This is a genomic window from Pseudomonas sp. GW821-FHT09E12, assembly GCF_059416085.1.
The window spans coordinates 398,876-454,166 of record NZ_JBWKOM010000007.1 but is presented as its reverse complement, the minus strand read 5'-3'; the positions used below and the strand labels follow the sequence as shown (position 1 = coordinate 454,166).

Genomic DNA, 55,291 nt, shown 5'->3' with positions numbered 1-55,291 from the left:
GGCGTCGCGGCGCAAACCATCCTCAACGAAGTCAACGGCGGCAGCCCGAGCCAGCTGCGCGGCTACACCGAAGTGGCAGGGCAGTCGGCCCATGTGATCGTCGCCAACCCCTATGGCATCAGCTGCAACGGCTGCGGCTTCATCAACACCCCGAAAGCCACCCTGACCACCGGCAAGCCGGTGATCGAAAACGGCCAGCTCAGCCGTTATCAGGTCGACCAGGGGCAGGTGACCATCGACGGCGCGACGCTCAACGCCAGCAACGTCGACCGCTTCGAGATCATCACCCGCAGCGCCAGGATCAACGCCGAGATCCAGGCGAAAAACCTGACCATCGTCACCGGCCGCAACGACGTCGACGCCCGCACCCTGAACGCCACGGCCCGCGCCGACGACGGCAGCGCCAAGCCGGAATTGGCCATCGACTCCTCGGCCCTGGGCGGCATGTACGCCGGGGCGATCAGGCTGGTGGGCACCGAGGCCGGGGTCGGGGTAAAACTCGACGGCAAGTTGATCGCCAGCGGTGGCGATATCCAGCTCGATGCCAATGGCCATCTGCGCATGGTCGACGCCTCGGCGGCCAATGGCGCGGTCAAGGTCACGGCGGCGAGTCTGGATGCCCAAGGATCGGTCCATGCCGGCAGCGCACTCACTGTGCAAACCCAGGGCGACTTGAACAACCGACAAAACCTGACCGCGCGCGACAGCATCAGCCTCAGCGCCGGCGGCCGCCTGACCAACAGCGGCATCATCGAAGCCGGAGTCAATGCCGACAACAGCCGCAATGCCAATGGCGATGTCAGCCTGAGCGCGCAGCACCTCGACAACAGCGGCAAGAGCGTGATTGCCAGTCGCAATCTGACGGTGACCACGGCGCAAGCCCTGAACAACCAGGGCGGGACCTTGAGTGCGGGGCAGAGCGCCAGCGTCAGCGCCGCGACCCTGGATAACCAGAACAAGGGGCGGGTGCTGAGCAGCGGTAGCCTGAATCTGAATGCCAACCAGTTGCTCAATAGCCAGGGTGGGCTGGTGAGCAGCAATGGTGAACTGGTCGCCAACCTCGCAGCGCTGGATAACGCTGGCGCTGAAATATCCAGCCTGGCCGGGGTGACCTTGAATGTTGCCTCCCTGGATAACGTCGCCGGTCTGATAGCGGCCGGTAGCGCTCTGAATATCAATGCCAGCGGTGCCTTCAATAACCAGGGCGGCCGGGTCCAGAGCACCGGCGCTGCGCTGGTCAACAGCGCCAGCCTCGACAACAGCCAAGGCACGTTGCAGAGCAGTGCGAGCCTGACAGCGAAGATTACCGGGCACTTGCTGAACCAGGCCGGCCTGTTGTCAGCGAACGATTGGCTGGCCCTCGACAGTGCCAGTCTCGACAACCAGCTCAAGGGACGGATCGTCAGCAAGGGCGGCCTCGGCCTGAACACGGCGAGCGTGCTGGATAACCGCAGCGGCAGTGTCAGCGCCGGTGGCGTCCTGACGCTCAATGCCAACCGAGTGGATAACCGTCAGGGCGGTTCGCTGGGCGCCGTCCAGGGAATGAACCTGGGGGGCGGCAGTCTCGACAATCAGGGTGGCAGCGTCTCCAGCCAGGGCTATCTGAAACTGACGGGGACCACGCTGAATAACAGCAATGGCGGCAAACTGCTCGCCAATGGCGACATCAACCTGAAGCTCGAACAACTCGATAACCAACTCGATGGCCAGTTGTCCGGGCAGGCGGCTGTGCAGGTCAAGGCTGCGCGGTTGAACAACGGCCAAGGTGGCAATCTCTACGCCAAGGGCAATCTGGACCTTGCAGCGAGCGAGCAATTGCTCAACGCCCGAGGCACGCTCAAGGGCGATGGCGCCATTCTGCTCAAGGTCGGCAGCCTGAACAACGACGGCGGCAACCTCTCCAGCGTCAAGGACTTGAAGCTCACCAGCCTGGGCACCATCAGCAACCTGGGCGGCACTCTGGTCAGCGGCGATACGCTCGGCCTCAGCGGCGGCCAGCTCAACAACGGCGCCCAAGGCAGCATCTCCAGCACCAAGGCCCTGACGGCCAGCGTCAGCGGCCTCGATCAACAAGGCGGCAAACTGTTCAGCAGCACGGGGCTGAGCCTCGACCTGAACAACGGCCAACTGAATAACCAGGGCGGCTTGATCAACGCGCCGGGCCAGTTATTGCTGAAAAACCTCAAGGGCGTAGCGAACCAGAAGGGCGAGATTTCCAGCGATCAGGGCTTCACCCTGGCCGCGCAAACGCTGGACAACACCGACGGCAAGGTGATCAGTCAGAACGCATTGGTCCTGCGCATCGACCAAGCCTTGAACAACGTCAGGGGACTGGTGTCGGCCGATGGCCTGGATGTCCGGGCCGCTAGCATCGACAACACGGCCGGCAAGATGGGCAGCGACTCGGATCTGACCCTGAATGTCGAGGGCGGGGTGAGCAACGTCAATGGTGGGGTGTCCAGCGCCGGGTTATCGACCCTCAAGGCGGCGAGCCTGGACAATACCCAAGGTCAGCTGACGGGTGATCTTGGCCTTGGCGTCGACCTGAGCGGCGCGCTGAATAACCACGGCGGCAAGCTCGGTTCCGGCAAGGCACTGAACCTGACCGTCGACAGCCTCGACAACCGCGCCGGGGGATCGGTGCTGGCCGTCGACGGCAGCCTGACGGCAACAGTTGCTGGAGCCTTCGACAATCGGGAGTTGGGGAAGCTCAGGGCCAGCGGGGGCATCGAGCTGACCACCGGCCGTCTGGATAACCGTGGCGGCAGCCTGTCCGGCAAGGATCGGCTGACCTTGCGCAGCGACCTGGCGGATAACCGGGGAGGGCTGATCCAGGTCGATAAGGACCTGAGATTACGGGTCGGACAGTTGGATAACCGCGATAAGGGCGTGGTGACCGGCAAGGCGGCGATGGACTATGAAGGCTCGCGACTGGACAACAGCGGCGGCCTGCTCAGTGCGGTCGGTCCGTTGACGCTCAAGGCCCTGGAAGTCACCAACAGCAAAGGCCGGATCGCCAGTCAGGGCGATCTCGTCGCAACCCTCGACACCTTGAACCAGCAGGGGGGGGAGTTGGTCGCCAAAGGCAGTTTGCTGCTGACTGGCAAGACCCTCGACAATCGCGGCGGCCTGGTGGGCAGCACCCACGCATTGACCCTCAATGCCGACCAGGTGGACAACCGGGCGGGGGAGATCTCCAGTACCGAAAGCAGCCTGAGCCAAACGGGCCAGCGTCTGGACAACAGCGACGGTGGCAAGCTGCTGTCCGCTAGCGACCTGCAGCTGACCGTGGCGCAACTGATCAACCAGACCAAGGGCAAGCTGTTTGCCCAGGGCGCGGCTCACCTGACCGGCACCACACTCGATAACGCCGGCGGTAGTTTCTCTGGTCTCAAGGGCCTGGATATCCGCCTGGATGGGGCCTTGCTCAACAACACCGGATTGCTCAGCAGCGAAGAGGCTCTGACCCTCAATATCGCCACGCTGGACAACACTGCGGGCAAGCTCAGCGGCGCCCGCGCCCTGTCGCTGGCCAGCCTGGGTGCAGTGCTCAACCAGGGGGGCTCGATCATCACCGACCAAGGGTTGATCCTGTCCAGCGCTAGCCTCGATAACAGCCACAACGGCGTGATCAACGGCAAGGGTGCAACCCGTGTCACCACCGGTGTCTTGGACAACAGCCAGGGCGGCCACCTCACCAGTGACGGTGCGTTGGAGCTGACTGCCACCCAGGTCAGCAACGGCGCCACTGGCCGCATTGCCAGTGAAAAGGATCTAACCGCCAGCGTCACCGGCCTGGATCAGCAAGGCGGCGAGTTCTTCAGCAAGACCCGTCTGGAGCTGGACCTGAACAACGGTGAGCTCAATAACCGCAACGGCCTGATCAACGGGCCCGTACTGGTACTCAAGAACCTCAAGGACGTCGCCAACCAGAAAGGCGAAATTTCCAGCGCCCAGGCCTTCACCGTCGCTGCGCAAAATGTCGACAACAGCGGCGGCAAGCTGCTGAGCGACCAGGGCCTGACCCTGCGCATCGCCCAGCGCCTGAACAACCTCGACGGGCTGGTTTCCGCTGCGTCCCTCGATAGCCGCAGCGCCTCCCTGGACAACAGCCGCGGCATGATCAGCAGCCGTGGCGCTGTCGATCTGGGCGTGGCCCAGACCTTCAACAACCGCAATGGCACGCTGATCGGCGACGGGGCAGTGCTGTTGGCGGCCAACCGTCTCGACAACAGCGATGGTTCGGTGGCCGGCAAGGCCGATGTGTCGGCCACCCTCGGCACCCTCGACAACCAGAACGGTGAATTTATCGCCAGCGGTGCCCTGAATCTGACCGCCAGCGCGCTCGACAACCGCCAGGATGGCCTGGTGGCGGCTACAAAAGCGCTGAAACTCGAGGTCGGCGATATCGACAACCGTGGCGGCGAACTCTCCGGCAGCGCCGGCATCAGCCTGACCGGCAACCGCCTGGATAACAGTGACAGCGGTCAGATCATCGCGGCCATGGGCTTGAGCATGACCCTCGGCCAGGTGCTCAACCGCAATCAGGGCCTGATCGACGGCAAGGCCGGTTTGACCCTGGACGGCCAGACCCTGGATAACACCGCCGGTAAATTGCTCAGTGGGCAGGATCTGCGGTTGGGTCTGGACCGCAGCCTGACGAACGATCAGGGCCTGATCAGCAGCGAAGGCACACTCGATGTCACCGGCGCCAACCTGAGCAACGCCGGTGGCAGCCTGTCGAGCGCAGGCGCCTTGAAGGTCAAGGTCAGCGGTGCGCTTGGCAACCAGGGCGGGAAATTGGTCGGCGATGGCAGCGTCGACCTGCACAGCGCCAGCCTCGACAACCGTCAGCAAGGCGTGATCAGCGGCAAGGGAGTGGTCGGCGTGACCACTGGCGCCTTCGACAACAGCCAGAAGGGTAGCCTGAACAGTGGCGACAGCCTGACCCTCAGCGCCGGCCAGGTCACCAATCGGGACGGCGGCAGCATCGGCAGCGTCAAGGCCCTCACGGCCAGCGTTACCGGCCTCGACCAGATGGGCGGCAAGCTCTTCAGCGAAACGAGCCTCACCCTCGACCTGCATCAGGGGCAACTGAATAACCGGAACGGCCTGATCAATGCGCCGTCGCTGGTGCTCGACAACCTCAAGGACGTTGACAACCAGGGCGGTGAAATCTCCAGTGCCCAGGCCTTTGCGCTTGTCGCCGACAGCCTCGACAACAGCAACGGCAAGCTCCTCGGCAACCAGGCCGTGACCCTGCGGGTCAATCAGGCCTTGAGCAACCTCAAAGGCCAGATTGCCGCGGCGGCCCTCGATGTACGCGCCGCCAGCCTGGACAACGCCGAGGGAACCGTTAACAGCCGTGGCGATTTGAACCTGAATATTGCCGGCCTGTTGAGCAACCGAGACAAAGGCCTGATCAACGCGAAGCAGAACCTGACACTCGGCAGCGCTGACCTGAATAACCAGGGGGGAACCCTGCTCGGTGGCAGTGCCGTGACCCTCAATGCAATGGCACTGAACAACAGCGCCAACGGCTTGATTAACAGCCAGGGCGGTTTGAGCCTGACCGCCCACAGCCTGAACTCCAATGACGGCGGGGAAGTGTCGGCCAAAGGTGACATGGCCTTGACCCTGGGGGCATTGACCCAGAATGGCGGTCGCCTGCTGGGCGACAGCGGTGTGCGCCTCGATCTGTCGGGCAGTGACCTCGACAACCGCAATGGCTTGCTGATTGCCAAAGGCCCGCTGAGCATCAACCGCTTGCGCGACCTGAATAACCAGAATGGGGAGATTTCCAGCAGCCAGAGTTTCAACCTTATCGGTCGTACGCTGGACAGCAGCGGTGGCAAATTGATCAGCCAAAACCAACTCGGGCTGACAGGCGACACCTTGCTCAACCAGGGCGGCCTGATCTCTGGCTGGCAGGGGCTGGCAGTCAATGGCGGCAGCCTCGACAACCGCAACAACGGCACGCTGTCCAGCCGCAGTGGCGACCTGGATGTGAGCGTCAGCGGTGCCTTGCTCAACAGCAACGCCGGCGCGCTGGTCAGCCAGAAGACCCTGACCGTCAAGGCGGCCAGCCTGGATAACAGCGCAGGCATTCTGTCCAGCGGCGGGGCCCAGTTACTGACCGTTGGCGGGCTGTTGAACAATGCGCTGGGTGGTTCGATCGACAGCGGCGCGGCCCTGACGGTGCAAGCCATGGCCTTGAACAACGGCGGCAACATCAATGCCCAGCAGTCGCTGGGCTTTACCGGCACCACCCTGGATAACTCCGGCGGCAGCCTGGCCAGCAATGGTGCGGTGAACCTCGACCTGTTGGGCAACCTGACGAACACCAATGGCAAACTGGCCAGTGGCGGTCCGCTGGTGATCAGCCGTAGCAGCCAGATCAACAACCAGGGCGGCCAACTGGTCAGCCAGGGGTTGCTGAGCGTGCTCAGCGGTGGCCTGGATAACCGCAATCGTGGCACCGTCGCGAGCAACGACACCCTGGTCATCAATAGCTCCGGTGCTGTGCAGAACAGCGGCGACGGCCTGATCTACAGCCAGAACGGCAACCTGCAACTCACTGCCGCCAGCCTGGGCAACGCCAAGGGCACCGTGCAAAGCCAGGGCGCGTTGAACCTGGCCGTGACCGGCGATATCGACAACCAGAGCGGTCGGCTCCTGGCTCAGAACGGCGATCTCAAGGTCAGCGCCACCAATCTCGATAACCGCGGCGGTACCCTCGCCAGCCTCAAGGGCGCGCTGGAAGCGCGTGTCGTCGGCGTGTTGAAAAATGGTTACGACCTGACCAACAACCGCCAGGGCGGCATCACTCAGGCTCAGCGTCTGAACCTCAGTGTATTGGGCGGCATCGATAACTACGGCGGGCGCATTTCGGCCCAGGGCGGCGATGCACTGATCACCACCGCCAACTTCGACAACCGTAACGGCGGCCTGTATGCCAAAGGCCTGGTCAAGGTCAGCGGCAATGATTTTGATAACAGCGGCGACAACGACGGCCAGATCGCCGGTCACCAGGTCGACCTCAGCCTCAATGGTCACTTGAACAACCGCATGGGCATCATCGAGAGCGACAGCACCCTCAGCGTGCGTGCCGCCAGCCTCGACAACCAGACCGGCCAGCTGCGTGCCCTGGGCGGCAGCGGCAAGACCGACTTCCAGATCGGCGGCCTGTTCGACAACCGCAACGGCAGACTGGAAACCGCCAACAGCGACCTGACCCTGAATGCCGCAAGCTTCCAGAACCAGGGTGGCAGCTTGTTGCATGTGGGCAACGGCACTTTCGATATCGCCACGGCCAACGTCACCAATGCCGGTGGCAGTCTCGTCACCCGAGGCGGGCTGACGCTCGCCGCCGACAGCTGGACCAACAGCAGCGTGATCCAGGCCGGGCGCCTGACCATCAACGTCAACAACCTGACCCAGACCGGCAGCGGGCAATTGCTGGCTTCTGACCGCTTCGTCGGTACGGGCGGCAATTGGTTAAATGACGGAGTAATTGCCAGCGACGGCAGTTTGAGCATATCCCTCGGTGGAACCTATTCAGGAAGTGGGCGTGTCAGCAGCCTGGGTAACCTGACCTTGAATGCTGGGCAATTGATGTTGGCTAGTGCAGGCGGCATATCCAGTGGCGGAACAACTGAGGTGGGGAGCGCCGGTTCGCTGATCAATTACGGACGATTGACCGGAACGGAGGGTCTCAAACTCTTGGCCGCAAGTGTCACAAATTATGGGACGTTGGGTAGTTCTCAGGATCTTACGTTGACCACCAACTCTCTCACGAATGACCATGCCTTGATTTTTAGTGGCGGTAATATGTCGCTGCGTGTTGGCGACTTCAATAACAGTTACGCTGATGTTTACAGTTTGGCGAACCTGAAGATTGATCGAGACGGAGTAGGTGGTCTCGCCAATAGTATCGTCAATAGCTCATCATCGATTCAAAGCGATGGCAGTATGAATCTAGCTGCTAACAGAATAGAGAATAATCGGTCAGAGTTTAGCTATAAGGATGCTGGTATATACACTGGGCGTATTACCGAAATTGCCTGTGATCCCTCATATGGGGCTGATTGTAGTGGGAGTCGTCAGAACGGTTTTTTTGAGGTTGCCCTTCGTAACAAGTTGGAGGTTACCTCTGCCTCTAAAGAGTCAAGTATCGGTGCTGGTGGCGATCTTGGTTTTTATGGTGATACTCTGCTTAATCGCAGTAGTACTATCGCTGCTGGAGGTGGTCTTCTAGCAAGAGTTAAGAGTCTGACGAATATTGGTGTAGTTTCTGGAGAAACAGAAAGTAGTAGTACCTATATGACTTCTTCTAACTATTTGCACGGGGAGGCCCAAAAAGGCGCAAATATGTTTAATGCGCTATATTGGTTTGAAAATCCTGGTTATAGTGAGATTGAGACAAGTCGGCCATATTTAGAGGAGTTCTTATCGAACTTTATAAGTGTGACGCATCATGAAATTACTAGCTTGCATAAAGTCACGCCATTGACGACGGGTGATCAAAGCTATGCGGCGGTGATTCAGGCTGGCGGTAAGGTTGATGTTGTAGCCGAGAATAACTTCAATAATAGTGTGGTTCGTAATGACTATTATTATATTGCAAATGGTGTGCGGGCTGATACTAAGGCGTCTGGGACCAATAATAGCGGCCGAGTTAGTCTGAACGCTCAGCTCCCGCCTGATCTTGCCCAGCAACAAGTCAACCCGCTGAGCCTGCCCGGCTTCACATTACCAACAGGGCAAAACGGCCTGTTCCGCTTGAGTGGGCAGGGCGCAGCGGTGCAGCAGGCGACCCAGGCCAATAGCGGGCCGCAAGACTGGAGCATGGGCAGCGCCTCGGTCAGCACCGCCCAGCGTCAACAGAACCTGCCGGATATTCAGGCGCGTAGCTTCCAGATTGCCGATGTTGCCCCAGTGGCCTCCAGCGATCGGCAACTGACCCGGGTTACCCGCCAGGTCACCGACAGCAACGTGGGTGCCAGCGCGATTGATGTCAGTGCCCCGGCCGACAATGGCGGCAACCTGCTGTTGCCAGGCTATGAAGGCCATGCTGGCGCGATCACCCAGGTGGGAGCCGTGCAGGTCGAAGGCGCCAGCCATAGCGCAGTTGCCACGGGGCCGGACCTGAGCGTGCCAACGCTGCCGCTGGCCCCCTCGACCGGCGTGACCACGCCTGGGAACAGCCAAACCCCCGGCCCAATGGTCGCGACACCAGTGGCCAGCCAGACCCTGGCCCGGGTGCAGGGCCTGCCGGATAGCAGTTTCAAGCCCAATCCGCAGAAGTACCTGATTGAAACCAATCCGGTGCTCACTGAGCTGAAACAGTTCATGAGCTCGGACTATCTGCTCGCCAACCTGGGCTATAACCCCGACGAGAGCCAGAAGCGCCTGGGCGATGGTTTCTATGAGCAGAAGCTGATCCAGCAGGCGGTCGTCGCCCGCACTGGCCAGCGTTTTATCGACGGCCAGACCTCGGACGAAAAACTCTTCAAGTACCTGATGGACAACGCCATCACCAGCAAGCAGCAGCTCGGCTTGTCGGTGGGTGTGACGCTGACCTCACAGCAGGTCGCGGCGCTGACCCACGACATCGTGTGGCTCGAAGAGCACGAAGTGAATGGGGAAAAAGTGCTGGTACCGGTGTTGTACATGGCCCAGGCCGAAGGCCGCCTCGGCCCAACCGGTGCCTTGATTGCCGGTAACGATGTCAGCCTGATCGCCGGGCAGAACCTCGACAACGTCGGCACCCTGCGCGCCACCAACAACTTGTCGGCCACCGCAGGCAACAACCTGGTCAACAGCGGCCTGATCGAGGCCGGCAAACGCCTGGACCTGCTGGCGGGCAACGACATCGTCAACAAGGCCGGAGGCATCATCGCCGGGCGTGATGTGACGATGACCACGATTAGCGGCGATGTGCTCAACGAGCGCAGCGTCACCTCGGCGGACAGCGTGGCACGGGGCTATTCGCACAAGGATTACGCCAACAGCGCCGCGCGTGTCGAAGCCGCCAACGACATGAGCATTTCCGCCGGTCGTGACCTCAGCACCCCTGGCGGTGTGCTGCAAAGCGGCCGGGACATGATCCTGAACGCGGGGCGCGACGCCAATCTGGTGTCCACTGAGCTCAGCAACAGCCTGGTGCTGGGTAAAAAGCACTACAGCAGCGATATCACCCAGATCGGCGCCGAGGTCAGTGCCGGCCGCGACCTGACGATCAAGGCCGGTCGCGACATCAACGCCATCGCCAGCGAAATCGAGGCCAAGCGCAACATCGCCATGGCGGCCACCGAGAACCTGACACTGTCCTCGGCGGCCGACGAGCAGCACTCCTACGAAAAAACCAAGAAAGTCACCCGTCAGGAAGACCACGTCAGCCAGATCGCCACCACCCTCAACGCCGGCGGCGATGTCTCGCTCAGTGCCGGCAAGGACATGGCGCTGATCTCCAGCCGTATCACTGCCGGCGACGAAGCCTACCTGGTAGCTGGCAACAACCTCGAATTGCTGGCGGCGCAAGACAGCGATTACTCGCTGTACGACAAGAAGAAAAAAGGCAGTTTTGGCAGCAAGCAGACCAAGCGCGACGAAGTCACCGATGTGAAAAACATCGGCAGCGAAATCACCACCGGTGGCGACCTGACCCTGGTCAGCGGTGGAGACCAGAAGTATCAGGCGGCCAAGCTGGAAAGCGGCAATGACCTGACGTTGCAGAGCGGTGGGGAGATCACCTTTGAGGGGGTGAAGGATCTGCATCAGGAGAGCCACGAGAAGACCAACAACAACGCCGCTTGGGTTTCCTCCAAAGGCAAGGGCAATACCGACGAAACCCTGCGCCAGACGCAGATGCTGGCCGCCGGCGACATCGTGATCAAAGCCGTTGACGGCTTGAAGATCGACGTCAAACAGGTGGACCAGCAAACCGTCAGCCAGAGCATCGACGCGATGGTGAAGGCCGATCCGCAATTGGCCTGGCTGAAACAGGCAGAAGCACGGGGCGATGTGGACTGGCGGCAAGTGAAGGAGATTCACGAGTCCTTCAAATACAGCAACTCGGGGCTGGGGCCGGCTTCGCAGATCATCATTGCGATTGTGATGGCGGCAGTGGTTGGGCCTGCCGCCGCCGCCATGGCCGGCGGCGGTACCGCAGGCGCCATGGTCGGTGCTGTTGCAGCAAATGCATCGACAAACGCAGCAGTCAGCGCCGTCAATAATCGCGGCAATCTTGGCGCGGTATTCAAGGACGTGACCTCTTCCGATGCGATGAAGGGGTATGCAATCTCGGGTATTACCGCGGGTCTCACGGCCGGCTATTTTGATAAATGGACTGGCACCGAAACCAACACGGCGATAGGAAAGGTCACCGTCCCGCCCTCTCTGGGTACCTGGAGTGGCGTTGGGCAGTTTGCCGCCAATCAGACGCTGCAGAGCGGTACCTCCATGTTGCTGAGCAAGGCCCTTGGACAGGGCGGTAGCGCCAGCGATGCCCTGAAGAGTGCCTTGTTCAACACCCTGGCGGCGGCGAGCTTCAACGCGGTGGGTGACTACACCAAAAATGTCCTGGCGGACGGTTCGTTACCTAAGATCGCGGTTCACGCGATGGTGGGCGGATTACTGGCTAAGGCTACCGGAGGTGATTTCAAGACCGGTGCTTTGGCGGCGGGGGCGAATGAGGCGCTGGTTACCCATCTGGACAAATTGGTGGGCGGAAATGAAAACCTGCTGACCATGAGTTCGCAGATCGTCGGAGTGCTGGCGGCAGCCGGGCAGACAGATGCTGATGCGGCCAAGATGGAGAAGGGTAGTTGGGTTGCAAAGAATGCAACGCAGTACAACTGGCTATTGCATAAGGAGATAGAGGCAGCAGATCAGGCGCGGGAAGGATGCAAGGCGCGTGGAGGGGATGTTACAGGCTGTCAGAACAGGATTACCCAGGCTATGGACAGTCTGGACAAGGCCCGCAATCTTGAGCGCACAGAGCAGGCTCGACAGGTACAACTGGCTGCCTATCAACAGGGCATGACAGGGGAAGAGTACCAGCAGGCTTTAAACAGCTACTGGAACGGCATCGATAAGAGTCAGGTTGTCTGGTCTGGCTATGGTCCTGCGAACGAATGGGGATACATCGCCAGTGGAATGGGAGCCGGCTTTGTTGATGCGGCTGTGAACTGGCCTGGCAAGGTTTACGACAACACTGTCAATACGCTGACCCATCTGACGGATATTCCAGGCAATATCGTTCAGGCAGGCAAGGCGGGTATTGACTGGCTCAATAGCCCGATTCCTGCGCAAAGCCTGGAGCGCGCTGGTGACCAGTTGCTGTTTTCGACGCCAGATAAGTTAGGCTCTATAGTCTTCGACGCCGCTACTGGGGCGATCACAGCAGGTATTGGTGGTAAGGCTGTTGAGTGGGTTGGTGGGAAGTGGGTTGGTGCAAAAGGGCCAAGTCAGATCGTTGTGCGCAGCGATAACGATTTCAGCGCAACAGTCAACGGAAACGGCAAACCCAAAGCGTATATCAATGAAAACGGCGATTTGGTTCCACCCAACATCAATGGGACTGGCAGCGTCCAAACGCACGTGCGTGGTGGTAACCCTGAGAATTCGCCGTATATATCTGTTACTGATCCAAGTGCAACGTCGAATCCGAAAAATTATGGCACCGATAAAATTGAGATCGACGTAAAGCGCTTGCAGAAGGACATTGATTCCGGTGTACTTCCAGATACCAAGTTTTTGACGAATCAACAGGTGGCAGCAGAATTGCAATCGAAAGTGGATGCGGCTCGTGCAAGGTATACAAACAACCCATCTCGAAATAACAAAGATTCGTTGATTAACGCGGAGAGAGATTTGGGGAACGCTACGCGCGATGGTGAGTGTTTGATCAAGGGCTGTGTGCCGGTCGACTATATTAAAACGGTAAAAAAATAGGTTTTTTATGGAGCCGAAAACATACGAACTTTTGAATCACATTCCAGAACATGCGGATTATGCCGTGAGTGCAGGAGATTTGGATCCAGAGGATATTCCACAGGATAGAATTGACGCCGTGCTGGATTTGCTTCGTCATGCGAATAACGATGAGGAGCACTTCTTGGCTGCGAAGTTACTGACCAGTTGGGGCATTCATGAAGGGTTGATTGCCTTGGAGGGGAGAATGGACAAACCTGGAGGCATCGAAGGAGTCTATTTCCATCGACTACACGGATACGACGACACTTATCACCAAATACTCTTGGCTGTGACTCGGTATTTTGCCAACGTGGCTGATCGTGGAGATATCGAGGCTGCAAGAGTCCAGATCTATTCCCCCCTATCGAAAATCATTGCTTTGGCGAGTAGTGAACCGTTTGAAATAGCCAAAATTTTTGATTTCGCGAGTAGTGAAAACTACTCAGAGTATGTGCCTCTTGTTGAAAAGCACCTTGTCGCCATAATTGATCATCCCGAAATACATCGCTGGAAAATTTATGATGCTATTGAATTTTTGATGGTTTTCAATCCCGGTTTCGTTGCGTCTCTATTGAAAGAGAAAAACAAGACGATTGATGATTTTAGGCCTGTGACATAAGGGCGATAGCCTCGGTGCAAAAGGAACCGTGGTTGCCGGAGAAGCTGCTGGTGCAGGCCCTAAAAACCCACTCCTTGCTGATTCGATATCACGAGATGGTGATCGTTTGGTTCTGAACCAAGGACCAATACCTACATGTGGTCATAACTCTTGTGGAATGGTTTTGGATACGATGGGAAAAAGGTTGATGTGGAGAGCCTTATTCAGAAACTTGCACCTTCTAAAGACGGTATTTTTCCTCAGGATGTTGCTAGCCTCATGAAGTCTGAAGGCGTTCCCGCAAGTGCCTTTAGGAGCAGAAATGTTGCTGACTTGGCCAGATACACTTCAGACGGAACTCCAGTGGTTGTTCAGGTGGTTGACAAAACTGGAGGATCTGGCTTCTCTCACTTTGTTGTAGTAGATGGGGTTGCAACTAGGAATGGTGTTTCTGTTGTTGCAATTCGTGATTCGCACGGTAGTCAATATTTTAGTCCTGTTACTACCTTTGAAAAGAATTTTACGGGTGAGGTTGTCGTTCCTAGGAGTGCTTTGAAATGAAATTGAATATTAGATTTCCTAAGAATCTAGCTACTGATGCTTTACTTGGGCAGAAATTAATTCCTTGTTTGTGCAAAGTGTCTAAAGAGTTTGAGGTTTCTTTTCTTGATCCTATGCCTGAGGTTTCGGGAATTGTTTCTGAGTGGGATCGTAAGGAATTAGAATTAAGAGCTATTGCAGGAGTTGGGGGGCAGTATACGCACTACGCATTCGGCCGGATAACTCTGAAAGAAGTTGAGCTTGATGTTTATCAGGTTATAGATCTTGAGATGTTTTACAGGATTTTTGGCTGGTGTGTGATCTTGAAAGATGGTGAGTATGCGCCGCCCGGGGATTTCTGGGACGAAGAGTAGTCGGTTGTACGTTCAACTATCTAATGGATTAAATAAATGGGCGGCCTAACGCCGCCCACTACTACTTAAGCTGAAAGCCCTTCTTGTAATTTTCTCCCAGCCACATCCATCAAATCACACCCATCGCGCAGCATGATGCTGCAAACCAGCGTCAGTTCCTGAAGCAGAACAGGTTCGCGTCTAGGGGCATCCGCTACCGAAAAACTTTCCAGTAGTTGGGTCACCGCGCGTATGCGATAAGCGGCCGCATCGTGCAGCACATCGATAGGCGCCTGGGTATCTATAAGCAAAGAAGGGATGTTGCAGTCGTGGCCCGTGATGGGCATGTATCGATCCATGATCAGACTCTCTACTTGATTGCTGAGGTCATCACTCAATCGTCGCCAAACGAAAGGGTGACAGCTGTACGCAGGTTGGCGAACCGGCAGTAGAGAAAACCGGCAGACCCGGAGGTCTCCCGCGCACAGCCGCCATAACGCGACTCTGCGGACGAGCGGACGGCTGCAAAAAAGCCATCAGCTTGCGCATTCTCTACTGTCAGGTCGCCAAACCCGAATCGCCATCTGGGCGACCGGCGGACTATAAGCGCGGGCCCGGGGGCAGGCAAGCCGGGGTTTTGTACAAATCGTGTAGATGATCTTCGGCGTTTATGAAACCGTCGCGGCCGTTCCGGCCGATCGCAGCCTGCGGCAGCGGCTACGGGGATTGCATCGGTCCGGCGTATTTTTGTCGGGCATGGGGGCCTTCGGGCTTGGCCGCTCAACGGTCGAAGCTTGCGAGAAAATGCCATGAAGCTCACCACCTTCCGACACAGCCGGTCGTCGCTCAGCCGTGGAATGCCCCTCTCACCGACACGGTCCCTATAAAAACTGTCCATCCGGAAGGTCGAGATCGATGGTCCCGCTGGTCAATACAGAGGCTGCCGCGATTGCCTTGGGTGAAAACAGGCGCAACAGAACGACTTTACCCAGCGTATCGCTGCGTAACGCCATTTCGTTCTGATTACCGATCAGCACCACGTCGGGCGCAATGGGCCAGCCGCCTGCCCGGGCATAGAAACGCGCCAGCGGTGGATCGCAGGTGAAGACGCCGATATCGAGGTTGCTGTGTTCCATGCAGCGCGTGGCCGCGGCGACGGTCCTCAGGCCCAGGCCTTGTCCCTGGCAAGCGGGATCGGTCATGACGCAGCTGAGTCCGGCGATGTCGAACGTGTGGCCGGCATGCTCGATCGTCTTCATAGCGACAGCGGCGTAGCTGAGCACCCGGTCGGGTGCGCAGATGTAGAACGAGAAGGTGTCGAACACGGGAGCGTGCAGCGGGGCGGCTTCGGCGTCTTCAGGCTCGTCCGGCTCGGGATAGACGCGCCGCTGCAGCAAGGCAAATGCTCGCTGCAAGGCCGAGGAGGCCCGGTGGTAGGCGATGGCGTCAACCGTCCCGGGTTCCGTGGGCCTGAGGTCTGTCATGGGGGTGTCCTTGTCTGAAATAGCCTGGTTGAGGGATCGATATTCTCGCATGCCGGCCGTGTGGCATTCACCGCGCCACCACCCGCCACCTTTCCATCCCGTATTTCCGAGCCAGGCACCCTGGCGCCCTCAGGTCTGTCCTGGCCGAACCTTCCTGGGGTGAATGAAGCTTTTGTGACAAAAGTTCGGTAGCACTTCGCCAGTCCCGTCATGGATATGTGACGCGCTTGAGGGGGCCTTCTGGCCACTGTTCTGAGCCGAGGCGGGACGCCGGGAGTGAGGTGATGGGGACTATGGAACGCTACGCGAAAGTGGGCATGCAGGAGCTGGACCAGCGGTTGTCGAAGATAGTCGAGGCCGCGCGCAAGAAGCCGGTATCGGTCTATCGCTACGGGGCGCCGTGGGTCTGGATCGTTTCCCAGGATGACTGGCAGGGCGCCTTGAAGGAGGTGTCGAGCTACATCCCGCCGGGCCATTCGCTGGTGTTGCTGCGCCCGCAGATCGACGCCTTGCTCGACCAGCACCGCGACATTCTCCAGGGCCTGGATGCCGAGCCCGGCATGCTTATCGCCCCACGCACGGTGATGCACATCCTGCTGTTGCAGCTCTTGTACTCGGTGCCTGGCGAGCAGCAGTTGTACGAGCAGCTCAATTACAACCTGCTGTTTCGCTGGTTCGTCGGCCTGGACCTGAACCACAAGGTCTGGAGCCTCGGCGTGCTGAGCCGCGATATCGCCACGCTGTTGAACGATGCGCGGGCGGTGCTGCTGATCCAGAAAATCATCGGTGAAGTGTTCTGTGGCGCCTTGCTGCAAATGCCCGAGTTCTCGTTGAACTTCGCGCTGCTGCACAGCTGGCTGGCCAAGCACGCCACGACATCGACCTTGAGCAATTGAGGCGGCCAAACGCCGTACAGACGGCGACGGCGGTTTCGACGCGGTTGGACATTCTTGGAAATCTAGGGGGCGGTGTGGAGCATCTGTTCGATAGGGGGCGGCCGGGGCCGACCAGGCGCTGGCTGCCGGTGTGCGGCTGGCTGGCGCTGGTCGCGCTGAGTCAGCCGTTGTTGGCCGAGGAGGGCGGCCCGGTGGAGGGCGAACCGGTGCAAGGCGGCGCGGCGCAAGGCGGCGCGGCGCAAGGCGCGGCCGCGCCCGCGCGGCTGGTGGATGTGAATGAGTACTTCGTGCGCGGCAACACCGTGCTCGATGCCCGGGCCATCGAAGAAGCGGTGTATCCCTTCCTCGGCCCGCAGAAAGCCCTGAGCGATATCGAGGGCGCCCGCGACGCCTTGCAGAAGGTCTACCAGGCCCGCGGCTACCAGTCGGTGTTCGTCGAGCTGCCGGAGCAGAAGGTCGAGGACGGCATCGTCTACCTGCAGGTCAGCGAGACCAAGGTTGGGCGGGTGCGGGTGGTGGGGGCCAAGCATTATTCGCCGGTGGAAATCCGCGACGAGGTGCCGGCGCTGCAGGAAGGCGAGGTGCCGGACTTCGCCAAGGTCCAGGGCCAGCTGGCGAGCCTGAACAAGACCCCCGGGCGCCAGGTCATGCCGCTGGTCCGCGAAGGCCAGCGCCCCGGCACCATGGACGTCGACCTGCAGGTGGAAGACCAGAACCCGTGGCAGGCCAGCGTCGGCCTGAACAATGACTACAGCGCCGACACCAAGCACCTGCGGGCGGTCACCAGCCTGGGCTACAACAACCTCTGGCAGTTGGGCCACAGCATTTCCCTGACCTATTTCACCTCGCCCGAGGACCAGGACAACGCCAAGGTCTGGTCCGGTTCCTACACCGCGCCGCTGAACGAGCGCTGGAGCCTGCAGTTCGCCGGCTACCAGTCCGACAGCAACGTCGCCACCATCGGCGGCAGCAACGTGCTGGGCAAGGGCCATTCCTATGGCCTGTCACTGATCTACAGCCTGCCGGCCAGCGGCAGTTGGGCCAATTCGTTCTCGGTCGGAGTGGATTTCAAGGACTTCGAGGAAGAGCTGAGCCTGGGCGGCGACAGCGACAAGGTGCCGCTCAAGTACGCACCGTTCACCTTTGCCTACAACGGCTTCCGCTACACCGAGACTTCCCAGCTGGGCCTCGGCCTGAGCCTGGTGGCCGGCACCCGCAGCCTGTTCGGCTATGGCAGCTCGGATGAAGACTTCGACTACAAGCGCTACCGCGCCAACCCCAGTTTCGCCGCGCTCAAGGGCGACCTGAATTACACCTACACCTTCGCCAATGACTGGCAGACCGGGTCCAAGGCGGCGTTCCAGCTGGCCTCGGGGCCGCTGGTGTCCAACGAGCAGTTCTCCGCCGGCGGCGCCACCTCGGTGCGCGGCTACCTGGCGGCCGAGCGCACCAGTGACGACGGCTACCTGTTTTCCCAGGAGCTGCGCACGCCGTCCCTGGCCAAGTACCTGGGCGGTTATGTCAACGAATGGCGCTTCTATGCCTTCGCCGAAGGCGCGCGGATGTACCTGCGCGACGAGCTTCCCGACCAGGAGGCCGACTACAGCCTGGCCAGCGTCGGCCTGGGCACCCGCGCCAGCTTGAGCAAATGGCTTTCCGGCAGCCTGGACTGGGGTTACCCGCTGCTTGATGGACCGAACACCCAGAAACAGGACTCGCGCGTGCACTTCAGTGTGCAGGCGACGTTTTGATCTTTCACGGAGTAACTTTCATGCAGCGCTTACTGATTTCCCTGTTGATCTGCCTGGGCTTCGTGCTCCCGGCGACCGCCCAGGCGTGGTGGCAGGACGACTGGCACTACCGCAAGCAGATCTCCATCGACACCACGCCGCAAGGCGCGGCCATCAACCAGGCCCTGGGCCGCACCGCGTTGCTGGTGCGCCTGCACACCGGCAACTTCAGCTTCGATGGGGTCAAGGAAGACGGCTCCGACCTGCGTTTCGTCAGCGCCGATGACAAGACCGTGTTCAACCACCAGATCGAAAGCTTCGACCCGCTGATGGGCATGGCCCTGGTCTGGGTCGATGTGCCGAACGTGGAGGGCGGCCAGCGCCAGGACATCTGGATGTACTACGGCAACCAGAAGGCCCCGGCGACCGCCAACGGCCAGCTGACCTTCGACCCGAACTACATCGCCCTCTATCACTTCGACGGCGCCAACGGCACCCCGGCCAAGGACACCACGGCCTACGGCAACCATGCGCAGAACGCCACCGGCGCGAGCATCGATGGGGTGATCGGCCGGGCCTTGCAGTTCAACGGCCAGCCGCTGCTGTTGCCGGCCAGCCCGTCGCTGCAACACAACGCCGACGGCGCCTTTACCTTCAGTGCCTGGCTGCGCCTGGACCAGGCCAGCGGCGAGCAGTTGCTGCTGGCCCGGCGTGAGGGAGCCAGCAGCCTGCTGATCGGGGTCAACCAGGGCGTGCCTTTTGTCGAGGTCGACGGCCAGCGCGCGGTGTCGACCCAGCCGCTCAACCCCGGGCAGTGGCAGCACCTGGCCCTGACCGCCCAGGGCAGCCAGTTGGCGCTGTTGGTCAATGGCCGCGAAAGCGCTCGCCTGGCGGTGGCGCTGCCGGCGTTCAATTCGCCGCTGGCCATCGGCGCCGATTTGCCGCCGGCATCAACGCCAGGGGCAGCGGCCGAGGCCGAGGCCAGTGCCTTCCTGCCGTTCAATGGCGCCATCGACGAGTTGCGCCTGTCCAAGGTGGCCCGTCCCGCCGGCCTGCTGCTGGCCGATGCCGCGGCCCAGGGCGCCGAGTCGAAGCTGGTGGTGTACGGCGTCGATGAAGAACAGTCGGGCTTCGGTTTCGGCAGCCTGGGCTTTTTGCTCAAGGCCGTGCCGGTGGACGCCTGGGTGATCATCGCGGTGCTGGTACTGATGATGTTCCAGTCGTGGATCATCATGATCCGCAAGAACCGCATGGTCGGCCGCGTCAGCAGTGCCAACCAGCTGTTCCGCGAGCAGTTCGCCCGGGTCGGCACCCGCCTGGAAATGTTCGCCGACGATCGCGAGCTGGCCCAGCGCCTGGAGCATTCCTCGCTGTGGCGCCTGTACCAGGTGGCGGTCCAGGAGATCCGCACCCGCCGCGAGCAGGGCGCCGACACCTCGTCGGTCTCGGCGGCGACCATCGAGGCCATCCGCTGCTCCATGGACGGCGTGCGCACCCGCGAGAACCAGCAGCTCGGTTCCAAGCTCTCGACCCTGTCCAACGCCATCGCCGGCGGGCCCTACATCGGCCTGCTGGGCACGGTGCTGGGGATCATGGTGGTGTTCCTCGGCACGGCCATGGCCGGCGACGTGAACATCAACGCCATCGCCCCGGGCATGGCCGCGGCCTTGCTGGCCACCGCCATGGGCCTGTTCGTCGCGATCCCGGCGCTGTTTGGCTACAACCGGCTGATCACCCGCAACAAGGAAGTCAGCGCCGACATGCGGGTGTTCGTCGACGAGTTCATCACCCGCCTGGCCGAGTTGCATGGCGCCGGCCAGTCCAGTGAAGCCGCGCCCGCGCGGGTTCATAACGCCAGCGTGCCGGCCTGAGGAGAAACGTCATGGCTTCTGTGAACGCCTCCCACGACGACGATGACGACGCGCCAGTGGACAGCATCAACATCACGCCCCTGGTGGACGTGCTGATGGTGGTGCTGGTGATGTTCATCCTCACCGCCACCGCCCAGGTCTCCGGGATCCAGATCAACCTGCCCAAGGCCAGCGCTTCGGTATCGCTGTCCGAGGCCAAGACCAAGGCGATCTCGGTCAACGACGGCGGCCAGGTATTCCTCGACGCCTACCCGGTGACGCTGCCGGAGCTGGAAGAACGCCTGCGCATGGAAAAGGCCCTGAACCCGGACTTCCCGGTGATCGTGCGCGGCGACGCCACGGTGCAGTACCAGAAGGTCATCGAGGTCCTGGACCTGCTGCGCCGGCTGGAGCTGTCCCAGGTCGGGCTGGTCACCGGCAAACCGAGCCAGGGCTGAGCCATGACCGCACAACAACCTATCCAGTTGCCGCCAGTGAAGAACCGCACGGCGCCGCGTCTGCTCAAGTGGGGCGTGGGCCTGCTGCTGGGGGCCGGCGCCGCCTGGCTGCTCTGGCAGTGGGCCAACGACATGAGCGGGGTGCGCCGTGAGGCGCCCAAGGTGCCGACCATCATCCCGCTGCCGCCACCACCGCCACCGCCGCCGGAAAAACCCAAGGAGCCGGAGCCGCAGGTCGAGGAGAAGGTGCCCGAACCGGAACCGACCCCGGAGCCGGAGCAGGTCAAGCCCGAGGAAGAGGCGCCGCCGTCGCCGGTGGACGATCTGGCCAATCCCATGCAGATGGATGGCGATGCCCAGGCCGGCAGCGATGCTTTCAACATCGGCGCCGGCAAGGGCGGCGGCATGGCCGGCTCCGGCGGTGGGCGCCTGGGCAACGGCACTTACAGCCAGTTCCTGGCCTTCACCTTCCAGCGCGTGCTGCGGGAAAACCCGGACCTGCGCAACCAGGCCTTTTCGCTGCAAACCGACGTCTGGCTGAGCGCCGTCGGCGAGATCACCCGGGTCGAGCTGGTCAAGTCCAGCGGCAACCCGCAAATCGACACCCAGGTGCTGGCCGCCTTGCGCGGCGCACCGCACCTGACGGAGCGGCCACCGGCCTCCCTGACCCTGCCTGTTCGCCTGTCCCTGCAGGGGCGGCGTCCGGGTTAACCGAACGACTGATGCAAGTTTTGCCAAAAGGAGCTGTGTGCAAATGATTTCCAACGTGAATCGATTGTCCCTGGCGATCGGCATGGTCATCGCGACCCTGGTGGGACCGGTAGCGGCCGCGCCCGCTGCGCCCTCGGAAAACGCCACGATCAATCTGATCCGTTTGCTGGTGCAGCAGGGCGTGCTGAAACAGGAACAGGCCGACGGCCTGATCGCCCAGGCCGAGCGCGAAGCGCAGCAGGCGCGCCAGGCCAACACCGCGGTGGCGGCGGGCCCGGCGGCGACCCCGGGGGATGTGCGGGTGCAATACGTGCCGGCCATCGTCCGCGACCAGATCCGCGACCAGGTGAAGGCCGAGGTCATGGCCACCGCCAAGCAGGAGAACTGGGCCCAGCCCAATACCTTCCCGGACTGGGTGTCGCGCATCAGTTTCGACGGCGACATTCGCCTGCGCGACGAGTCGCGCTACTACTCGGACAGCAACAGCAACGAAATCGTCGACTTCGCCAAGCTCAACGACAAGGGCCCGTACGACGTCAACCCCAACAGCAGCTCCAACCTGCCGCCCTTGCTCAACACCCGCGAGGACCGCGAGAACCTGTTCCGCCTGCGCGCCCGGCTGGGCATGAAGGCCCAGGTCGCCGAGGACTGGACCGCCGGCATCCGCATCGGCACCGGCTCGGACAACAACCCGGTGTCCACCACCCAGACCCTGGGCGGCGGGTTCGGCAAGAAGGACATCTGGCTCGACCAGGGCTACCTGACCTGGAAGGCCACCGACGCGCTGACCCTGACCGGCGGGCGGATCGCCAACCCGTTCTTCTCCACCGACCTGCTGTATTCCACCGACCTGAACTTCGACGGCGTGGCGGCGATCTTCAACCACAAGCTCAATCGCGACTGGGGCCTGTTCGGTACGGTCGGTGCGTTCCCGGTGGAGTACACCAACGACACCTCCACCAGCAACGGCTTCGACAAGGAAGAGAGCGACAACAAATGGCTGTACGGCGCGCAGATCGGCGCCAACTGGGCGATCAATGGCAACCACCGGCTCAAGGGCGCATTGGCCTACTACCGCTTCGACGACATCGAGGGCCAGCGCTCCGGTGCCTGCGAACCCTGGGCCGGGGCGCCGGGCTGCGACAGCGACGGCAGCCGCGTGGCCTTCATGCAGAAGGGCAACAGCGTGTTCCTGCTGCGCGACATCACGCCCAACCCGCTCAACCCGGCCGCCACCGCGCAGCCGCAGTTCGTCGGCCTGGCCTCGGAGTTCAACCTGCTGGACCTGAACCTTACGTGGGACGCCGACCTGCCGGAGAACTTCAAGCTGCGCAGCCAGGCCAACTACATCCACAACCTGGGCTACGACGAAGGCGAGATGCGCAAGCGCTCCGCAGGCCAGATCGTCAACAACCTGGACAGCAACGGCGAGCTGGAAAGCGGCGCCAACGCCTGGATGGTGCAGTTCACCCTGGGCAACAGCCTGGAGCTGGCCAGGCAGGGCGACTGGAACCTGTTCGCCGGCTACAAGTACATCCAGCCCGATGCGCTGCCTGACGGTTTCAACGATTCCTCGTTCCACCTCGGCGGCACCAACGCCAAGGGTTATTTCCTCGGCGGCAACTACGGCCTGGCCAAGAACGTCTTCGCCACCGGCCGCTGGCTGAGTTCCGAGGCGGTGTACGGCGCGCCGTTCGATATCGATGTCTTGCAGCTTGAAATCAACACGCGCTTCTAGGGCGCAGGGGTGCATTGCTATGAACAGTCTCGATATGAACACGCGAGCCAGGGCAGGGCGCTGCCTGTGGTTGGGGCGCGGTCTGTTGTTGACCCTGGGCGTGCTGATGGCCAGCGGGGCCAGCGCCGAAGGCATGGAGGAGCGCCTGCGCACCCAGTTGCGCAGCACCACCCAGCAGTTGCAGGCCCTGCAGAGCGAACAGGCCCAGGCCAGCGCCGCCCGTGTCGCCGCCGAGAACCAGGCCAAACAGGCGCAGGCGCAGATCAAGCAACTGACCGCCGACCTGGCCAAGGCCCGCGGCGTCGCCGAGCAACTGGCCGGCCAGCAGCAGAACCTGCACAGCCAGGCCCAGGCGCAGATGGCCGCCAGCAGCGAGCAGGTCGGCAAGTTCAAGAAGGCCTATGACGAGCTGCTGGTCATGGCCCGGGCCAAAGAGGCCGAACGGGCCAGGCTTGAGGCGCAATTGAGCGAGCGTGACACACAAGTGCAGCAATGTTCGGTCAAGAATCAGCAGATGTATGGCGTGGCCAAAGAGATTCTCGCGGCCTACGAAAAGATCGATGTGGCCGAAGTGATGAAAATCCGCCAGCCGTTCGCCGGCGGCGCCCGGGTCAAGTTCGAGGAACTGGCCCAGGGCTTTGGCGACGAGTTGTACAAAACCCAGTTCGATGCCCCACGGGCAGCGAGCACCCACTGAATACCAGGGAAGAATCGAGCATGACTGAACAAGCGCAACTGATCGCCAGCGTCACCCCGCAGAGCCTCACCGAGCTGCTGCAAGGGGCCGGCTACCGGGTCAACCAGACCGACCAGAACGGCATCGTGCAACTGCTCAGCGCCAGCCAGGGCATCGGCTACGCCGTGCGCTTCGGCAACGCGGCGGGGGTTGAACCGCGCAGCTATGTGGACTTCACCTTCAGCTGCGCGCTGCGGGTCCAGGGCGAGTTGCCGGCGGGCCTGGCCGAGCTGTGGAACGCCTCGCGGCGCTTTGCCCGGCTGTCGGTGCAGGGCGAGTTCCTGGTGATGGAAATGGACGTGGTGGTGGCCGGGGTCGGCCACGATCACCTGCGCAGCCAGCTGGAACTCTGGGACCGGTTGTTGCAGGAATTCATCGTCTACCTGCGCGACTACAGCCAGCACGCCGCGCGCCTGCAGGCCCAGGCCGATGCGCCTGAAACGACGCCTGAAGCAGCGCCCGCGGCCGCCGCCGAGGCTGTCGTTGAGGTGCCTGGGCAGTGAAGAAGCCAAGCCTGGTGGTCGGTGTCGGCGCCCTGGCCCTGGTGGCGCTGGCGGTGTGGCTGGGCGTACGCCCGGGCAGCGATCCGGTGGCGGCGCAACAGCCCAGGGTGGCGGTAGCCAGCCCGGTCGACGACGGCCCGGCGGTGGCGCGCCTGGGTAACCAGCGGGTGGCGCCGGAGGAACTCAAGGCGCTGTTCGCGGCGTTGCCCGAGGCGTCCCGCGAGCAGTTGCGGGGCAATCGCCCGGCCCTGGAAAACTGGATTCGCACGCGCCTGGCGGAAAAGGCCGTGCTCGAACAGGCCGATGCCCAGGGCTGGCGCCAGCGTCCGGAGGTGGCCTTGCAGACCCGGGTGGCCACTGAACAGATTGTCTTTCGCGACTACTTGCGCTCAGTCAGCCAGGTCCCGGCCGGCTACCCGAGCGAGGCCGAGTTGCAGCAGGCCTACGACGCCGGCAAGGCGCAGTGGCAGACCCCGGCCTTGTACCGGGTCAGCCAGATCTTCCTCGCGGTGAATGAGCCGCAGGCGCTGGAGGCGACGCGCAAGCAGGCCCAGGAACTGAGCAAGAAGGCCCAGGCCGCCCCCGGCGAATTCGCCGCCCTGGCCAGCCAGTATTCCCAGGACCCCGACAGCGCCCGGCGCGGCGGCGACTCCGGGTTGCAGCCGTTGCAGCAACTGCTGCCCGAGGTTCGCGGCGCGGTGGCGCGCCTGAAGGTCGGCGCGGTGTCCGATGCGGTGCAGAGCGCGGCGGGTTTTCATGTGCTCAGGCTGACCGAGCAGCAACCGGCCCGCACGGCGACCCTGGACGAGTTGCGCGAACGCCTGACCCAGGCCCTGCGGGCGCAGCGCCAGGAACAGATCGCCAAGGCCTACCTGGAAGGCATGCTCGACACCGCGACCCTGAGTATCGACGGCGCGCAGTTGAACAAGGTGCTGGAGGAGAAGCTGTAGAGGGCGGTGTGGCCGATACCGCTATCGCGAGCAAGCTTCGCTCCTACAGGTTCAATGCCGTCCATGTAGGCGCGAAGCTTGCTCGCGATGGATGGCAACGCCGGCCAACCTGCTACGAATAACGTGCAATGGATGCCATCACCCACACGACAGGGAGTCACTCATGTCCTTTCTCGAACCCGTCCCGATCTCGGGCATCACCCCCTACATCGCCCAGGCCGAACCCCGGGAAGCCTGGCTGGCCCTGGCCGCCGGGATCGAGCCGGAGCTGGCCCAGTATTTCCTGGTCACCGCCCGTTGCGGCTGCTTCATGCAGGCGGCGCGCAGCCTGAACATCAAGTCGACGCTGCTGCGCAAACAGCTGGCGCACCTGGAGGAACAGTTGCGCCGCCCCTTGTTCAGCTTCCAGGGCAGCGCCCTGAGCCTCAGCCGCGAAGGCCAGCAGCTCAAGGCGCAACTGATCGCCCTGGCCCATGAGCGCATGCTACCGGTGCTCGAACAGCCGCTGCTGCGCCTGGCCGTGGCCGAATCGATCCTGCACGACATCCTCGGTCGCGACCTGATTGCCCTGTTGCGGCGCAACGCCAGCGTGCGCCTGGAGATCATCTCCATCGACAGCGAGCTGTCGCTGCGGGCCCTGAGCGCGGACGTGGTGGTGTGGCTGGGCGGGGTGGATTCGCCCAAGCCGGGGCCGAGTTTCGTCACCAGCGCGCCGCAGCCGCTGGTGCGCCTGGACTACCTGCCGCATATCGCCAAGCGTTATTCGCGGGTCGCGGCGCGTCCCGACAGCCTGGACGATCTGGCCGACTACATGCTGGTGCAATGGCAGCAGGACCGTCAGGTCGAGCCGCTGCGGCCGTGGAACCAGTTGGTGGAGCAGCGCCTGGCGGGGGTGGTGCAGGTGCATTCCTACGAGCTGATGCTGGAGATGATCCGCTGCAGCGCCTGCATCGGCCTGCTGCCTCATTACATGAGCCGCTTCGACCGCGGCCTGACGGCACTGCCCGGGCTGTTCGACGAGGCCATGGCGCGCCAGGTGTGGATGGCGGTGAACGCCGAAGTGGAGCACGACGCCGAAGTACAACAACTGGTCGACCTGATCCTCAATACCTTCCGGGAACGCAGCGAGTGGTTCGACTTCGACGGCACGCCTCCGTAGGAGCGAAGCTTGCTCGCGATGGCGTCCTGCCTGATACACCGCGGCGCAGGCATCGCCAGCAAGCTGGCTCCTACAGAGAGAATCCCTGTGCCCGGCGCTCGCCATCCGCGGCGCTGGCGCTCTACACTCATCGGCTGTATCGCATGAACCAAGGAAGACTTATGCCCGCAGAGATCCCCAGCATCGTCATCGAACGTTTCAGCGAAGCCCATGTGCAGGGCGTTACCGCGCTGTACAACGACCCCGCGGTCGCCCGCCAGGTGCTGCAGATGCCGTTTCAGTCCGCCGAGGTCTGGCGCAATCGCCTGGCGCCGGACAACGAACGGCGGGTGGCCTTGGTGGCGCTGCACCAGGGCGCGGTGATCGGCAGTTGCAGCATCGAGCAATACTCGCGCATCCGCCGCGCCCACTGCGGCAGCGTCGGCATGGGCGTGGCGGTGGAATGGCAGGGCCAGGGCGTTGGCAGCCGGCTGTTGGCGACGGTGCTGGAGGTGGCGGACAACTGGATGAACCTGCAACGGGTAGAACTGACGGTGTTCGCCGACAACGAAGCCGCCCTGGACCTGTACCGCAAGTTCGGCTTCGAAAGCGAAGGCCGGCTGCGCGACTACGCGGTGCGCGACGGCCAGTATGTCGACGTCGTGAGCATGGCCCGCCTGCGCCGCACGCTCCAGGCCTGACTCGCCCCTGTAGCCGCTGCCGCAGGCTGCGATCGCCCGGAACGGGCGTGGCGATCTTCCGGGCGCCAGAGGTCCTACGACCAGCGTGGCCCGGACCATCGCAGCCTGCGGCAGCGGCTACAGATCATGTCTCTTGATCGCCCAGGGCAAACGCCACCGCCGCCCGCGCATGCAGCTCGGTGGTGTCCAGCAGCGGCAGGGGGCTGTGTTCGGGCTTGAGCAGCAGGCCGATCTCGGTGCAGCCGAGGATGATGGCCTGGGCGCCGCGCTCCATCAGGGCCTGGATCACCTGCTGGTAGCGCTGGCGCGAGGCCTCGCTGATGACGCCCACGCACAGCTCGTCGTAGATGATCCGGTGCACGGCCTGGCGGTCCGTGGCGTCCGGCACCAGCACCTTGAGGCCGCGATCGACCAGGCGCTGCTTGAGGAAATCCTGTTCCATGGTGAAGGCCGTGCCCAGCAGGCCCACGCTGAGGGTGCCGGCCTCGAGGGCGGCTTCGGCGGTCGGGTCGGCGATGTGCAGGAAGGGCACCGAGAGTACGGCCTGAATCTCGTCGGCGACCTTGTGCATGGTGTTGGTACAGAGCACCACGCATTCGGCGCCACCGGCCTCCAGGCGGCGCGCCGCATCCACCAGGATCCCGGCCGCGAGGTCCCAGCGCCCGGCGTGCTGGGCCTGTTCGACAGGCCCGAAGTCGACGCTGTACATTAGCAACCGCGCCGAACGCAGCGGCCCGAGACGGTCCCGTACCTGTTGGTTGATAAGGCGGTAATACTCGGCGCTGGACTCCCAGCTCATGCCGCCGATAAGGCCGATGGTGCGCATACACAGCTCCTGTTGCTGACAAACCTGAATGCCGAGAGTGTCCCGTGACGCAGCCCCGCGATCTATCAAGAAATTTCACATGCCCGGCGTGCTGAGCAACAAAGTCCAGGATCACGGGCTGCTGCGCTGCGAACTGCTGGGCGGCACGCTCGACCTGCAATTGCTGCCGCGCGCGGCCTACAGTGCGCGCGATCCGCTGCAGTGGCAAAGCCTCGGTGTGAGCCTGGAGCGCCAGCAGGGCGTGCATGCCATCGGCAGCGACCGGCGCGAGGATTTCGACAGCTGGCCGGGGACCCTGGCCTTGACCCCGGCCGGGATCGAGGTGTTTTCCGAGTCGCCCCAGGGCGGTGAATACCTGCTGCTGCGCTGGCTGGCCGACCCCCAGGCCCTGGGCATCGCCCGCGGTTCGCGACGCCTGCAACGGCCCGGACACGCCCGGGCCCTGGCGCTGGGACGCCAGGCGCGGCGGCTGTTGCTGGAACCCGCCGGCGATCCGTTGGCCCTGGAACAATGCGCCCTGCAGTTCGCCGGCCTGGCCGCCCTCGACCCAGCGCTGGTCAAGGCCGCCAGGCGCACCGAGTTCGGCCGGGTGCTGACGCTGATCGAGCAGCAGTACGCCGAGCCCCTGTCGCTCGGTGAACTGGCGGCCTGCACCGGGCGCAACGAACTGCGTTTTCTGCGCGACTTTACCCGCGCCATCGGCATGACGCCCCATGCCTGGCTGGTCGAAGTCCGGGTGCAGGCGGCGCGCCGGCTGATCGAACGCAGCGACCTGCCGCTCGCCGCCATCGCCCTGGAAACCGGCTTCGCCCACCAGTCCCATATGGGCAGCGCCTTTCGCAAGGTCCTCGGCCTGACCCCCAGCCAGTACCGCGCAGGTTTTTAGTCATACGCCGCCATCCCCATCTGCCATGCTCAAGGTCCGCAACCGCGGTTTCTCGAAGAGGCATGAACATGGACGACGTACGGCAACTGGGCGAGATGCTTCGGCGCTATGCAGAAAGCGAAGCCCACAAGAAACAACTGTTCGAAAGCCAGAAGGTGCTCTGGGCGAGCCGTATCACCGAGCTGTTCGAGCATATCCAGCAGTGGCTGGCACCGGTGCTGATGCCGGACCTGCTGGCCTTGAGCCGGGAACCCTACCTGGCCTTCAGCCCCAGCGTCCCGGTGAAAACCTCGACCTTCAAGACCGAGAAACTGACCATCGTCATCGCCGGCAAACCGGTGGAGTTCGTGCCCGATGTGATGGGCGCCGCCGGGCAGATTTCCCTGGCGGTCATGGGCCTGACCGCCGCGCGTTACGGCAGCGTGTCCCTGGTGGGCTTAGCCGACGGCAGCTGGCAATGGCGCCAGGCCAACGGCCTGAAGGAGTCCGACGTCTTTACCTTCGACGGCAACTTCCTGGCGTCGCAGCTGCAGGCGCTGATTCCCCGGGAGCGTGGGTGAGGGCCCGGGATCAGGGCTGCGCAGCTTCCAGCACCTTGAGTTGATAGGTCCTCTGTGCTTCCTGCCCTGTGCATTGAGTACCGTAGCTGCTGGTATACGCGTTGATGGTATAGGTGCCCGGTGTCAGCGGTTTACCGGTGATCAGCGCGTAATGGGTTCTTTTCTGGTAACTCAACTCCAGCCCCTCGGGTAACGGATGGTCGGGGTGAATATAAAAACCGGTCAGTGGCGTATCGGCGCCCACCACCTCCAGCTTGACGCTGAACGGCTGGCCGACGACGGCGGTGGGCAGGGTCTCTGGCTGCATCGTGAGATCCGGGCGGGTATAGCAGCCCGGAAGAAATCCCAGCCCACAACCGCTGAGCATGAGTGAAAGACCAATAGATGAAATCAGTGCGCGCTTCATGGGAGTTTCCTGGGAGCTGTTCAAGGGATCTTGCTGAACACAAGGCCGCCGTATATGTATTTGAGAATGGTCTGCAGGGTCGATCCCGCTGGGATCTGATGCAATAACTCACCCCAGGAAAAGATCATCGAGGAACTGATGGTGTCACTGGGTGCCGTGGTCGAGGTGATGGGGCCGGATAAGGTTTTCGCTGGTTGCTCCCAGGTCACCCAGTGGTTTTTCATTTGCCCTGCATTGGCTGCCAGCATCCCCGCACCGATAAGGGTCGCCATATGAGTGCCGGGGCGGATGTACTGGAACAGTTCGCTCAACTGATCCTGGTTTATATGGGACGAGAACTGGATGTTGTCGAAAAGAATCTCGGCTCCCGCTTGTTTGAACCATTTTCCGAGCCCGGCGGGCAGGGTGATCCCGGAGAACATGTCATCCGGCTCGTCATAGGCGAACAGCAGGTTTTCACTGTCGCGCAAGCAGGCCAGGGTGATCCAGTCGATAGCCCAAATGCGGTCGCCTTCTGTGCCACGGCTGAAGTTTTTCGGATTGCAGGCGCCGTGGCTCGGCTTGATGTGCAACTGCCCGATGGTGGTTTCACCCGTTTCCCATAGCTCGGTGATGGCTTTTGCGTACAGGTCGGGACGGTCCATCAGCAAGGCATAGAAGAAGGTGGCCGGACCGCAGAGGCTGGTGTCTTTCTGGTCGGGGTAGGGGCTGATTGGATGAAAACGTTTCAGGCTGCCGCCTTGCGCCTTTGCCAGGCGAGCCTCGATCTGCTCGTGAATCTTGCTCTTCTCGAACGGGTCTTGCGGGGTGCCCATGGGGTGAGCCTGATCGTTGAAAATCCGCTCCTTCATAGGCGCCGCTTGAAAGTCGTCGAGAATTTTTGCTGCCGCTGCCCGCGGATCAGCGACGACCGCCGGGATGGTCGGAGCCAGTGCCGCCACGGCTGGCGCGCCAGCCAGCGCTGCGGCCTGTGGGGCAGCGGCAGGCACTAGGGCCGCTGTGGCCGCCGCCAGGTTCGGCATCGCCGACACCGCGCTGACCGGCGCCGCTGTAACGGTATCGCCAATGATCACACTGCCCGAACCGCCGACGATAATGCTGCCGTGGCTACCGGTACTGCTCTGTACCGCTGCATTACGGCCATTGATGAAGACGGTTGCCGACACCCCACCGACGATCGCCGCGCCGCAGGCGCTCTGGTCGTCGCGCCGGGCTGCGGCCAGGCCGTCGGGTCGGTTCCCCGGGCTGCTGGTTTTCCGCTCATTTTCGAAACGTCCGTGTTTAGTCAGCGGCGAAGACTAAGCGAAACCCCGGCCGCTGGCCAATCGGTTGTCCTTGGCGCGCAGTGGCGATCAGGCCGCGAGGCGGGGTCAGACCTCCATATTGCCCCAGCCGGGCCTGGCGGTTTGCGGTTCCGGCGCCACGGCGTCGATTTTCTTGCCGGTGGCCAGTTCCACCCGGCGCGCCACGTCCGGGTCGTCGGCGAAGGGGATCAGGCTGGCGTCGTCGAGGCTCTTGGCCGATTGATGGCGCAGGCAGTAGCCGATGCTGAGGTAGAGGAAGGTCACGCCGAGCAGGTCAAGGGCGAATTCGATCATCGGGGGGCTCGCTGTGCTGCAGGAGGGATGAGCGACGCGGGCCGGGTGTGGCCCGCGTCGTGCTCTTGGGCGATCAGGCGATCTGGGCGTCGCTGAGGGCCAGGCGCGGGTCGGCCACGCGCACGGTGCGCCAGGTGTTGTAGGCCATCAGCAGCATGCCGCTGAGGAAGAACACACCACCGGCGAAGCGCACGATAAAGCCCGGGTGGCTGGCCTGCAGGGCCTCGACGAAGGAGTAGGTGAGGGTGCCGTCGTCGTTGACCGCGCGCCACATCAGGCCCTGGGTGATGCCGTTGACCCACATCGAGGCGATGTACAGCACGGTGCCGATGGTCGCCAGCCAGAAGTGCAGGTTGATCAGTGGGATGCTGTGCATCTGCTCACGGCCGAAGACCTTGGGCACCATGTGGTAGATGGCGCCGAAGGTGATCATCGCCACCCAGCCCAGGGCGCCGGCGTGGACGTGGCCGATGGTCCAGTCGGTGTAGTGCGACAGGGCATTGACCGTCTTGATCGCCATCATCGGCCCCTCGAAGGTCGACATGCCGTAGAAGGCCAGGGACAGCACCAGGAAACGCAGGATCGGGTCGGTGCGCAACTTATGCCAGGCGCCCGAGAGGGTCATCATGCCGTTGATCATGCCGCCCCAGCTCGGCGCCAGGAGGATCAGCGACATGGCCATGCCCAGCGATTGCGCCCAGTCTGGCAGCGCGGTGTAGTGCAGGTGGTGCGGACCGGCCCAGATGTACAGGGTGATCAGCGCCCAGAAGTGCACGATGGACAGGCGATAGGAATACACCGGCCGCCCGACCTGCTTGGGCACGAAGTAATACATCATCCCGAGGAAACCGGTGGTCAGGAAGAAGCCCACCGCGTTATGGCCGTACCACCACTGGACCATGGCGTCGGTGGCGCCGGAATACACCGGGTAGGACTTGAACCAGTCCACCGGGATCGACAGGTGATTGACCACGTGGAGCATGGCGATCACCAGGATAAAGGCGCCGAAGAACCAGTTGCCGACGTAGATGTGTTTGGTCTTGCGCTGCACCACGGTGGTGAAGAACACGATGCCGTAGACCACCCAGACCACGGCCATCCACACCGCGCCGGAGAATTCGATTTCCGCGTATTCCTTGGTGGTGGTGTAGCCCAGCGGCAGGGTGACCAGCATGATCAGGATCACCGACTGCCAGCCCCAGAAGGTGAAGGCGGCGAGCTTGTCGGAATACAGCCGCACCTGGCAGGTGCGCTGGACCGCGTAGTAACTGGCGGCGAACTGGGCGCTGCCGGCGAAACCGAAGATCACCAGGCTGGTGTGCAGCGGGCGCAGGCGGCCGAAGCTGGTCCAGGGCAGGTCGAGGTTCATTTGCGGCCAGACCAGCTGGGAGGCGATCCACACCCCCATGGCCATGCCGATCACGCCCCAGACCACGGTGGCGATGACGAATTGGCGTACCACCTTGTAGTTGTAGGCCGGTTCCATTGTTGCTGTGCTCATGGTCAATGCTTCCACGGTTGCAAAGGCTTGCCAGGCCACCCGGCCTGGCATGCCATGCACTGTAGAAAGCACGGGCGAAACAAAACAGGCTCAGAAAAACTGCATTAATACGGATCAGATTGACCGCCTGCCAGCACAGGCCCGAGAGCTGCTGATACGGTTTTTTAGTGTTTACCTGAATCTGTAACGTCCTGAGCTGCAAGTGCATAGTCACCGCCACACCAAACCCCCCGGTTCACCCCTGGAATGCATAACCCCGTGGCCACCCTGGCCCTGTAGCCGCTGCCGAGCGCAGCGAGGCAGCGAACGAGTTGGGCGGCATCCCGACGGAGCGCTTGCAACCCGGATGGTGCGGTCTGGCTGACAGAGCGCATATACCGGTTTTGCGGCTGCCTTGCAGCCGATCGCAGCCTTGCTGCACTCGGCAGCGGCTACAGGATTACAGCGGCTTCAAGGGCGGGATCGGGGTCAGCACTGATGAGGCCGTGACATGTATCACTATGACGAGTACGACCGGGCCCTGGTCTTTGAACGGGTGGCGCAGTTTCGCGATCAGGTCGAACGCTTCATGGCCGGCGAGCTGAGCGAAGAGGAGTTCCTGCCGCTGCGCCTGCAGAACGGCCTGTACATGCAGAAGCACGCCTACATGCTGCGGGTGGCCATTCCCTACGGCACCCTCAGTGCACGGCAGATGCGCACCCTGGCCAGCATCGCCCGCGACTACGACCGCGGCTACGGCCACTTCACCACCCGGCAGAACATGCAGTTCAACTGGATCGAGCTGGCCCAGGTGCCGGACATCCTCGAACGCCTGGCCAATGTCGAGATGCATGCGATCCAGACCTCCGGCAACTGCGTGCGTAACATCACCACCGAAGCCTTCGCCGGGGTGGCCGCCGACGAGCTGATGGACCCGCGGCCCCTGGCGGAGATCCTGCGCCAGTGGTCGACCATCAACCCGGAATTCCTGTTCCTGCCGCGCAAGTTCAAGATCGCCATCTGCTCGGCCCGCCAGGACCGGGCGGCAATCATGATGCATGACATCGGCCTGTACCTGTACCGCGACTGGCGCGGGCAGATGCTGCTGCGGGTGATGGTCGGCGGCGGCCTGGGGCGCACGCCGATCCTCAGCCAGCAGATCCGCGACGGCCTGCCGTGGCAGCACCTGCTGTCCTACGTCGAGGCGGTGTTGCGGGTGTATAACCGCCACGGCCGGCGCGACAACAAGTACAAGGCGCGGATCAAGATCCTGGTCAAGGCCCTGGGTATCGAGGCCTTCGCCAAAGAGGTGGAGGAGGAGTGGCAGCACCTCAAGGACGGCCCGGCGCAACTGACCGAGGCCGAATACCAGCGGGTCGCCAGTGCCTTTGTGCCGCCGCTCTACGAGCGCCAGCCGGTCACCGATCTCGACTACGGCAGCCGCCTGGCCGAGGAGCCGGCTTTCGAGCGCTGGGTGGCGCATAACGTCAAGCCGCACAAGGTGCCGGGCTACGCCAGCGTGGTTCTGTCGACCAAGCCCGGCAGCGCCTCGCCGCCCGGAGACGTGACGGCGGCGCAGATGGAGGCGGTGGCCGAGTGGTCCGAGGCCTTCGGCTTTGGCGAGATCCGTATCGCCCACGAACAGAACATCGTCCTGCCGGACGTGCCCAAGACCGCGTTGCATGAACTGTGGCGGCTGGCCGGCGAACAGGGCCTGGGCTGCGCCAACGTCGGCCTGCTGACCGACATCATCGCCTGTCCCGGCGGCGACTTCTGCGCCCTGGCCAACGCCAAGTCGATCCCCATCGCCCAGGCGATCCAGGCGCGTTTCGACAACCTCGACTACCTGCACGACCTGGGCGACATCAGCCTGAACATCTCCGGCTGCATGAACGCTTGCGGCCATCACCACATCGGCAATATCGGCATCCTCGGCGTCGATAAGAACGGCAGCGAGTGGTACCAGATCACCCTCGGCGGCGCCCAGGGCAAGCACAGCGCGCTGGGCAAGGTCATCGGCCCGTCGTTCAGCGCCGAGCAAGTGCCGGGGGTGATCGAACGCATCATCGCCACCTTCGTGCGTTACCGGGAGAGCGAAGAGCTGTTCGTCGATACCGTGCAACGCATCGGCCTGGAGCCGTTCAAGGAGCGGGTCTATCCGAAAGTGCTGGAGATGCAGCCATGAGCCAGCAGCGCGAGCGTGCAATAGAAAGCACAGCCGTGAGCGAGGAATTACAGCCATGAGCGAGAGACTAAAACCATGAATAATCTGCTGCGTCTGCAAGATGGCCAGGCCGGGCGGGTCGAGGACGATCCCTGGAGCCTGGTGCGCGAGGTGGACGGCCCGCTGCCCCAGGGTCCGTTGATTCTGCCGCTGGCCCGCTGGCTGATCCGCCGCATCGAGCACGAGCCGGCGCGGGACGGGGTCTGGCTCGGTCCGGACGACGAGGTGGAAAGCCTGCGACCCTGGCTCAAGCTGATCCCGCTGATCGCCCTGGACTTTCCCAGCTTCCGTGACGGCCGTGCCTACAGCCAGGCCTACTTGCTGCGCACCCGGCTGGGCTGGATGGGCGAATTGCGGGCGGTGGGCGATGTGCTGCGCGACCAGCTCAGCCATATGCGCCAATGCGGTTTTGACAGCTTTGCCATCCGCGAAGACAAATGCGCCGACGACGCCCTCAAGGGGCTGGCGGGCATGAGCGTGCTCTACGGGCGCTCGGCGATCGAGCCGCGGCCGCTGTTCCGGCGCCGCTGAGATCCGCCGCCGCTGAAGAGCAGCGCTGCCCGGGCCGGCGCTTCGATCGATGCTCACAGTCGCCCGGGAACAGGGCAGGCAACGGCCATTGTCTGGTCGCCAGGGGGATTTGTCCTTGGGTCGATGATGGCGCTTTGGTAGAGTCGCACCTCTTATGAAGGAGCCAGGGATTGGCGTCCGGCGATCAGTCGCCGGCGTGCCTGGCATGGGCCATCCATGGAAGAGAGTCGCGGCTGTGAGCGTTGCTAAAAAGATACTCGGGTTGTTTTCGTTGTTGCTGCTCCTGACCCTGTGGGTCGGCTATTTCTATGTGTACCAGGATGCCCGCAGCGGGCGCCTCGGCGACCCTCTCGACAGCTACGGCTGGTGCGGCCCTGCCGCGGATTCGGCGCATTCCTTCAAGCGCGACTACCTGCTGCTCAGGGTCACCAACAGCACCCAGGGCGAGTTCAAGGTCTCGGGGGAGGTCAACGTTTCGGAGCGCACCTACAACCGCTACGAGCTGGGCCGCTACCCGCTGAAACTGCGCCTGGAACCCTTGCAGTCCACCTACAGCATGCCGCCGTTGTTCTTTGAAGAGGTCAAGGTCAAGCCCTTGAACCGCAACTTCAGTTCGCCGCACAAGAATGCCTACGCCGACCTGGAGAGCCGGCCGATCCGGGTCAACGGCGAGTCCAGCCGGTTTCCCTTCGAGGTCTACCGTTACGGCTACAAGCCGGTGCTGTACATCCTCAAGGGCAACGAGCAGGTCGACCTGCCGTTCAAGCGCATCACCACGCAGCTGAACCTGTCCAACACCTTTACCCCGACCCGCCTGTACAACCCGGCGGACTACATCGCCGAGCAGAACAGCCTGGTCCAGCCCGGCGACTATCCCGCCTACGGCGCCAGCGAGTGCGCCTTCAGCATCGAGCGCAAAGGCTCGTTCAAGATCATCGTGCTGCTGTTATTGCTGGTGCTGTGCCTGCCGCTGTTGATGGTGCTGTACCGCGACGAGCCGACCATCGACTTTCTTGCTACCTTGCTGGGCGTGGCGGCGGTGCGGGTATTCCTGGTCGGGCCGTTGCAGGACTACCAGTTGTACGGCATCGACTTCGTATTTGGCGCCGTGATCATCCTGGCCGGGACCTTTTCCCTGCTCAAGGCCATGCGCATCAATGCCTTGCGCGAGGCGGCGGCAAGGCGCGGAACGACTTGGTAACGGACAGGCTGGTAACGGGCTGGGGCGAGGTGCGGCTTTGACGCCGCACCCGTCTGTTCGATTCAACAAGAATTCTCTGGCTTGCTTTGGCGATTAATCCGCTTTTGCTGTGCTGATATGCCCGCTATTGGCTATACCTACACTTCCTAAAACCAGCAGCGCTTCCGGATTTCTGACAGGAGTTACCCTATGAAGCTCGCATCAATGATGAGCACGCTGTGCCTGGCCTCCCTAGGGTTGGTGGGCTGTTCCAGCAACGTCACCCAACCCGACGAGTACTCCGGTTTTCTCGGAGACTACAGCCAGCTCAAGGAAGCCAAGTCGCCGTCCGGCGTCGAGGTGATGCGCTGGGTCGATCCCAAGCTGGACCTGAAGCAGTACCGCAGCGTCTATATCGAGCCCACCCAGTTCTACCCCAAGCCGCAGCCGACGGTGAAGATCCCGCAGAACACCTTGTACGGCATCAACCGCTATTACGACGAGGCGCTCAAGCGCGAGATCGGCAAGGACTTGCCGCTAGCCACCGCGCCGGGGCCGGGGGTGATTGTGGTGCGCGCGGCGATCACGGCCGTGAGCAGCAAGACCGAAGGCCTGAAGCCTTACGAAATCATTCCCATCGCCCTGGTGGCGGCGGCGGTGAGCACGGCCAGCGGCATCCGCGACCAGGAAACCACCCTGGGTACCGAGGCGCAGTTCATCGACGGCGGCAACAACAAGGTGATCGCCCAGGTGGTGCGCAAGGGCAGCGGCAAGCCGCTGCAGAACGACACCCAGGTCATGCAGCCTGCGGACGTGAAAAACGTCATCGACGGCTGGGCCTCCGACCTGCATCAGTCCTTCCAGAAACTGAAAAAACAGTAGGGCCGGGGTTTCTCCCCGAGCTTTTTTGCCCACTGCGTCGGGGTCAGGGCGAATACCTGACCCCTTCACTGAGCAGTTCCGGCAGTCAATCAAGAACACAGGTTTCGCTGGCGAGGCGAGGGCGCCAGGCCTGCTGACGGCATCGTCCGTGACAGGTTTTCACATCCGCGGCAGGGCGGCGTGCTCCAGAATCGAGTGGCAGCGGAGTTTCAGGCTGCGCCTTCTGGTTCATGTGAATTGTGATTATTTCCATGTTTTTATAGTGGTTAAGTTAAAATGATTTGTTAAGTTAAATAAATTCAATAAAAACAGGTTATTATAGACTATTTGTGATGTTTTTAATTAAGTTTTGTTGAGATTTTCAAGAGAATTTTCCAGCATGCCTGTGCTCGAACGCACGACTTTCATTGCCGGTCGCAGCCCGGCCCGGGTGCTGGATTTCTGTCTTGAAGGCGCCAACTTCCCGAAGATCTTTCCCGAACGCATCACCCCCTTGCGGGCGTGGATATCAATGACCTGCGGATCAGCGTCGGGCGCCAGTTCAGCTTTCGCCACTGGATGTGGAGGGTCATACCGGTGACATGGACGGTGGTTATACGTGAGCAGGCTGCGATCGACCGCAACGCGGGCACGGGGTGCCGATATCGCCGAAGGCCTGCGGCAGCGGCTACAGTGTTTTCGCGTTCCGCCGGTGTTTCAACGGCCTCCAGAGTTGCGCTCCGCTCTCGGGGCTTGTTCTACAATTTGTATCCCGGGCATAGGTGGCCGGGCCATTTCATGTTTAACTTCCGGCCTCTCGATTTTCTTTACAGCTGTTCAATGACAATCGTTTAAAAGGACTCCGTTCATGGCTCAAGTCACCCTTAAAGGCAACCCGGTTCAAGTCAACGGCCAACTGCCACAAGCTGGCACCAAGGCGCCAGCGTTCTCCCTGGTAGGCGCCGGTCTGGCCGACATCACCCTGAGCAGCTTTGCCGGCAAGCGCAAAGTGCTGAACATCTTCCCGAGCGTCGACACCCCGACCTGCGCCACCTCCGTGCGCAAGTTCAACGCCCAGGCCAGCGGCCTGAACAACACCGTGGTGCTGTGCATCTCGGCTGACCTGCCGTTCGCCCAGGCCCGTTTCTGCGGCGCCGAAGGCCTGGAAAACGTGCAGAACCTGTCGACCCTGCGTGGCCGCGAGTTCATCGAGAACTACGGCGTGGCCATTGCCGACGGCCCACTGGCCGGCCTGACTGCCCGCGCGGTGGTGGTACTGGACGAGAACGACACCGTGCTGCACAGCGAGCTGGTCAAGGAAATCGCTGAAGAACCGAACTACGACGCGGCCTTGGCCGTTCTGAAGTAACAGGTTTTACAATTATTCACGGCCTGGCCCTGTCCAGGCCGTTTTTATTTGTGCTTCAGTGGCTTAGCAGACACTTGCAAACGTAAGCCCAAGGTAAATTGCCGGTAAAGGCGCTTTGCTAAACACCGGCCAGTGCTTATCTTTCAGCCTTCTGAAAAAGATCCCCTCGCGCCCAATGGTTGATCACTCCATGCAATCCTCCGTTTCCCGCAACTCCCGTCGCTGGCTGCTCGGCCTGCTTGTCCTGTTGGCCATCGTCGGCCTGTGCTGGAAGTTCTGGCCGGCCTCGACCACCCCAAAGGATGCCACCGGGCAAAAGGCCGCGGCCGGACACACCGGTCGCAGCGGGTCCATGCGGCCGGGGTTTGGCGGCGCGAGCGGGCCGATCCCGGTGCGGGTGGCGCCGGCCACGCGTGGGGACTTCGCGCTGTATTACAAGGCGCTGGGCACCGTCACCGCGCTGAACACCATCAATGTGCGCAGCCGGGTGGCCGGTGAGCTGGTCAAGGTGGCGTTCGAGGAAGGGCAGATGGTCAAGGCCGGCGACCTGCTGGCGGAAATCGACCCGCGGCCTTACCAGAACGCCTTGCTCCAGGCCGAAGGCACGCTGTTGCAGAACCAGGCGCAACTGAAGAACGCCCAGGTCGACTACGAGCGTTATCGCGGCCTGTATGCCCAGGACAGTATCGCCAAGCAGACCCTGGACACCGCCGCGGCGCTGGTCGGCCAGTACCAGGGTACGGTCAAGACCAACCAGGCGGCGGTCAACGACGCCAAGCTCAACCTCGAATTCACCAAGATCCGCGCGCCGATCACCGGCCGCGTCGGCCTGCGCCAGCTGGACGTCGGCAACCTGGTGGCGGCCAACGACACCACCGCGCTGGCGATCATCACCCAGACCCAGCCGATCAGCGTGGCCTTCACCCTGCCGGAGAACAACCTGAGCAGGGTGCTGGAGCGTTATCGCAGCGGCGCCAGGCTGCCGGTGGAAGCCTGGGACCGCGGCGACCAGGCGCTGCAGGCCAGCGGCGTGCTGCAAAGCCTCGACAACCAGATCGACACCACCACCGGCACCCTGAAGTTCAAGGCGCGCTACGAGAACCGCGACCAGGCGCTGTTCCCCAACCAGTTCGTCAACGTGCGCGTGCTTGCCGACACCCTGAAAAACGTGGTGCTGGCGCCGTCGGCGGCGATCCAGTTTGGCACCAACGGCACCTTCGTCTATGCCCTGGACGGCGCCAACAAGGTCAAGATCCGCCAGCTGCAGGTCGGCGACAGCAACGGCGATTCCACCGTGATCAAGGCCGGCCTGGAAGCCGGCGACCGCGTGGTGCTGGAAGGCACCGACCGCCTCAAGGACGGCAGTGAAGTGGAAGTGGTCAACACCACCGAAGAAGTGCCGGCCACCCCGACCCAGCACCTGCAGGGCAAGCCGGCCAGTTCGGCGACCACGCCGGCCACCGAGACGCCGGCGGGCAAGGTCGGCGCATGAATATCTCGCGGCTGTTCATCCTCCGCCCGGTAGCCACCACCCTGAGCATGTTGGCCATTGTCCTGGCCGGCCTGATCGCCTATCGCCTGTTGCCGGTCTCGGCGTTGCCCCAGGTCGATTACCCGACCATCCGGGTGATGACCCTGTACCCCGGCGCCAGCCCCGACGTGATGACCAGCGCGGTCACCGCGCCCCTGGAGCGCCAGTTCGGGCAGATGCCCGGCCTGACCCAGATGGCCTCCACCAGCTCCGGCGGCGCCTCGGTGCTGACCCTGCGCTTCAACCTCGACATCAATATGGATGTCGCCGAGCAGCAGGTGCAGGCGGCGATCAACGCCGCGACCAACCTGTTGCCCAGCGACCTGCCGGCGCCGCCGGTGTACAACAAGGTCAACCCGGCGGACACCCCGGTGCTGACCCTGGCCATCACCTCCAAGACCATGCTGCTGCCCAAGCTCAACGACCTGGTCGATACCCGCATGGCGCAGAAGATCGCGCAGATCAGCGGCGTCGGCATGGTCAGCATCGCCGGCGGCCAGCGCCAGGCGGTACGGATCAAGGTCAACCCCGAGGCCCTGGCGGCCAACGGCCTCAACCTGTCGGACGTGCGCACCCTGATCGGCGCCTCCAACGTCAACCAGCCCAAGGGCAACTTCGACGGCCCGACCCGGGTGTCGATGCTCGACGCCAACGACCAGCTGACCTCGCCCAAGGATTACGCCGAGCTGATCCTGGCCTACAAGAATGGCGCGCCGCTGCGCCTGAAAGACGTCGCGCAGATCGCCGGCGGCGCCGAGAACGAACGTCTGGCGGCCTGGGCCAATGAGAACCAGGCGGTGCTGCTGAATATCCAGCGCCAGCCCGGGGCCAACGTGATCGAGGTGGTGGACCGGATCAAGGCGCTGCTGCCGAGCATCACCGACAACCTGCCGGCGGGCCTTGACGTCACCGTGCTCACCGACCGCACCCAGACCATCCGCGCCTCGGTCACCGATGTGCAGCACGAATTGCTGATCGCCATCGCCCTGGTGGTGATGGTGACCTTCCTGTTCCTGCGCCGGGCCAGCGCCACGGTGATCCCGTCGATCGCCGTGCCGCTGTCGCTGATCGGCACCTTCGGCGTGATGTACCTGGCGGGCTTCTCGGTCAACAACCTGACCCTGATGGCCCTGACCATCGCCACCGGCTTCGTGGTCGACGACGCCATCGTGATGCTGGAGAACATCTCGCGCTTCATTGAGGAGGGCGACAGCCCGATGCAGGCTGCGCTCAAGGGCGCCAAGCAGATCGGCTTCACCCTGGTGTCGCTGACCCTGTCGCTGATCGCCGTATTGATCCCGCTGCTGTTCATGGCCGACGTGGTCGGGCGGCTGTTCCGCGAATTCGCCATCACCCTGGCGGTGGCGATCCTGATTTCCCTGGTGGTGTCCCTGACCCTGACGCCGATGATGTGCGCGCGCCTGCTCAAGCGTGAGCCCAAGGAGGAAGAGCAGGGGCGGTTCTACCGTGCCAGCGGCGCCTGGATCGATTGGCTGATCGCCAGCTACGGGCGCCGCTTGCAGTGGGTGCTCAAGCATCAGCCGCTGACCCTGCTGGTGGCCGTCGGCACCCTGGCACTGACCGTGTTCCTGTATATGGTGGTGCCCAAGGGCTTCTTCCCGGTGCAGGACACCGGGGTGATCCAGGGCATTTCCGAAGCGCCGCAGTCGGTGTCCTTCGCCGCCATGAGCCAGCGTCAGCAGGACCTGGCGAAAATCATCCTGGCCGACCCGGCGGTGCAAAGCCTGTCGTCCTATATCGGGGTCGACGGCGACAACGCCACCCTCAACAGTGGCCGGCTGCTGATCAACCTCAAGCCGCACCGCGAACGCGACCTCAGCGCCGCCGAGGTGATCGCGCGCATCCAGCCCCAGGTCGACCAGTTGGTGGGTATCCGCCTGTTCATGCAGCCGGTGCAGGACTTGACCATCGAGGACCGGGTCAGCCGCACCCAGTACCAGTTCAGCCTGTCGTCGCCGGATGCCGACCTGCTGGCCCTGTGGAGCGGGCGCCTGGTGGATGCCCTGACCCACAGGCCGGAGCTGACCGACGTCGCCAGCGACCTGCAGGACAAGGGTTTGCAGGTGTACCTGGTGATCGACCGCGACGCCGCTTCGCGCATCGGCGTCTCGGTGTCGAACATCACCGACGCGCTGTACGACGCCTTCGGCCAGCGGCAGATTTCCACCATCTACACCCAGGCCAGCCAGTACCGCGTGGTGTTGCAGGCCCAGGCCGGGGAAACCATCGGCCCGCAGGCGCTGGAACAGATCCATGTGAAAACCACCGACGGCGGCCAGGTGCGGCTGTCGAGCCTGGCCCGGGTCGAGGAGCGCCAGGCGCAACTGGCCATCGCCCATATCGGCCAGTTCCCGGCGGTGATGATGTCGTTCAACCTGGCGCCCGGCGTGGCCCTGGGCGAGGCGGTGAACGTCATCGAACAGGTGCAGCAGGACATCGGCATGCCGGTGGGCGTGCAGACCCAGTTCCAGGGCGCGGCCCAGGCGTTCCAGGCCTCGCTGTCGAGCACCTTGCTGCTGATCCTGGCGGCGGTGGTGACCATGTACATCGTGCTCGGGGTGCTCTACGAGAGCTACATCCACCCGATCACCATCCTCTCCACGCTGCCGTCGGCGGCGGTGGGTGCCTTGCTGGCGCTGATCCTCAGCGGCAACGACCTGGGCATGATCGCGATCATCGGCATCATCCTGCTGATTGGCATCGTCAAGAAGAACGCGATCATGATGATCGACTTCGCCCTCGACGCCGAACGCAACCAGGGCATGGCCCCGGAGCAGGCGATCTACCAGGCGGCGCTCCTGCGTTTCCGGCCGATCCTGATGACCACCCTGGCCGCGCTGTTCGGCGCCGTGCCGCTGATGCTGGCCACCGGTTCCGGCGCCGAACTGCGCCAGCCCCTGGGCCTGGTGATGGTCGGTGGCCTGTTGCTGAGCCAGATCCTGACCCTGTTCACCACACCGGTGATCTACCTGTACTTCGACCGCCTGGGCCGGCGCTGGCGTTCGGCGCCTGAGCCCGCGGAGCCGGTAGAGCAGCCATGAACCTGTCCGGACCCTTTATCCGCCGGCCGGTGGCCACCATGTTGCTGAGCCTGGCGATCATGCTCCTGGGCGGTGTCAGCTTCGGCCTGCTGCCGGTATCGCCGCTGCCGCAGATGGACTTCCCGGTGATCGTGGTCCAGGCCAGCCTGCCGGGGGCCAGCCCCGAGGTGATGGCGTCCACCGTGGCCACGCCCCTGGAGCGTTCCTTCGGCGCAATCGCCGGGGTCAACACCATGAGCAGCCGCTCCAGCCAGGGTTCGACCCGGGTCATCCTGCAATTCGACCTGGACCGCGACATCAACGGCGCGGCGCGGGAAGTGCAGGCGGCGATCAACGCCTCGCGCAACCTGCTGCCCAGCGGCATGCGCAGCATGCCCACCTACAAGAAGGTCAACCCGTCCCAGGCGCCGATCATGGTGCTGTCGCTGACCTCCGATGTGCTGGAGAAGGGCCAGCTCTACGACCTGGCCTCGACCATCCTGTCCCAGAGCCTGTCCCAGGTGTCCGGGGTGGGCGAGGTGCAGATCGGCGGTAGTTCGCTGCCGGCGGTGCGCATCGAGCTCGAGCCGCAGTTGCTCAACCAGTACGGCGTGGCCCTCGACGATGTGCGCAAGACCATCGCCGAGGCCAACGTGCGCCGGCCCAAGGGCTCGGTGGAGAACAGCGAGCAGATGTGGCAGGTGCAGGCCAACGACCAGCTGGAGAAGGCCAAGGATTACGAGCCGCTGATCATCCACTACAAGGACGGCGCGGCCCTGCGCCTGAAAGACGTGGCCAAGGTCAGCGACGGCGTCGAGGACCGCTACAACAGCGGCTTCTTTAACGACGACGCGGCGGTGCTGCTGGTGATCAACCGCCAGGCCGGGGCCAACATCATCGAGACGGTCAACGAGATCAAGGCGCAACTGCCGGCGTTGCAGGCGGTGCTGCCGGCCAGCGTCAAGCTCAACCTGGCGATGGACCGTTCGCCGGTGATCAAGGCCACCCTGCATGAGGCCGAGATGACCCTGCTGATCGCCGTGGCCCTGGTGATCCTGGTGGTCTACCTGTTCCTCGGCAATCTGCGCGCCTCGCTGATCCCGACCCTGGCGGTGCCGGTGTCGCTGGTGGGCACCTTCGCGGTGATGTACCTGTACGGTTTTTCCCTGAACAACCTGTCGCTGATGGCGCTGATTCTCGCCACCGGGCTGGTGGTGGACGACGCCATCGTGGTGCTGGAGAACATTTCCCGGCACATCGACGAAGGCATCGCGCCGATCAAGGCGGCCTACCTGGGAGCCAAGGAAGTCGGCTTCACCCTGTTGTCGATGAACGTCTCGCTGGTGGCGGTGTTCCTGTCGATCCTGTTCATGGGCAGGATCATTCAAAGCCTGTTCCGCGAATTTTCCATCACCCTGGCGGCGGCCATAGTCGTATCCCTGGTGGTGTCCCTGACCCTGACCCCGATGCTCTGCGCCCGCTGGCTCAAGCCCCATGTGCCGGGCCGGGAGAACGGCCTGCAGCGCTGGAGCCAGCACGCCAACGACTGGATGGTGGCCAGATACGCCAGCAGCCTGGACTGGGTGCTGCGCCACAAGCGCCTGACCCTGCTCAGCCTGTTCGTGACCATCGGCGTCAACATCGCGCTGTACGTGGTGGTGCCCAAGACCTTCATGCCGCAGCAGGACACCGGCCAGTTGATCGGTTTCGTGCGTGGCGACGACGGCCTGTCGTTCACCGTGATGCAGCCGAAGATGGAGATCTTCCGCCGCGAAGTGCTCAAGGACCCGGCGGTGGAGAGCGTGGCCGGTTTCATCGGTGGCAATAACGGCACCAACAACGCCTTCATGCTGGTGCGCCTCAAGCCGATCAAGGAACGCAACATGTCCGCGCAGAAGGTCATCGAGCGCCTGCGCAAGGAAATGCCCAAGGTGCCCGGGGCCCAGCTGATGCTGATGGCCGACCAGGACCTGCAGTTCGGCGGCGGTCGCGAGCAGACCACCTCGCAGTATTCCTACATCATCCAGAGCGGCGACCTGGGCGCGCTGCGCGAGTGGTACCCGAAAGTGGTCACCGCGCTGCGCGCCTTGCCGGAGCTGACCGCGATCGACGCCCGCGAGGGGCAGGGCGCCCAGCAGGTGACCCTGGTGGTCGACCGCGACCAGGCCAAGCGCCTGGGGATCGACATGAACATGGTCACCGCGGTGCTCAACAACGCCTACAGCCAGCGGCAGATTTCCACTATCTACGACAGCCTTAACCAGTATCAGGTGGTGATGGAGGTCAACCCGAAATACGCCCAGGACCCGGTCACCCTCAACCAGGTGCAGGTGATCACCGCCGATGGCGCGCGGGTGCCGCTGTCGACCATCGCCCACTACGAAAACAGCCTGGAAGACGACCGGGTCAGCCACGAAGGCCAGTTCGCCTCGGAAAGCATTTCCTTCGACATGGCCGAAGGGGTGACGGTGGAGCAGGGCACGGCGGCCATCGAACGGGCGATCGCCAAGGTCGGCATGCCCGAAGACGTGATCGTCAAGATGGCCGGCACCGCCGATGCCTTCGCCGCGACCCAGAAGAGCCAGCCGTTCATGATCCTCGGCGCGTTGCTGGCGGTGTACCTGGTGCTGGGCGTGCTCTATGAAAGCTACATTCACCCGCTGACCATTCTCTCCACGCTGCCGTCGGCCGGGGTCGGCGCCTTGCTGTCGATCTATGTGCTGGGCGGCGAGTTCAGCCTGATCTCACTGCTGGGCTTGTTCCTGCTGATCGGCGTGGTGAAGAAAAACGCCATCCTGATGATCGACCTGGCGTTGCAGCTGGAGCGTCACCAGGGCCTGGGCCCGCTGGAGTCGATCCGCAGCGCCTGCCTGCTGCGCCTGCGGCCGATCCTGATGACCACCCTGGCGGCGATCCTCGGCGCCTTGCCGTTGCTGCTCGGCAGCGCCGAAGGCGCGGAAATGCGCCAGCCCCTGGGCCTGACCATTATCGGCGGCCTGGTCTTCAGCCAGGTCCTGACCCTCTACACCACCCCGGTGGTCTACCTCTATCTCGATCGCCTGCGCCATAAGTTCAACCACTGGCGTGGGGTCCGTACCGATGCCGCTCTGGAAACGCCGCTATGACTGACTGCTCGCCCCGCAACCTTCCTCAGCGCCTGGCCCTGGCCCGCGGTTCGCGGCTGTTGAGCCTGAGCTTGAGCCTGGCGCTGCTCAGCGCCTGCGCCATTGGCCCGGACTATCAGCGCCCGCAAGTTGCCGAGCCCGCGCAATACAAGGAAGCGGCGGGCTGGCGCCAGGCCAGCCCCAGCGATTCCCTGGCCCGCGGCGCCTGGTGGGAGCTGTACGGCGACCGCCAGCTCAACGGCCTGATCGACAAGCTCAACAGCGCCAACCAGAGCGTGGCGCAGTCCGAGGCCCAGTACCGCCAGGCCCAGGCCCTGGTGCGCAGCGCCCGTGGCTCGCTGTTCCCCACGGTGGACCTGAGTGCCGGCAAAACCCGCGCCAGCCAGGGCACCGGCAGCAGCAGTTCGGCCCTGAGCAGCTCCTCCAGCGGCATTCGCGACACCTACAACACCCAGCTTGGAGTGAGCTGGGAGGCCGATGTCTGGGGCAAGCTGCGCCGCGGCCTGGAAGCCAACGAAGCCAGCGCCGAGGCCAGCTTCGCCGACCTCGCGGCGATGCGCCTGAGCCAGCAGTCGGAGCTGGTGCAGAACTACCTGCAACTGCGGGTCATGGACCAGCAGAAGCGCCTGCTCGAAGCCACGGTGGCGGCCTACCAGCGCTCGCTGACCATGACCGAGAACCAGTACCGCGCCGGCGTCTCCGGCAAGGACGCGGTGGCCCAGGCGCAAACCCAGCTGAAAACCACCCAGGCCGACCTGATCGACCTGATCTGGCAGCGCGCCCAGCTGGAAAACGCCATCGCGGTGCTGATCGGCCTGCCGCCGGCCGAGTTCAGCCTGGCCGAGACCCAGGACATCCCGGCCTTGCCCCAGGTGCCGCTGAGCCTGCCGTCGCAGCTGCTGGAACGGCGCCCGGACATCGCCTCGGCCGAGCGTTCGGTGATCGCCGCCAACGCCAATATCGGCGTGGCCAAGGCTGCCTATTACCCGGACCTGACCCTGAGCCTGGCGGGCGGCTACAGCAGCAGTACCTACGCCGACTGGATCAGCCTGCCGAACCGCTTCTGGTCGGTGGGGCCGAAACTGGCCATGACCCTGTTCGACGGCGGCCAGCGTTCGGCGGAAGTCGACCGCACCGAGGCGGCCTACGACCAGACCGTGGCCAAGTACCGCCAGACCGTGCTCGACGGCTTTCGCGAGGTGGAGAACTACCTGGTGCAGCTCAAGGTCCTGGAAGACGAGGCCGCGGTGCGCCAGCAGGCCCTGGATTCGGCGCGCGAGTCGTTGCGCCTGACCGAGAACCAGTACAAGGCCGGGGTGATCGCCTACCTGGACGTGGTGGTGGTGCAGGCCACGGCGTTGAGCAACGAACGCAGCGTGCTGACCCTGCTGCAAAGCCGGCTGGTCACCAGCGTGCAACTGATCGCCGCCCTCGGCGGCGGCTGGGACGGCCAGCTGCAGGCCAGCAAGGAGTAACAGGCTGAATCCGCGATCCGCCCGGGTTTACGGTCGCTGCCTGACCTCTGTAGCCGCTGCCGAGCCCGCGAGCCCGCGAACGGTTCGCGCAGCGACCGCAAACCCTGAATCCGCGCTCTATCTGGTCTCACACCTTGTCCGCTTTGCGAGCGCTACGCGCTCGATCGCAGGCTGCGCCAGCGGCTACATCGATAGCGGCGTGCCGGTGGGGTGACAACGCTTGGCGCCGCTGCTGTAACCGGTTTGTTTTATCAACCGGCTACTTTCGTCCGACTGATGGCTTTTTGCTTACTTTGTGAGTGTGTTTCTATACGCAAGCAGTACAATTGCGCCTTTTTACCGCCGGGCATGGACGCTTCCGGCTAACGCCACGAGACGTTCATGCTCATCGGTACCTACTCTCCCGCCCTGGTTCTGATTTCCCTGTTTGTGGCGATTCTCGCCTCTTACACTGCGCTCGACCTGACCGGTCGCATCGCCACCACGCGTGGTCGGGCGGCGTTGCTGTGGATGGCCGGAGGCGCCCTGGCCATGGGCATCGGGGTGTGGTCGATGCACTTTATCGGCATGCTCGCCTTCAGCCTGCCCATCGACCTGGGCTACGACACTGGCATCACCGCGCTGTCGCTGCTGATTTCCGTGCTGTCCTGCGGTTTCGCCCTGTGGCTGGTGAGCCAGCAGAGCCTGCCGCTCTGGCAGCTGGCCTTCGGCGCGCTGATCATGGGCGCCGGGATCAGCGCCATGCATTACACCGGCATGGCGGCGATGCGCATGCAGCCGGGCATCGACTACGACCTGAGCCTGTTCGGCGCCTCGCTGCTGATTGCCGTCGGCGCCTCGGCCGCGGCGCTGTGGATCGCCTTTCACCTGCGCCGTAATACCCCTTATGTACGCCTGGCCCGTTGTGGGGCCGCGGTGGTGATGGGCATCGCCATTGTCGGCATGCACTACACCGGCATGGCCGCGGCGCGCTTCGCCGACGGCAGTTTCTGTGGCGCGGCGGTGGACGGCCTGAGCGGCAAGGGCCTGGACAACCTGGTGCTGATCACCACCCTGGCGGTGCTGGTCATTGCCTTGTTGACTTCGGTACTCGACGCGCGCCTGGAAGCGCGCACCGCGGTGCTGGCCGAGTCGCTGACCGTGGCCAACCGCGAGCTGACCCAACTGGCGCTGCACGACACCCTGACCGGCCTGCCGAACCGCACGCTGCTGGCCGATCGTATCGACCAGGCGATGCAGCGGGTGACGGAGCAGGGCGGTTGTTTCGCGCTGATGTTCATCGACCTGGACGGCTTCAAGCCGGTCAACGATGCCTTCGGCCATCACATGGGCGACCAGTTGCTGCGCGAGGTGGCGGTGCGCCTGCGCGAAGACCTGCGCAGCCAGGACACCCTGGCGCGGATCGGCGGCGACGAGTTCGTGCTGCTGGTGCAACTGAACGAGGCGGACGATGCCTTGCGCCTGGCCGCGCGCCAGGTGGGCCTGATCGGCCAGGCGTTCCGGGTCGCCGAACACGAGTTGCAGATCTCCGCCAGCGTCGGCATCGCGGTGTACCCGGGCAACGGCCTGACGCCCCAGGAACTGCTGATGAACGCCGATGCGGCGATGTATCACGCCAAGGGCACCGGCAAGAACGGCTACAGCTTCTTCGACGCCTCGATGAACAGCGACGCGCGCCGGCAACTGCAACTGTTGCAGGACCTGCGCCATGCCGTCGAGCACGGCGAGTTCCGGCTCTATTACCAGCCCAAGTTCGATGCCACCAACGGCTTGCCGGTGGGCGCCGAAGCCTTGTTGCGCTGGGAGCATCCGCAACTGGGGCTGCTGCTGCCGGACACGTTCATTGACCTTGCGGAAAAGACCGGGCTGATCATCCCCATCGGCGAGTGGGTGCTCAACGAGGCCTGCCGGCAGATGCGCGAGTGGTACAGCGAAGGTTATGAGGGCTGGCGGATCGCGGTGAATATCTCCGCGTTGCAGTTCTGCCATGCCGGGCTGGTCGACAGCGTGGCCAAGGCGCTGAGCCTGCACCGCTTGCCGGCCAACAGCCTGACCCTGGAGATTACCGAGACCACGGCCATGAGTGATGCCGATGCCAGCATGACTGTGCTCAAGCAACTGGCGGAGATGGGCGTGGACCTGTCCATCGACGACTTCGGTACCGGTTATTCGAGCCTGATGTACCTCAAGCGCCTGCCGGCCAACGAGTTGAAGATCGACCGCGGCTTCGTCCGCGACCTGGAGCACGACAGCGACGACGCGGCGATCGTCTCGGCCATCGTCGCCCTGGGCCGGGCCCTGGGCTTGCGGATCGTCGCCGAGGGCGTGGAAACCGACATGCAGCAGACCTTCCTGACCCAGTTGGGCTGCGATTCGCTGCAAGGCTATTTCCTCGGCCATCCGCTGCCGGCCGCACGGTTCATGCAGAACATCCATCAGGCCGAACAGCTGGCGCTCTGAGCGCGTCGAACGCCTGCCTGCTTCGCAGGTTCGCAGCCTTCGGCAGCGGCTACAGCGCGTCTGTAGGAGCGAGGCTTGCCCGCGATGACGATGGACCAGACGGTAGAAAATCCCAAGACCGTGCTACCGCAATAACATCACGGCCATGCCGGCCGATCGCAGCCTGCGGCAGCGGCTACATCGATCGCGTTTTAGCCAACTCCTGTAGCCGCTGCCGAGCCTGCGAGGCTGCGTCCGGTCTGGGCGGCATTCCGACGCAGCGAGCACAAACCCCAAGCCCGCGATCTGCCTGGATAGACACGCCGACCGGCGATCAGCCAGGGGGCGGATGACGGCCCCGAGAAGGTTTGCAACGCTCGCCGCAGGGTGTTTAATTGCTGGCGTTCAAAGATCAGCGAGGGAGTTGGCAGCATGGACAAAGTCATCCTCATCACCGGTGGCGGCCGCGGTATTGGCGCGGCCACCGCGCTGCTGGCCGCGCAACAGGGCTATCGCATCTGCATCAACTACCAGGCCGACGAACAGGCGGCCTTCCAGGTGCTGGAGCAGGTACGCGGCCTGGGCGCCCAGGCGATTGCCGTGCGGGCCGATGTCAGCATCGAGGACGAAGTGATCGCCCTCTACCAACGGGTCGACGCCGAACTGGGGCGGGTCACCGCGCTGGTGAACAACGCCGGGACCGTCGGGCAGAAGTCGCGGCTCGACGAAATGTCCGAATTCCGCATTCTCAAGATCCTCAAGACCAACGTGCTCGGGCCGATCCTCTGCGCCAAGCACGCGGTGCTGCGCATGTCGCCAAGGCATGGCGGGCAGGGCGGCAGCATCGTCAATGTGTCCTCGGTCGCCGCCCGCCTGGGCGCGCCCGGCGAGTACATCGACTACGCCGCCTCCAAGGGGGCGCTGGACACCTTCACCATCGGCCTGTCCAAGGAAGTCGCCGGCGAAGGCATCCGCGTCAACGGCGTGCGCCCGGGCTACATCTACACCGACTTCCATGCCCTGAGCGGCGACGCCGACCGCGTCAGCAAGCTGGAATCCGCCATCCCCATGGGCCGCGGCGGCCGCCCGGACGAGGTGGCGGAGGCGATCATCTGGCTGCTGTCGGACAAGGCCTCGTATTCCACCGGGACCTTTATCGACCTGGGCGGCGGCCGCTGAGAGCCTCACGCGTGTAGCCGCTGCCGAGCCCGCGAGGCTGCGATCGACTGCGCAGCAGTCGCAAGGCCGGACAGCGCGCCTGTCCAGACAAATCGCAAGTTCAGGATTTGCGGTCGCTATGTTGGAGTGCCGCCCAAACCGATTGCAGCCTCGCAAGCTCGGCAGCGGCTACAGGGGAGCGCGATCGGTGTAGCCGCTGCCGCAGGCTGCGATCGGCCCGGAACGGGACATGCTCTTGAGGCCGTCGAAGGTCCTGCGGACCTTGTCGCAGCTTCGCGGAGCTCGGCCATCTGCGCGGCTACAGGTTCCACGTTTACGTGGAGCGCTGGCCCGGCTTCAGAACGACCGCACGATCCTGCCCAGGGTTTCCATGGCCTGTTCCGCCGCTTCGTTCCACGGGCTGCCATAGTTGAGGCGGATGCAGTTTCGAAAGCGCTGGGTCGGCGAGAAGATCGGTCCCGGGGCGATGCTGATGCCCTGGGCCAGGGCCATCTGGAACAGCTTCAATGAATCCATCTGCGCTGGCAGTTCCAGCCACAGGAAGTAGCCGCCGGCCGGCTGGCTGACCCGGGTCTGCGCCGGGAAGTAGCGGGCGATGGCGGCGAGCATGGCGCTCTGCTGTTCTTCCAGGGCATAGCGCAGTTTGCGCAGGTGGCGGTCGTAGCCGCCGTGTTGCAGGTAGTCGGCGATGGCCGCCTGGGCCGGCATCGAGGCGCACAGCGAGGTCATCAGTTTCAGCCGTTCGATCTTCTGCGCGTAACGCCCAGCGGCGACCCAGCCGATGCGGTAACCCGGGGCCAGGCTCTTGGCGAACGAGCCGCAATGCATCACCAGGCCCTCGGTGTCGAAGGCCTTGGCCGGTTTCGGCGCCTGCTGGCCGTAATACAGCTCGGCGTAGACGTCGTCCTCGATCAGCGGCACCTGATGGCTGCGCAGCAACGCCACCAGTTCCTGCTTCTTCGCCTCGGGCATGGTCGCGCCCATGGGGTTCTGGAAGCTGGTCATGCACCAGCAGGCCTTGATCGGGTGCCGTTCCAGGGTCTGCGCCAGCACCCCCAGGTCGATGCCGTCCCGCGGGTGCACGGGGATTTCCACCGCCTTGAGTTTCAGGCGCTCCAGCACTTGCAGGCTGGCATAGAAGGCCGGGGCCTCGATGGCCACCAGGTCGCCGGGTTCGGTCACCGCCTGCAGGCACAGGTTCAGGGCTTCCAGGGCGCCGTTGGTGATCAGCAGTTCTTCCATGGGCAGCATCAGCCCGCCAACCATGTAGCGCAGGGCGATCTGCCGGCGCAGCTGCGGGTTGCCCGGCGACATGTCGGTGACCACTACCCGTGGGTCCATCTCGCGGCTGGCGCTGGCCAGGGAACGCGACAGGCGCTGCAGCGGGAACAGGGTCGGGCTGGGAAAGGCCGAGCCGAACGGCACGGTGGTCGGGTCCTTGATCGAGTCCAGCACCGAGAACACCAGTTCGCTGACATCGACTTCGGTGGACTCGTTGACCTGGCTGCTGATCACCGGCTCCGAGAACGGGCTCGGCGCATGGGTGTTGACGAAGTAGCCGGAGCGCGGCCGGGCGCGGATCAGGCCGCGGCGTTCCAGCAGGTAATAGGCCTGGAACACCGTGGACGGGCTGACCCCATAGGTCTGGCTGGCATAACGTACCGAAGGTACGCGCTGGCCGGGGCCGAGCACCCCGGAGCGGATCAGTTCTGCGATGTCGTCGGCGAATTTTTCGTAGCGTTTCATGGGGCGGCTCGGGTTGGAGGCTGCGGTGGCTGAGCGATTTATCGCGAGCAAGCTCGCTCCTACAAGGACCAATGCGCACCTGTAGGAGCGAGCTTGCTCGCGATAGCCGCAAAGCGGCGCCCAGTCTAAGGGATCAACGGTTCAAGGGCGCAACAAACCGGCTCTTGGCCACGCTGTAGATCTGCGGCTGGTCGGCGTCGACCACCTTGAAACTCAGCTCCTGGGAACTGCTCTGCGGCTGGTCGGCGATCATCGCCACCGACACCGGCAGGTCGACGATCTCGCCCGCGGCCAGGCTGACTTCGGTCTTGCCTTGCAGCTGGAAGCCGTCGCCGTCCACCAGTTGCAGGCGGTAATCCTGGCGTTGCTGGGTCTTGTTGATGATCTTCAGGCTGTAGATGTTCTCGATCTGGCCCAGGCTGTTTTCGCGGAACAGGCCACGGTCCTTGCTGACGTCCAGCGACACCATCGGCCGCTCCACCAGCGCCAGGGCCAGGGCGCCGATCATCACCAGCAGCACCGCGCTGTAGCCGATCAGGCGTGGGCGCAGCAGATGGGTCTTGCCTCCCTGCAACTGGTGCTCCGAGGTGTAGCTGATCAGGCCCCGGGCATAGCCCATCTTGTCCATGATCGAATCGCAGGCGTCGATGCAGGCGGCGCAGCCGATGCATTCCATCTGCAGGCCGTCGCGGATGTCGATGCCGGTCGGGCAGACCTGCACGCACAGCTGGCAGTCGATGCAGTCGCCGAGGCCGATATCGGTGGGTTTCACGCCGCGCTTGCGTGGGCCGCGGATTTCGCCGCGGGCCGGGTCGTAGGAGATGGTCAGGGTGTCCTTGTCGAACATCACGCTCTGGAACCGCGCATACGGGCACATGTGCATGCACACCGCCTCGCGCAGCCAGCCGGCGTTCAGGTAAGTGGCGCCGGTGAAGAACAGCACCCAGAACAGGCTGACCCCACCAATCTGCAGGGTCAGCAACTCCTCGGCCAGCGGCCGGATAGGCGTGAAGTAACCGACGAAGGTCAGGCCGGTGAGCAGGCTGATGGCCAGCCACAGGGTGTGCTTGGCCGAACGGCGGATCAGCTTGTTCAGGTTCCAGGGCGCGGCCGCGAGCTTGATGCGCTGGTTGCGTTCACCCTCGGTGATCTTCTCGCACCACATGAACAACCAGGTCCAGGAACTCTGCGGGCAGGTATAGCCACACCAGACGCGGCCGGCGAACACGGTGATGGCGAACAGGCCGAAGGCGCAGATGATCAGCAACGCCGAGAGCAGGATGAAATCCTGCGGCCAGAAGGTGGCGCCGAAGATGTGGAATTTGCTTTCCGCCAGGTCCCAGAGCACCGCCTGGCGGCCGCCCCAGTTCAACCACACGGTGCCGAAGAACAGCAGGAACAGGAAGCCCGCGCCGCTCATGCGCAGGGTGCGGAACAGGCCGGTGAAACTGCGGGTGTGGATCAGGTTGT

37 protein-coding genes and 1 pseudogene (1 of these 38 only partly in view) are annotated in these 55,291 nt (G+C 63.2%); 29 read left to right on the top strand and 9 right to left on the bottom strand.

Features of this window, described 5'->3' with window-relative positions:
- The 4 genes from AC07PQ_RS22445 to AC07PQ_RS22430 all read left to right on the top strand — a co-directional run.
- Window positions 1–12,957, top strand: a 12,957-nt coding sequence (locus AC07PQ_RS22445; protein ID WP_493186172.1) for a two-partner secretion domain-containing protein, incomplete at its 5' end; no start/stop codon positions are given.
- Between the two features lie 7 nt (window positions 12,958–12,964).
- A complete protein-coding gene (locus AC07PQ_RS22440; protein WP_493186173.1) occupies window positions 12,965–13,597 on the top strand; it encodes a hypothetical protein in 633 nt (210 codons plus the stop codon).
- Window positions 13,598–13,747: 150 nt separating this feature from the next.
- Window positions 13,748–14,137, top strand: a complete 390-nt coding sequence (locus tag AC07PQ_RS22435; RefSeq protein ID WP_493186174.1) for a cysteine peptidase family C39 domain-containing protein — start codon at window positions 13,748–13,750, stop codon at window positions 14,135–14,137.
- Window positions 14,134–14,490 (top strand): hypothetical protein, encoded by a 357-nt coding sequence (locus AC07PQ_RS22430; protein WP_493186175.1) that lies wholly within the window; start codon window positions 14,134–14,136, stop codon window positions 14,488–14,490. The genes AC07PQ_RS22435 and AC07PQ_RS22430 overlap by 4 nt, the downstream gene beginning before the upstream one ends.
- Before the next feature lie 65 nt (window positions 14,491–14,555).
- Here AC07PQ_RS22430 and AC07PQ_RS22425 read toward each other — a convergent pair whose 3' ends face one another.
- Together AC07PQ_RS22425 and AC07PQ_RS22420 are read right to left on the bottom strand one after the other, a co-directional pair.
- The gene (locus AC07PQ_RS22425; RefSeq protein WP_493186176.1) at window positions 14,556–14,828 is read right to left on the bottom strand and encodes a hypothetical protein; all 273 of its coding nucleotides are present in this window, start codon (window positions 14,826–14,828) and stop codon (window positions 14,556–14,558) included.
- Between the two features lie 522 nt (window positions 14,829–15,350).
- Window positions 15,351–15,953 carry a GNAT family N-acetyltransferase gene (locus AC07PQ_RS22420; protein ID WP_493186177.1) on the bottom strand — a complete coding sequence of 201 codons (603 nt, stop codon included), beginning with the start codon at window positions 15,951–15,953 and terminating at the stop codon, window positions 15,351–15,353.
- A 284-nt stretch (window positions 15,954–16,237) separates the two neighbouring features.
- Between AC07PQ_RS22420 and AC07PQ_RS22415 the strand changes: the two genes are divergently transcribed.
- The 11 genes from AC07PQ_RS22415 (at window position 16,238) to AC07PQ_RS22365 (ending at window position 27,364) form a co-directional block, all read left to right on the top strand.
- Window positions 16,238–16,849 (top strand): transposase, encoded by a 612-nt coding sequence (locus AC07PQ_RS22415; RefSeq protein ID WP_007928988.1) that lies wholly within the window; start codon window positions 16,238–16,240, stop codon window positions 16,847–16,849.
- Between the two features lie 74 nt (window positions 16,850–16,923).
- Window positions 16,924–18,600: a ShlB/FhaC/HecB family hemolysin secretion/activation protein gene (locus tag AC07PQ_RS22410; RefSeq protein WP_493186178.1), complete on the top strand. Its 1,677-nt coding sequence runs from the start codon at window positions 16,924–16,926 to the stop codon at window positions 18,598–18,600.
- Window positions 18,601–18,620: 20 nt separating this feature from the next.
- Complete coding sequence (locus AC07PQ_RS22405) at window positions 18,621–20,450, top strand: DUF2341 domain-containing protein (RefSeq protein WP_493186179.1); 1,830 nt, start codon at window positions 18,621–18,623, stop codon at window positions 20,448–20,450.
- Window positions 20,451–20,461: 11 nt separating this feature from the next.
- Window positions 20,462–20,887 (top strand): ExbD/TolR family protein, encoded by a 426-nt coding sequence (locus AC07PQ_RS22400; RefSeq protein WP_007928991.1) that lies wholly within the window; start codon window positions 20,462–20,464, stop codon window positions 20,885–20,887.
- 3 nt (window positions 20,888–20,890) lie between these two features.
- Window positions 20,891–21,598, top strand: coding sequence for an energy transducer TonB family protein (locus AC07PQ_RS22395; protein WP_493186180.1), 708 nt, complete (start codon window positions 20,891–20,893; stop codon window positions 21,596–21,598).
- Between the two features lie 43 nt (window positions 21,599–21,641).
- The gene (locus AC07PQ_RS22390; protein ID WP_493186181.1) at window positions 21,642–23,336 is read left to right on the top strand and encodes a putative porin; all 1,695 of its coding nucleotides are present in this window, start codon (window positions 21,642–21,644) and stop codon (window positions 23,334–23,336) included.
- A gap of 34 nt (window positions 23,337–23,370) precedes the next feature.
- Entirely contained in the window at window positions 23,371–24,033 is a 663-nt protein-coding gene (locus AC07PQ_RS22385) for a DNA repair protein (protein WP_493186370.1), read from the top strand.
- A gap of 20 nt (window positions 24,034–24,053) precedes the next feature.
- Complete coding sequence (locus AC07PQ_RS22380; RefSeq protein WP_007928996.1) at window positions 24,054–24,575, top strand: YbjN domain-containing protein; 522 nt, start codon at window positions 24,054–24,056, stop codon at window positions 24,573–24,575.
- Window positions 24,572–25,525, top strand: a complete 954-nt coding sequence (locus tag AC07PQ_RS22375; protein WP_007928997.1) for a peptidylprolyl isomerase — start codon at window positions 24,572–24,574, stop codon at window positions 25,523–25,525. Before AC07PQ_RS22380 ends, AC07PQ_RS22375 begins: the two co-directional genes overlap by 4 nt.
- Before the next feature lie 163 nt (window positions 25,526–25,688).
- The gene (locus AC07PQ_RS22370) at window positions 25,689–26,684 is read left to right on the top strand and encodes a LysR family transcriptional regulator (RefSeq protein ID WP_053260999.1); all 996 of its coding nucleotides are present in this window, start codon (window positions 25,689–25,691) and stop codon (window positions 26,682–26,684) included.
- A 161-nt stretch (window positions 26,685–26,845) separates the two neighbouring features.
- Window positions 26,846–27,364: a GNAT family N-acetyltransferase gene (locus AC07PQ_RS22365; protein ID WP_493186182.1), complete on the top strand. Its 519-nt coding sequence runs from the start codon at window positions 26,846–26,848 to the stop codon at window positions 27,362–27,364.
- 124 nt (window positions 27,365–27,488) lie between these two features.
- On the opposite strand, the gene AC07PQ_RS22360 is transcribed toward AC07PQ_RS22365, so the two are convergent.
- The gene (locus AC07PQ_RS22360) at window positions 27,489–28,190 is read right to left on the bottom strand and encodes an aspartate/glutamate racemase family protein (RefSeq protein ID WP_007930259.1); all 702 of its coding nucleotides are present in this window, start codon (window positions 28,188–28,190) and stop codon (window positions 27,489–27,491) included.
- 79 nt (window positions 28,191–28,269) lie between these two features.
- Between AC07PQ_RS22360 and AC07PQ_RS22355 the strand changes: the two genes are divergently transcribed.
- Together AC07PQ_RS22355 and AC07PQ_RS22350 are read left to right on the top strand one after the other, a co-directional pair.
- Window positions 28,270–29,076 (top strand): helix-turn-helix domain-containing protein, encoded by an 807-nt coding sequence (locus tag AC07PQ_RS22355; RefSeq protein WP_493186183.1) that lies wholly within the window; start codon window positions 28,270–28,272, stop codon window positions 29,074–29,076.
- Between the two features lie 68 nt (window positions 29,077–29,144).
- Entirely contained in the window at window positions 29,145–29,636 is a 492-nt protein-coding gene (locus AC07PQ_RS22350) for a hypothetical protein (RefSeq protein WP_007930256.1), read from the top strand.
- 10 nt (window positions 29,637–29,646) lie between these two features.
- Here AC07PQ_RS22350 and AC07PQ_RS22345 read toward each other — a convergent pair whose 3' ends face one another.
- The 4 genes from AC07PQ_RS22345 to ccoN form a co-directional block, all read right to left on the bottom strand.
- Window positions 29,647–30,042, bottom strand: a complete 396-nt coding sequence (locus AC07PQ_RS22345; protein WP_007930255.1) for a hypothetical protein — start codon at window positions 30,040–30,042, stop codon at window positions 29,647–29,649.
- Between the two features lie 20 nt (window positions 30,043–30,062).
- Entirely contained in the window at window positions 30,063–31,208 is a 1,146-nt protein-coding gene (locus AC07PQ_RS22340; protein ID WP_493186184.1) for a hypothetical protein, read from the bottom strand.
- Between the two features lie 204 nt (window positions 31,209–31,412).
- Entirely contained in the window at window positions 31,413–31,640 is a 228-nt protein-coding gene (locus tag AC07PQ_RS22335) for a hypothetical protein (RefSeq protein ID WP_007930252.1), read from the bottom strand.
- Between the two features lie 73 nt (window positions 31,641–31,713).
- Complete coding sequence (gene ccoN, locus AC07PQ_RS22330; protein WP_037035619.1) at window positions 31,714–33,141, bottom strand: cytochrome-c oxidase, cbb3-type subunit I; 1,428 nt, start codon at window positions 33,139–33,141, stop codon at window positions 31,714–31,716.
- Between the two features lie 490 nt (window positions 33,142–33,631).
- Between ccoN and AC07PQ_RS22325 the strand changes: the two genes are divergently transcribed.
- The 12 genes and pseudogenes from AC07PQ_RS22325 (at window position 33,632) to AC07PQ_RS22270 (ending at window position 52,075) form a co-directional block, all read left to right on the top strand.
- Window positions 33,632–35,305: a nitrite/sulfite reductase gene (locus AC07PQ_RS22325; protein ID WP_493186185.1), complete on the top strand. Its 1,674-nt coding sequence runs from the start codon at window positions 33,632–33,634 to the stop codon at window positions 35,303–35,305.
- Between the two features lie 75 nt (window positions 35,306–35,380).
- Entirely contained in the window at window positions 35,381–35,875 is a 495-nt protein-coding gene (locus tag AC07PQ_RS22320; protein ID WP_007927667.1) for a DUF934 domain-containing protein, read from the top strand.
- Window positions 35,876–36,110: 235 nt separating this feature from the next.
- Window positions 36,111–37,076 (top strand): hypothetical protein, encoded by a 966-nt coding sequence (locus AC07PQ_RS22315; RefSeq protein WP_007927666.1) that lies wholly within the window; start codon window positions 36,111–36,113, stop codon window positions 37,074–37,076.
- Window positions 37,077–37,265: 189 nt separating this feature from the next.
- Complete coding sequence (locus AC07PQ_RS22310) at window positions 37,266–37,937, top strand: DUF3313 domain-containing protein (RefSeq protein WP_007927665.1); 672 nt, start codon at window positions 37,266–37,268, stop codon at window positions 37,935–37,937.
- Between the two features lie 379 nt (window positions 37,938–38,316).
- A pseudogene (locus AC07PQ_RS22305) lies at window positions 38,317–38,540 on the top strand (polyketide cyclase); the annotation flags it as partial.
- Window positions 38,541–38,784: 244 nt separating this feature from the next.
- The gene (tpx, locus tag AC07PQ_RS22300) at window positions 38,785–39,285 is read left to right on the top strand and encodes a thiol peroxidase (RefSeq protein WP_493186186.1); all 501 of its coding nucleotides are present in this window, start codon (window positions 38,785–38,787) and stop codon (window positions 39,283–39,285) included.
- Between the two features lie 175 nt (window positions 39,286–39,460).
- Window positions 39,461–40,777 carry an MdtA/MuxA family multidrug efflux RND transporter periplasmic adaptor subunit gene (locus AC07PQ_RS22295; RefSeq protein ID WP_007927662.1) on the top strand — a complete coding sequence of 439 codons (1,317 nt, stop codon included), beginning with the start codon at window positions 39,461–39,463 and terminating at the stop codon, window positions 40,775–40,777.
- Window positions 40,774–43,878, top strand: a complete 3,105-nt coding sequence (locus AC07PQ_RS22290; RefSeq protein WP_493186187.1) for an MdtB/MuxB family multidrug efflux RND transporter permease subunit — start codon at window positions 40,774–40,776, stop codon at window positions 43,876–43,878. The genes AC07PQ_RS22295 and AC07PQ_RS22290 overlap by 4 nt, the downstream gene beginning before the upstream one ends.
- Window positions 43,875–46,982 (top strand): efflux RND transporter permease subunit, encoded by a 3,108-nt coding sequence (locus AC07PQ_RS22285; RefSeq protein WP_493186188.1) that lies wholly within the window; start codon window positions 43,875–43,877, stop codon window positions 46,980–46,982. Before AC07PQ_RS22290 ends, AC07PQ_RS22285 begins: the two co-directional genes overlap by 4 nt.
- Window positions 46,979–48,457: an efflux transporter outer membrane subunit gene (locus tag AC07PQ_RS22280; protein ID WP_007927657.1), complete on the top strand. Its 1,479-nt coding sequence runs from the start codon at window positions 46,979–46,981 to the stop codon at window positions 48,455–48,457. Before AC07PQ_RS22285 ends, AC07PQ_RS22280 begins: the two co-directional genes overlap by 4 nt.
- 381 nt (window positions 48,458–48,838) lie before the next feature.
- On the top strand, window positions 48,839–50,917 hold the full coding sequence (locus AC07PQ_RS22275; protein WP_493186189.1) for a putative bifunctional diguanylate cyclase/phosphodiesterase: 2,079 nt from the start codon (window positions 48,839–48,841) through the stop codon (window positions 50,915–50,917).
- 411 nt (window positions 50,918–51,328) lie between these two features.
- A complete protein-coding gene (locus tag AC07PQ_RS22270; protein ID WP_007930965.1) occupies window positions 51,329–52,075 on the top strand; it encodes an SDR family oxidoreductase in 747 nt (248 codons plus the stop codon).
- Between the two features lie 336 nt (window positions 52,076–52,411).
- On the opposite strand, the gene mapR is transcribed toward AC07PQ_RS22270, so the two are convergent.
- On the bottom strand, window positions 52,412–53,821 hold the full coding sequence (gene mapR / locus AC07PQ_RS22265) for a GntR family transcriptional regulator MpaR (protein ID WP_007930974.1): 1,410 nt from the start codon (window positions 53,819–53,821) through the stop codon (window positions 52,412–52,414).
- A 133-nt stretch (window positions 53,822–53,954) separates the two neighbouring features.
- A protein-coding gene (gene ccoG / locus AC07PQ_RS22260) for a cytochrome c oxidase accessory protein CcoG (protein ID WP_493186190.1) crosses the window boundary here: on the bottom strand, window positions 53,955–55,291 show its 3' portion. It continues 76 nt past the right edge of the window; only the last 1,337 of its 1,413 coding nucleotides appear in the window; its start codon lies off the right edge, out of view; its stop codon occupies window positions 53,955–53,957.

Bases quoted from the DNA above. Each gene is read 5' to 3' on its own strand.
- AC07PQ_RS22440 (WP_493186173.1), top strand. From the start codon at position 12,965: ATGGAGCCGAAAACATACGAACTTTTGAATCACATTCCAGAACATGCG.
- AC07PQ_RS22430 (WP_493186175.1), top strand. From the start codon at position 14,134: ATGAAATTGAATATTAGATTTCCTAAGAATCTAGCTACTGATGCTTTA.
- AC07PQ_RS22425 (WP_493186176.1), bottom strand. From the start codon at position 14,828: ATGGATCGATACATGCCCATCACGGGCCACGACTGCAACATCCCTTCT.
- AC07PQ_RS22420 (WP_493186177.1), bottom strand. From the start codon at position 15,953: ATGACAGACCTCAGGCCCACGGAACCCGGGACGGTTGACGCCATCGCC.
- AC07PQ_RS22415 (WP_007928988.1), top strand. From the start codon at position 16,238: ATGGGGACTATGGAACGCTACGCGAAAGTGGGCATGCAGGAGCTGGAC.
- AC07PQ_RS22405 (WP_493186179.1), top strand. From the start codon at position 18,621: ATGCAGCGCTTACTGATTTCCCTGTTGATCTGCCTGGGCTTCGTGCTC.
- AC07PQ_RS22400 (WP_007928991.1), top strand. From the start codon at position 20,462: ATGGCTTCTGTGAACGCCTCCCACGACGACGATGACGACGCGCCAGTG.
- AC07PQ_RS22395 (WP_493186180.1), top strand. From the start codon at position 20,891: ATGACCGCACAACAACCTATCCAGTTGCCGCCAGTGAAGAACCGCACG.
- AC07PQ_RS22390 (WP_493186181.1), top strand. From the start codon at position 21,642: ATGATTTCCAACGTGAATCGATTGTCCCTGGCGATCGGCATGGTCATC.
- AC07PQ_RS22385 (WP_493186370.1), top strand. From the start codon at position 23,371: ATGAACACGCGAGCCAGGGCAGGGCGCTGCCTGTGGTTGGGGCGCGGT.
- AC07PQ_RS22380 (WP_007928996.1), top strand. From the start codon at position 24,054: ATGACTGAACAAGCGCAACTGATCGCCAGCGTCACCCCGCAGAGCCTC.
- AC07PQ_RS22370 (WP_053260999.1), top strand. From the start codon at position 25,689: ATGTCCTTTCTCGAACCCGTCCCGATCTCGGGCATCACCCCCTACATC.
- AC07PQ_RS22365 (WP_493186182.1), top strand. From the start codon at position 26,846: ATGCCCGCAGAGATCCCCAGCATCGTCATCGAACGTTTCAGCGAAGCC.
- AC07PQ_RS22360 (WP_007930259.1), bottom strand. From the start codon at position 28,190: ATGCGCACCATCGGCCTTATCGGCGGCATGAGCTGGGAGTCCAGCGCC.
- AC07PQ_RS22355 (WP_493186183.1), top strand. From the start codon at position 28,270: ATGCCCGGCGTGCTGAGCAACAAAGTCCAGGATCACGGGCTGCTGCGC.
- AC07PQ_RS22350 (WP_007930256.1), top strand. From the start codon at position 29,145: ATGGACGACGTACGGCAACTGGGCGAGATGCTTCGGCGCTATGCAGAA.
- AC07PQ_RS22345 (WP_007930255.1), bottom strand. From the start codon at position 30,042: ATGAAGCGCGCACTGATTTCATCTATTGGTCTTTCACTCATGCTCAGC.
- AC07PQ_RS22335 (WP_007930252.1), bottom strand. From the start codon at position 31,640: ATGATCGAATTCGCCCTTGACCTGCTCGGCGTGACCTTCCTCTACCTC.
- ccoN (WP_037035619.1), bottom strand. From the start codon at position 33,141: ATGAGCACAGCAACAATGGAACCGGCCTACAACTACAAGGTGGTACGC.
- AC07PQ_RS22325 (WP_493186185.1), top strand. From the start codon at position 33,632: ATGTATCACTATGACGAGTACGACCGGGCCCTGGTCTTTGAACGGGTG.
- AC07PQ_RS22320 (WP_007927667.1), top strand. From the start codon at position 35,381: ATGAATAATCTGCTGCGTCTGCAAGATGGCCAGGCCGGGCGGGTCGAG.
- AC07PQ_RS22310 (WP_007927665.1), top strand. From the start codon at position 37,266: ATGAAGCTCGCATCAATGATGAGCACGCTGTGCCTGGCCTCCCTAGGG.
- tpx (WP_493186186.1), top strand. From the start codon at position 38,785: ATGGCTCAAGTCACCCTTAAAGGCAACCCGGTTCAAGTCAACGGCCAA.
- AC07PQ_RS22295 (WP_007927662.1), top strand. From the start codon at position 39,461: ATGGTTGATCACTCCATGCAATCCTCCGTTTCCCGCAACTCCCGTCGC.
- AC07PQ_RS22290 (WP_493186187.1), top strand. From the start codon at position 40,774: ATGAATATCTCGCGGCTGTTCATCCTCCGCCCGGTAGCCACCACCCTG.
- AC07PQ_RS22285 (WP_493186188.1), top strand. From the start codon at position 43,875: ATGAACCTGTCCGGACCCTTTATCCGCCGGCCGGTGGCCACCATGTTG.
- AC07PQ_RS22280 (WP_007927657.1), top strand. From the start codon at position 46,979: ATGACTGACTGCTCGCCCCGCAACCTTCCTCAGCGCCTGGCCCTGGCC.
- AC07PQ_RS22275 (WP_493186189.1), top strand. From the start codon at position 48,839: ATGCTCATCGGTACCTACTCTCCCGCCCTGGTTCTGATTTCCCTGTTT.
- AC07PQ_RS22270 (WP_007930965.1), top strand. From the start codon at position 51,329: ATGGACAAAGTCATCCTCATCACCGGTGGCGGCCGCGGTATTGGCGCG.
- mapR (WP_007930974.1), bottom strand. From the start codon at position 53,821: ATGAAACGCTACGAAAAATTCGCCGACGACATCGCAGAACTGATCCGC.